Origin of the sequence: Ensifer sp. 1H6 (genome assembly GCF_001976035.1) — a bacterium.
Classification (GTDB): Bacteria; Pseudomonadota; Alphaproteobacteria; order Rhizobiales; family Rhizobiaceae; genus Ensifer; species Ensifer canadensis.
This window is the reverse complement of the sequence record NZ_MOAI01000044.1, coordinates 1-43,242: the sequence shown is the minus strand read 5'-3', so window position 1 is coordinate 43,242 and position 43,242 is coordinate 1. Positions and strand designations below refer to the sequence as shown.

At 61.0% G+C, this 43,242-nt stretch carries 37 protein-coding genes, 1 tRNA gene and 2 pseudogenes; 20 read left to right on the top strand and 20 right to left on the bottom strand.

The annotated features are described in order from the left end of the window. Positions 1–43 precede the first annotated feature (43 nt). Positions 44–120: transfer RNA gene (locus tag BKP54_RS31815), tRNA-Met, on the top strand. 276 nt (positions 121–396) lie between these two features. Here BKP54_RS31815 and BKP54_RS31810 read toward each other — a convergent pair. From BKP54_RS31810 to lysA, 9 genes and pseudogenes are all read right to left on the bottom strand, one after another. Next, complete coding sequence (locus BKP54_RS31810; RefSeq protein ID WP_245317973.1) at positions 397–873, bottom strand: hypothetical protein; 477 nt, start codon at positions 871–873, stop codon at positions 397–399. Positions 874–1,013: 140 nt separating this feature from the next. Beyond that, complete coding sequence (locus tag BKP54_RS31805) at positions 1,014–1,427, bottom strand: hypothetical protein (protein ID WP_084815478.1); 414 nt, start codon at positions 1,425–1,427, stop codon at positions 1,014–1,016. After that, complete coding sequence (locus tag BKP54_RS31800) at positions 1,381–1,896, bottom strand: L,D-transpeptidase family protein (protein ID WP_084815477.1); 516 nt, start codon at positions 1,894–1,896, stop codon at positions 1,381–1,383. Before BKP54_RS31800 ends, BKP54_RS31805 begins: the two co-directional genes overlap by 47 nt. Before the next feature lie 24 nt (positions 1,897–1,920). Further along, positions 1,921–2,802, bottom strand: coding sequence for an ABC transporter ATP-binding protein (locus tag BKP54_RS31795; protein ID WP_280951695.1), 882 nt, complete (start codon positions 2,800–2,802; stop codon positions 1,921–1,923). Between the two features lie 89 nt (positions 2,803–2,891). Beyond that, positions 2,892–3,890, bottom strand: coding sequence for an ABC transporter ATP-binding protein (locus BKP54_RS31790; RefSeq protein ID WP_084815475.1), 999 nt, complete (start codon positions 3,888–3,890; stop codon positions 2,892–2,894). 10 nt (positions 3,891–3,900) lie between these two features. After that, positions 3,901–4,725: pseudogene (locus BKP54_RS31785) on the bottom strand (ABC transporter permease); the annotation flags it as partial. A gap of 62 nt (positions 4,726–4,787) precedes the next feature. Next, positions 4,788–5,724: pseudogene (locus BKP54_RS31780) on the bottom strand (ABC transporter permease). Positions 5,725–5,858: 134 nt separating this feature from the next. Continuing rightward, positions 5,859–7,445 carry an ABC transporter substrate-binding protein gene (locus tag BKP54_RS31775; RefSeq protein WP_057217336.1) on the bottom strand — a complete coding sequence of 529 codons (1,587 nt, stop codon included), beginning with the start codon at positions 7,443–7,445 and terminating at the stop codon, positions 5,859–5,861. Between the two features lie 106 nt (positions 7,446–7,551). Next, positions 7,552–8,943 (bottom strand): diaminopimelate decarboxylase, encoded by a 1,392-nt coding sequence (gene lysA / locus BKP54_RS31770; RefSeq protein ID WP_084815474.1) that lies wholly within the window; start codon positions 8,941–8,943, stop codon positions 7,552–7,554. A gap of 184 nt (positions 8,944–9,127) precedes the next feature. Between lysA and BKP54_RS31765 the strand changes: the two genes are divergently transcribed. Beyond that, positions 9,128–10,051, top strand: coding sequence for a LysR family transcriptional regulator (locus tag BKP54_RS31765; protein ID WP_084815473.1), 924 nt, complete (start codon positions 9,128–9,130; stop codon positions 10,049–10,051). 422 nt (positions 10,052–10,473) lie between these two features. Here the strand turns inward: BKP54_RS31765 and BKP54_RS31760 are convergent, their stop codons facing one another. Continuing rightward, a complete protein-coding gene (locus BKP54_RS31760; protein ID WP_084815472.1) occupies positions 10,474–12,153 on the bottom strand; it encodes a GMC oxidoreductase in 1,680 nt (559 codons plus the stop codon). Positions 12,154–12,394: 241 nt separating this feature from the next. Here BKP54_RS31760 and BKP54_RS37415 point away from each other — a divergent pair, with 241 nt between their 5' ends. After that, positions 12,395–12,616, top strand: coding sequence for a LysR family transcriptional regulator (locus tag BKP54_RS37415; RefSeq protein ID WP_084815471.1), 222 nt, complete (start codon positions 12,395–12,397; stop codon positions 12,614–12,616). 541 nt (positions 12,617–13,157) lie between these two features. Here BKP54_RS37415 and BKP54_RS31750 read toward each other — a convergent pair. From BKP54_RS31750 to BKP54_RS31740, 3 genes are all read right to left on the bottom strand, one after another. Then, positions 13,158–14,078 carry a carbonic anhydrase gene (locus BKP54_RS31750; RefSeq protein ID WP_084815470.1) on the bottom strand — a complete coding sequence of 307 codons (921 nt, stop codon included), beginning with the start codon at positions 14,076–14,078 and terminating at the stop codon, positions 13,158–13,160. A 261-nt stretch (positions 14,079–14,339) separates the two neighbouring features. Beyond that, entirely contained in the window at positions 14,340–15,392 is a 1,053-nt protein-coding gene (locus BKP54_RS31745; RefSeq protein ID WP_198956897.1) for a D-alanyl-D-alanine carboxypeptidase family protein, read from the bottom strand. 165 nt (positions 15,393–15,557) lie between these two features. Then, positions 15,558–16,427: a LysR substrate-binding domain-containing protein gene (locus BKP54_RS31740; RefSeq protein WP_084815468.1), complete on the bottom strand. Its 870-nt coding sequence runs from the start codon at positions 16,425–16,427 to the stop codon at positions 15,558–15,560. Positions 16,428–16,558: 131 nt separating this feature from the next. On the opposite strand from BKP54_RS31740, the gene BKP54_RS31735 reads away from it, so the two are divergent. Next, entirely contained in the window at positions 16,559–17,920 is a 1,362-nt protein-coding gene (locus tag BKP54_RS31735; RefSeq protein WP_084815467.1) for an aspartate aminotransferase family protein, read from the top strand. Positions 17,921–18,116: 196 nt separating this feature from the next. On the opposite strand, the gene BKP54_RS31730 is transcribed toward BKP54_RS31735, so the two are convergent. After that, positions 18,117–19,121 carry a LysR family transcriptional regulator gene (locus BKP54_RS31730; protein ID WP_245317972.1) on the bottom strand — a complete coding sequence of 335 codons (1,005 nt, stop codon included), beginning with the start codon at positions 19,119–19,121 and terminating at the stop codon, positions 18,117–18,119. A gap of 20 nt (positions 19,122–19,141) precedes the next feature. Between BKP54_RS31730 and BKP54_RS31725 the strand changes: the two genes are divergently transcribed. The 16 genes from BKP54_RS31725 (at position 19,142) to nuoG (ending at position 35,550) form a co-directional block, all read left to right on the top strand. Beyond that, positions 19,142–20,494 (top strand): MFS transporter, encoded by a 1,353-nt coding sequence (locus BKP54_RS31725; RefSeq protein WP_084815465.1) that lies wholly within the window; start codon positions 19,142–19,144, stop codon positions 20,492–20,494. Between the two features lie 44 nt (positions 20,495–20,538). Then, complete coding sequence (locus BKP54_RS31720; protein ID WP_084815464.1) at positions 20,539–20,937, top strand: nuclear transport factor 2 family protein; 399 nt, start codon at positions 20,539–20,541, stop codon at positions 20,935–20,937. A 181-nt stretch (positions 20,938–21,118) separates the two neighbouring features. Then, complete coding sequence (locus BKP54_RS31715; protein WP_084815463.1) at positions 21,119–21,619, top strand: NADH-quinone oxidoreductase subunit J; 501 nt, start codon at positions 21,119–21,121, stop codon at positions 21,617–21,619. Next, the gene (nuoK, locus tag BKP54_RS31710; protein ID WP_025431455.1) at positions 21,619–21,921 is read left to right on the top strand and encodes an NADH-quinone oxidoreductase subunit NuoK; all 303 of its coding nucleotides are present in this window, start codon (positions 21,619–21,621) and stop codon (positions 21,919–21,921) included. Before BKP54_RS31715 ends, nuoK begins: the two co-directional genes overlap by 1 nt. A 4-nt stretch (positions 21,922–21,925) precedes the next feature. After that, on the top strand, positions 21,926–23,389 hold the full coding sequence (locus BKP54_RS31705; protein ID WP_084815462.1) for a monovalent cation/H+ antiporter subunit D family protein: 1,464 nt from the start codon (positions 21,926–21,928) through the stop codon (positions 23,387–23,389). Then, positions 23,386–23,640 carry a hypothetical protein gene (locus BKP54_RS31700; RefSeq protein ID WP_025431453.1) on the top strand — a complete coding sequence of 85 codons (255 nt, stop codon included), beginning with the start codon at positions 23,386–23,388 and terminating at the stop codon, positions 23,638–23,640. The genes BKP54_RS31705 and BKP54_RS31700 overlap by 4 nt, the downstream gene beginning before the upstream one ends. Further along, positions 23,633–25,393, top strand: a complete 1,761-nt coding sequence (locus tag BKP54_RS31695) for a Na(+)/H(+) antiporter subunit D (RefSeq protein WP_084815461.1) — start codon at positions 23,633–23,635, stop codon at positions 25,391–25,393. The genes BKP54_RS31700 and BKP54_RS31695 overlap by 8 nt, the downstream gene beginning before the upstream one ends. An 8-nt stretch (positions 25,394–25,401) precedes the next feature. Beyond that, positions 25,402–26,877, top strand: a complete 1,476-nt coding sequence (locus BKP54_RS31690; protein ID WP_084815460.1) for an NADH-quinone oxidoreductase subunit M — start codon at positions 25,402–25,404, stop codon at positions 26,875–26,877. Continuing rightward, positions 26,874–28,313, top strand: coding sequence for an NADH-quinone oxidoreductase subunit N (locus tag BKP54_RS31685; RefSeq protein WP_084815459.1), 1,440 nt, complete (start codon positions 26,874–26,876; stop codon positions 28,311–28,313). Before BKP54_RS31690 ends, BKP54_RS31685 begins: the two co-directional genes overlap by 4 nt. Before the next feature lie 154 nt (positions 28,314–28,467). Then, a complete protein-coding gene (locus BKP54_RS31680; protein ID WP_084815458.1) occupies positions 28,468–28,833 on the top strand; it encodes an NADH-quinone oxidoreductase subunit A in 366 nt (121 codons plus the stop codon). Further along, positions 28,821–29,324 (top strand): NADH-quinone oxidoreductase subunit B, encoded by a 504-nt coding sequence (locus BKP54_RS31675; RefSeq protein WP_025431448.1) that lies wholly within the window; start codon positions 28,821–28,823, stop codon positions 29,322–29,324. The genes BKP54_RS31680 and BKP54_RS31675 overlap by 13 nt, the downstream gene beginning before the upstream one ends. Continuing rightward, positions 29,321–29,857, top strand: coding sequence for an NADH-quinone oxidoreductase subunit C (locus BKP54_RS31670; RefSeq protein WP_084815457.1), 537 nt, complete (start codon positions 29,321–29,323; stop codon positions 29,855–29,857). The genes BKP54_RS31675 and BKP54_RS31670 overlap by 4 nt, the downstream gene beginning before the upstream one ends. A gap of 29 nt (positions 29,858–29,886) precedes the next feature. Further along, positions 29,887–31,101, top strand: coding sequence for an NADH dehydrogenase (quinone) subunit D (gene nuoD / locus BKP54_RS31665; RefSeq protein ID WP_057208367.1), 1,215 nt, complete (start codon positions 29,887–29,889; stop codon positions 31,099–31,101). 17 nt (positions 31,102–31,118) lie between these two features. Continuing rightward, positions 31,119–31,631: an NADH-quinone oxidoreductase subunit NuoE gene (gene nuoE / locus BKP54_RS31660; RefSeq protein WP_057208365.1), complete on the top strand. Its 513-nt coding sequence runs from the start codon at positions 31,119–31,121 to the stop codon at positions 31,629–31,631. Positions 31,632–31,635: 4 nt separating this feature from the next. Next, positions 31,636–32,901, top strand: a complete 1,266-nt coding sequence (nuoF, locus tag BKP54_RS31655; protein ID WP_084815456.1) for an NADH-quinone oxidoreductase subunit NuoF — start codon at positions 31,636–31,638, stop codon at positions 32,899–32,901. 30 nt (positions 32,902–32,931) lie between these two features. Continuing rightward, a complete protein-coding gene (gene nuoG / locus BKP54_RS31650) occupies positions 32,932–35,550 on the top strand; it encodes an NADH-quinone oxidoreductase subunit NuoG (RefSeq protein ID WP_084815455.1) in 2,619 nt (872 codons plus the stop codon). Between the two features lie 22 nt (positions 35,551–35,572). On the opposite strand, the gene BKP54_RS31645 is transcribed toward nuoG, so the two are convergent. The 6 genes from BKP54_RS31645 to BKP54_RS31615 all read right to left on the bottom strand — a co-directional run bounded on the left by BKP54_RS31645 (position 35,573) and on the right by BKP54_RS31615 (position 43,228). After that, positions 35,573–36,013, bottom strand: a complete 441-nt coding sequence (locus tag BKP54_RS31645; RefSeq protein WP_057217299.1) for a CBS domain-containing protein — start codon at positions 36,011–36,013, stop codon at positions 35,573–35,575. Between the two features lie 45 nt (positions 36,014–36,058). Next, the gene (locus BKP54_RS31640; RefSeq protein WP_057217297.1) at positions 36,059–36,625 is read right to left on the bottom strand and encodes an NADH-quinone oxidoreductase subunit I; all 567 of its coding nucleotides are present in this window, start codon (positions 36,623–36,625) and stop codon (positions 36,059–36,061) included. A gap of 10 nt (positions 36,626–36,635) precedes the next feature. Next, positions 36,636–37,637: an NADH-quinone oxidoreductase subunit NuoH gene (nuoH, locus tag BKP54_RS31635; RefSeq protein ID WP_084815454.1), complete on the bottom strand. Its 1,002-nt coding sequence runs from the start codon at positions 37,635–37,637 to the stop codon at positions 36,636–36,638. Between the two features lie 333 nt (positions 37,638–37,970). Continuing rightward, on the bottom strand, positions 37,971–39,113 hold the full coding sequence (locus BKP54_RS31625; RefSeq protein ID WP_158071740.1) for an ABC transporter substrate-binding protein: 1,143 nt from the start codon (positions 39,111–39,113) through the stop codon (positions 37,971–37,973). Positions 39,114–39,199: 86 nt separating this feature from the next. Then, positions 39,200–39,565 (bottom strand): hypothetical protein, encoded by a 366-nt coding sequence (locus tag BKP54_RS31620; RefSeq protein ID WP_057217293.1) that lies wholly within the window; start codon positions 39,563–39,565, stop codon positions 39,200–39,202. A gap of 78 nt (positions 39,566–39,643) precedes the next feature. Beyond that, on the bottom strand, positions 39,644–43,228 hold the full coding sequence (locus BKP54_RS31615) for a VCBS domain-containing protein (protein ID WP_210190578.1): 3,585 nt from the start codon (positions 43,226–43,228) through the stop codon (positions 39,644–39,646). Between the last annotated feature and the right edge of the window lie 14 nt (positions 43,229–43,242).

Here is a 43,242-nt window from a genome sequence, read left to right as displayed (position 1 = left end):
GGTTTACGCACCGGATAAACCGCATAGCGGTTTACCGAGATGGCGCGGGGTGGAGCAGCCCGGTAGCTCGTCAGGCTCATAACCTGAAGGCCGCAGGTTCAAATCCTGCCCCCGCAACCAAATCAAACAAAAGCCCGCGAGACCGAAAGGTTCGCGGGCTTTTTGTTTGTCTCGTAACGGCGCTTCGAGTTGAGCGCCTCGAAAGCGACGCGCAACCAGGCGTGAGCCGACGAAACGGCACAGAAATGACAAATCCAGAACGCGAAACCAACTCTGTGTTTCGGCCGTCGGGAGTGAAAGTGCCGGTCATTCTGCCATCAGGCCCGAACCGCACGGCGACACCAAGAAATTGATCGACGATATCATCAAGGCCCTGCACGCGGCAGGCTTGTGCGATCACCGAACGCGTTGGTAGCTGATCTTTCGTGGGAGCCAGCAGCCGACGGTCAGGTCGGTCACGATACCGCCTGCGTCCCGATGGGCCTGAACCGACCAATCGCCAGGCGGGGCAGCGTCCATCAAGCGCCTTGTCGTTATGATCCAGATTTCGTCGGAGAGCGGATATATCGACTCCATCGGACCAGTGCCCAACATGCCTTCGAAGACCGCGTAGGTGGCGCAGTCGCGGGTCTCGATCCCGAGATAGGCTTCCAGCTCTTCCGACCAATAGCGTCCAGCAATCCCGCCTCCGTCGGCCCATTTGACAGGGGGAAGGAGGCGGGCGACCACGTCTAGGTTTTCGCTCTCGCGGCGCATGACCTTCCTTTTGAAGCGTGAGCCCTGGTCATGGGCGACACCGTCTGCGGTGACCATAACTCCTGCCGCCGACGGCGCATAATGGAGCTTGACGCCGGGCGGATCCTGAACGGTTATGACAACCAGCCCTTGTTCGTCATTCAGTCAAAGTCCGTCCCAATCTTCGGCGTGGACAGGCTGGGGACTGGTAACGCGGCCGGTAGCCGCGTCCAGAAGGGCTGTGGCGGCCGAGAGTGTGCTGGTGTCATGGTTGAACATCAACACCACCGAAAGCCGCTCCGCCGCCGCGTGCAGCCACTGAAGCCGCGCAGACCGCTGCCAAGATCGGTCACCTTGATGCCGCCGACGTCATCCCGGCGCAGGCCATACCCGTAGCTGGCGGGAGATCCGTCGCGAAAAGTCACCGGGGCCGACAAGCGGTTGTAGCGGCAGCTCGGGTCGTCGATATGGGTTTCCCAGGTCTGCATGTCGTCGAGCGAGGCCGCAATACCGGCATCGCCGAACCCGTGGACGCCGTTCTCAGCCGACAGGAAACCGTCGTCGTTGCCCTCCGTGAGAGTAGGCAGCCCATGCGCGCGCGGGATGGGAACAGGTGCGGGTGTCTGAGATGGCTGCTGACCGAGATCATGCGGATCGACGGTGAAAGCACAGATGCGAGGTAGGTTCGGCAATTGCCAGAAAGGCGAGCAGATCCTCTTTCGAGAGCGCGGCGCAACCCGCAGTCGGCGAATAGGTCGGTCGGGCGACATGCAGAAAGATCGCGCTGCCCGCGCCGGCGACCGGCGGGTCGTCATTGTGTCCCAATACGACAACAACGTCATAGAGATCGTCCTGTCGCCAAAGCTCTTCATGGCTCGCGGCGAAGGGTAGCTTCACCTGGCGATTGTAGTCTGGGTGCGAGGGGGCGTCGCACCAGCCGTCCAACCTGTCGATCTCATGGCAGGGGAACCGCGTTGTCGGCTTGGCCATCCGGTCTGCCCGGTAGAAAATCTGGCGGATCGGCCAACGGCCCACGGGGCTGACGCCATCGCCCTCGACCTTGTCTGTATGCAAGCCGCCGCGGCCAACGGCGCAGCGCCAGCGTTTGTCTCCAAATGTGGCCTGCCAGCCGTCCCCGTCTTGCGAAACGATCAGATCCACGCTCAGCTCCTTCCTTCTTGAAATTCACAGACCCAGGGGAAAATGACACGCGACTGGCCGGCCGCCCTGATCGGACAGGGCCGGTTCCTCCGTCCTGCAGATCGCCTGAGCGTAAGGACAGCGCGTCTGAAATCGACATCCGGTCGGCAAGTTCATCGGGCTCGGAATGTCGCCGACCAGCAACGGCTTTTCGCGGTTCCGCTGATGTGGATCGGCGCGCGGAACCGCCGAAATTAGAAACATCGTGTAGGGGTGACGCGGATTGGAAAATATCTCCTCCGTCGTGCCGACCTCCACCATCCGCCCCAGGAACATCACGCCGACGCGGTCAGCGAACTGGCGAACCACGCTCAAATCGTGCGTGATGAACAGATAGGTCAGCTTCAGCTGTTCCTGAAGATCGCGGAGCAGGTTCAGCACCTGCGCCTGAATCGAGACGTCCAGCGCCGAAACGGCCTCGTCGCAGACCACGAATTCAGGGCTGTTGGCGAGAGCGCGGGCGATGCCGATGCGCTGCCGTTGCCCGCCGCTGAACTGATGCGGGTAACGGCGCAACAAGGTTCGCCGCAGCCCGACCATGTCGAGCAGTTCGCCGCAGCGTTCCTCGATCTGGGCCTCTGTTCCGAAGCGGTGCGTGCGCAGCGGTTCGGCCAGAATGTCCTTGATCCGCATCCGGGGATTGAGCGAGGCAAACGGGTCCTGAAAGACGATCTGGAGCTTCTTGCGCATCGCCCGCATCGCTGCATCGTTCAGCGCGTGAAGGTCCTGGCCGCGATACCGCACGGTGCCTGCGGTCCGGTCGAGGAGCCGCAGCATGACACGGCCAAGCGTGGTCTTGCCGCAGCCCGACTCGCCCACCAGCGCGAATGTCTCTCTCTCGTAGATATCCAAACTGACGCCGTCCACGGCACGGATCACCTGATCCCGTCGGCCGAAGAAACTTGTACCGATAGGATAGTGCTTGCTAAGCTCGTCGGTTGAGATGAGGACTTCGCTCACAGCTTTCCTCCCTGTTTGTCGTGAAGCCAACAGCGGGCCTTGTGACCATTGCCGAGATCCGTCAGTTCGGGTTGGTGCACCCGACAGATGGGCATCGCGTCCCCGCATCGGGGATTGAAACGACAGCCCGTGGGAAGTTTGGCGAGGTTGGGCACCACACCCGGAATGCTGTTCATGCGTTCCGCCGAGCGCTTTTCCGTCGCCTTCGGGATCGATGCGAGAAGTCCGCGCGTATAGGGATGCGATGGCCGGTCGAAGAGGTCGAAGACGTTGGCTTGCTCGACGATTTGGCCCGCATACATCACGTTCACCTCGTCGCACATCTCTGCGATGATACCGAGATCATGGGTGATCATGACGATCGCGGTGCCGACCCTGTCGCGTAGCGCCATCATCAGCCGCAGGATTTGCGCCTGTGTCGTCACATCCAGCGCGGTCGTCGGCTCGTCCGCGATGAGAAGCTTCGGTTCGCAAATTAGTCCCATGGCGATCATCGCCCGTTGCCTGAGACCGCCCGACAGCTGGTGCGGATAGACGTCGAGACGCGCCGCAGGTTCCGGTATGCCCACCGTTTCGAACATGTGCAGAACCTTGTCGCGGATAGCACGCCGACAGAGATCCGTGTGAATCGAAAGAGGCTCTCCGACCTGCTGGACCATGGTTCTCACCGGGTTCAGGGATGTCATAGGCTCCTGGAACACCATCGATAGTTGACGGCCGCGGTTGCGCCGCAGTTCTTCGGCGTTCAGCCGTGTCAGGTCGGTGCCGTTCAGCATAATGCTGTCGGCGCTTACCTTTCCCTGGGGGGATGCCACCAGCCCCATCAGCGACAGCGCCGTCACGCTCTTGCCGGAGCCGGATTCTCCCACCAGACCCACAATTTTGCCACGGCCGACGTCGAACGACACGCCGTCGACAACCTTGACGGAGCCGCGCTGGGTCTGGAATTCCGTGCGCAGGTTGCGCACGCTTAACAATATGCTCTGATCTGTCATCGCAGCGCCGCTAGTCTTTCATGTAGGGATCGAGCGCGTCGCGCAGCCCGTCACCGACAAAATTGAACGCCAGCACCGCGACCAGGATTGCCACCCCCGGAATGATCGCGACCAGCGGTGCCGAGAAGAGGTATTCCTTGCCCTTTGCCACTAGCAACCCCCAGCTCGCTTCGGGTGGCTGGACGCCCACACCGAGGAAGCTGAGGCTCGATTCCCACATGATCGCCTCGGGAATGCTGAGCGAAAACAGGACGATCAGCGTCGGGATGACATTGGGGAAGAGGTGGCGAACCATGATCGTCACTTTGCTCGTGCCGTTCGCGCGCGCCGCCTCGATGTATTCCTTCTCCTTGAGGGCGAGCGTTTGGGAGCGCACGACCATCGCCACACCTGCCCAGCCGACGAGGCTCAACGCGATGAAGATGTTGAAGAGGTTTGCGCCCAGCGTGTACATCACGACCATCGCCAAGAGCAGCGACGGGAAAGCGAGCATGGTATCGGCTAGGCGCATGATGAGGACATCGGTCTTGCCTCCGAAATATCCGCTGATGATGCCCATTACGGCCCCGATCACCAGAGAGATGAAGCTCGGCACGATGCCGACGACCAACGAGATCCGAGCGCCATAGAGAATCCGTGTCAGAAGATCCCGGCCAAAATTGTCTGTCCCGAGCCAATAGGTGGTGGACGGCGGCAAGAACTGTTCGTCCAGCGCGACGCGGTAGGGATCGTGGGGGCTGATAAGCGGAATAAAAATCGCAACGAAGACCAGAGCGCCGACCAGGATCAGCCCGATCACCGCCATGCGGTTTCTGCAAAAGACCCTGACCGTCTCACGAAAGAAGCTGTCGCTCTCGCTCGTATCGGCAAAGTCTTCCGTTGTTTCGGAAAATTGCGTCACTTCGATCCTCCCTTCATTTGGTATCGAATGCGGGGGTCGAGAACGGAGTAGAGAATATCGGCAATCAGATTCCCCATAATGACAAGGGTAGTCGCAAAGAGGACCGACCCTTGTAGAAGCGGCATATCGCGTGCCTGAATGGCGTTGACGGAGATGCGGCCGACGCCGGGAATGCCGAAGATCGCTTCGGTGATGACCGCGCCGGACAGAAGGGTGGCAACCTGGATCGCCATGATAGCCACCACGGGAATGAGCGCGTTCTTGAGTGCATGCCGCTGAATTACCAGGATCTCGCGAAGGCCTTGCCCGGGCCGTTCGGATATAGTCAAGGCGCATCACTTCCAAGAGGCTGGATCGAGTCAAACGGGCGATCACGCCTGCGGAGCTCCACCCCAGAACCATGGCGGGCATGATCACATATTCGAAGCCGTAGAACCCCGACACCGGCAGCCATTTCAGTTTCAAGGCGAAGATGTACTGCATCAGCAGGGCGGACCAGAAGATCGGCATCGACACGCCCAGAAGCGAGAAGCCCATGAAGAAATGGTCGAGCTTGGAGCCCCGCCGAACCGCCGACAGAATCCCCACGGGGATGCCGATGACCCAGGAAACGATCGCCGCGCTGGCCGCGAGGAGAAGCGTATTCGGGAAGGCGTGGAGTATGAGTGTCGTCACGTCCCGGTTGAGCTTGATCGACACGCCGAGATCGCCCTGCAGCGCGGCGAAAAGGAACCTGAAATACCGCGTGAGCAGCGGATCATCGAGGTGCATCTGGGCACGTACGCGGTCGATCACGTCGGCGCTCGCATGTTCCTTCATCATCAGCGCAATGGGATCGCCGGGGATCACATTGAGCATGATGAAAAGCAACGCCGTGATGGCGATCAGAACGGGGATCGAAATCGCGATGCGCTTTATCACGAAGATAAGCATCGAAAGAAATCTTTCATTGGGTCTCACTGAGGCGAGAGCTGCAAGGAGATACCTGCCAGAGAAGGCGCACTGGCGACAAGCGCGCACTCAGATGGGGCGGGCACCGATGAACAACGCCCGCCACCTCGAATGCCTTATTCGACTTCCATCTTATAGTAGCTCATGTCGCTCCAGCCGTTCCACGGCACCACGAAGTTCTTCACCCGCGGCTGGACGACGTAGGCGTGATCGAGGCTGAACATCGGCACCCAGGCCGCGTCTTCCTGCACGATCCGATCGGTCATCTTCTGATAGAGTGCGCAGCGTTCCTCGGGATTGGTCATCGACCGTGCCTTGTCGAGAGCCGCGAAGACTTCAGTATCGTTGTTGTTGTAACCACGAACCGCTGTCCCGCTCTTGCTGAAGAACGTGTAGAAGAAGTTATCCGGATCGTTGAAGTCAGCGGACCAGTTTTGCGTGTAGTTGTCGACCGTCCCGGCCTTGCGGCTCGCAAGATAGGCCGACTCGTCCATCGTGTTGATCTGGACGTTGAAGCCGGCTTCCTTAATCTGGGCCTGAATGATCTGGTTCATGTCAGACCATTTCGAAGACCAGCTGCTGACCTGCGCAAGCTTGATGTCCACGCCGTTGGGATAACCCGCTTCGGCCAGAAGTTGCTTGGCCTTGCCCGGATTGTATTCGATCGGCGTGGCGGCGGCGTAGCAGGTAAGGCCACGCGGCATCACGCCGTTTTCAACCATGCCCTTGCCGTAGAAATTCTTCTGGAGAATTTCCTCGCGGTTGATGGCCATCTGGAATGCCTTGCGGACGCGCACGTCGTCAAAGGGCTTCAGCGCCTGGTTGATGTGATAGTAGTACATGCCGACGCGCGGACCCGCCCGGACCTGGCCCTTCCACTGATCGCTGCTGGTGAAATAAGGCAACTGCGTCGGAGCGTAGTCAACGTCGAAGACGTCCAGTTCGTCAGATTCAAAGAGAAGCCGCAAGGTTTCCGAATCTGCGACAACGCGGATGATGATCTGGTCGAGCTTGGGACGACCACGGTAGTACTGGTCGTTGGCTTCGAGAACCTGATTGTCGTTCAGATTGTATTCCGTCAACTTGAACGGACCAGTGCCGTTGGTCGTTTCAGGCGTGAGACCGTACTGGTCGCCCAACGGTTCGGTGAACTTCCGATTGTAGATCGAGGCGGCCGGGGCGGCCATAAGGGCGGTGAAGGCCGCGTAGGGGTCGCGCAGAACGATCTTGACAGTGTATTTGTCTACCGCCTGCAATCCACGGACGGTGGTGGCCGTTCCGTCCAGACGCTCCCTGGCGCCATCGACGAAGTCGAGAATATCGGTGCTGAGGGCCTTGGTCTTGGGGTCGAGCATCCGGTCGAAGGTGTAGACGACGTCATCGGCCGTCAGTTCCTCGCCATTGTGGAAAAGGACTCCCTTGCGCAGATGGAACGTATAGGTCTTGCCATCCTCCGAAACTTCCCAGCTCTCGGCGAGGCCGGGCACCAGCTTCGATTGGCCGGGGCCGCTCGTTTCCGCTTCGATAAGCCGGTCGTAAACATTCAGCGGCAGGGTGTAGAAATCCTGCGTCATCTGCACGTCGACGGTCTTCGGATCCTCTTGGTAGGCGATCCGCAATACGTGATCTGCCGCCAGTGTCGGCGAGGCCAGGGCAAGCGTGACCAGCCCCGTCGCCATTAGAAATTTGACCTTATTAAGCATTTGTCCGTCCTTCTTCCTTTTTCTTGGTTCCCCGTCCGGGTCGACGTGCACGACGAATGTCGCCGCGTGCCTCCCCGACTGTTCCGTTTCCGGATCAGTTTTCAGTTCAGTTCGTGCCGATTGTCACCGGCGTCCTGAGCGCCCCGTCCGAGACCGGTTGAGCTGACCTGGTCGCTTCCTGCCCTTCCGGAACGGGAAGCTGCCACCTTCCCGCTTGCTCGAGCCTCAGCATCTCGCTGATATTTTGCCTACGCCGTATCGTCCGGAACCGGCTGCCCTCCACGAGTACCTCGGCCACGAGATCACGGGAGTTGTAGGTCGAGGCCATCGACGCGCCATAGGCGCCGGCGCAATCGAACGCCAGCAGATCGCCCGCGCGCATCTCGCCAAGCCTATTATACGTCCCGAATTTGTCGGAGCTTTCGCAGATCGGACCCACGAGGCTGTAGCGAGGGGCGGCCCGATCCGTGCGCGGCTCGTGAAGAGTTAAAACGGGATGCTGCGCGTCGTAAAGCGCCGGACGCATCAGGTCGTTCATCCCGACGTCCAGGATGGCCATGGCCCCGCTTTGCATTTCCTTGAGGTAAAGAACCTCCGTCACCAGTAATCCCGCCCGTCCGACCAGCCATCGACCGGGCTCCACAGTCAGTTGGCAGCCAAGGTGGCCGACTGTCTCGGCGATGATTGCAGCATATTCTGCGATGTCGGGACCCGGAGTGTCGTCCGAGGCGATGCCTATCCCGCCGCCAAGATCCAGACGCGGCACAACCAGTCCTCTCCCGCGCATGAACATTACCAGCTCGGCCATTGCCGCAAAGGCACGTCGGAACGGCGACATGTCGTGAATTTGCGATCCGATGTGAACGGCGACGCCCAACACCTCGAGTTCCGGCATCGCCGCTGCCTCGGCATAGAGGTCGGCTACATCGCCGATCGGGATTCCGAACTTGCTGTCCTTGGTTGCCGTCGTGATCTTTGCGTGTGTCTTTGCATCGACGTCGGGATTCACGCGAAGCGTGATCGGCGCGCGCTGGCCAAGTCCTCGAGCAACCTCGGCCACTGCGGTGATTTCAGCTGCCGACTCGACGTTGATCTGGTGGATGCCGACCTCAACTGCGCGGGCAATCTCGGCGCGCGTCTTTCCAACCCCGGAGAAGATGATCTTCGATGCCGGCACTCCCGCGGCGAGGGCGCGCTCAAGCTCTCCGCCGGAAACGATGTCCATGCCGCAACCAAGTTCCGCCAGCAAGCCAAGCACGGCGATGTTGCTGTTGGCCTTGACCGCGAAACAGATCGAAACGCCGATCGGGTTAACGGCAGACGCGAGATACTTGTACGCCGATCGGATGGCATCTGCGGAATAGCAGTAGAAAGGGGTCGGCACGGCCCTTGCCACGGCGCTTAGACATACATCCTCGATATGCAGGCCGCCAGCCTGATAGACGAGCCACTCCCGGTCTTTTCCCAGGCGATTCGGCGATTCCGTATGGTTTGTCATCAGCCCATCACGAATAATTGCATCAGCGGTTCCTAATGAGCGGATGATTCCAGACCTCGCGATGCTTGGGAAATAATTGCTAAGGCCGTCTTATTCAGATTTGATATGCAAATTGCTGGAACCTCGACCGGTCAACGACGGGAATGGTGGTATCTCAGAGGCGGGAAAGAGAAAGAACGGAACGATGCGGCTCAATCAGCGTCAGATGGAGATTTTTAACGCCATCATGATCAACAAGAGCATGACCGCGGCTGCGGCGGCCTTGGGGACATCGCAACCAACGATAAGCCGCGAGTTGCGGGATATGGAACAGCGGATCGGATTCGAGCTGTTCTTGCGCTTCGGCAAGCGCCTGACACCGACGAACCAGGCGCTGCTGCTGCATGAAGTCGTGCGCCGCGCCTTCGTCGGCATGGAAGAAATTAGTCGGGCCGCGTCCGCGATCCGAACGCACAATGCCGCGAACTGCCGGGTCGCGACCATCCCCGCCTATGCTGAGGCGATCCTGCCCCGTGTGGCGCAACGGCTCCTGAAGCATCGCCCCGCGGTTCATTTGTCCCTTCATTCCCTCGAGGAATTGGCTCTGCAGCATGAGATGACCACGACCGTGTTTGACCTGGGGGTAACTGAAGGCCGGTTCGAACATCAGGGAGTTATCTCGCAGCGCATCGAAGTTGGCGACCTGGTCTGCGTCTTGCCGATTGGTCATCCGCTTTCGTCCAAACCGGTTCTCGAGCCTGCCGATTTCGATAGTGTCCCGTTCGTCTATTTTTCGCAGGATGACCCGTATAGACGGAAACTGGACGACATCTTCTTTGCAGCGGGCATCTCGCGTAGCTACGCGGTTGAAACGACGACTGCGGCAAGCGTCTGTTCAATGGTTTCAGCCGGAGTGGGCGTATCAATCATCAATCCGCTGACCGCCGCGAACTATTTGGGCAAGGGCGTGGTCCTGCGAAGGTTCAGCGTCGGCGTCCCCTACGCGCTCGCCGTCTGGCGTCCGGCCCGAAAAACGGGTTCGGCAGTCGCGGAAAAATTCACAGCAATCCTAAAAGACGTTGCCAACGAGATGCGAGCAACCTTGCAGTCTGCGATGGACAAGGGCTAGGCAACCGCGTTCTCATCGAAACGATCTGACCCGCACGCGACAGCGCCGGAAGAGCCGCACCGATAGGGTGACGAAGCGAATGACCGCTGGACCGTATAACAGAATGGTTGCGTAAAGCTCAGGCAAGGCGCTGGGATTGCAAGTCTCGGTGCGATCAGGCCCCCGCAACCAAATCAAAAAAAAGCCCGCAAGACAGTAATGTCCGCGGGCTTTTTGGCGTTCTAAGGCAGAACAAAGCAACGGTCGGTGTCAATTAGGAGTCAAGAGGGTGTTGATTAGTAAGATTAGTATTGTAAGGGGTGGCGGTTAGTGTCCTGTCTGGGGGCGCCAAGTTGAGCCTATGTGCGGACAGCTTCCCCCTGACCGGCGCCAGGGTCGCCGGCCTTCGAGTGGGGAGCTTCCCACGCAACGCCCCCCGAGAGTCAGAGTGAGGACAGGATTTCCGTGACGGGTTGAGGGCCGGGAGAGAGGCTTCCGCGGCTGCTCGTCGACAAACTCGCCGCCGTGCTTTGATGGCGGGCCTCGCTGGCGAGATGTTCGGCGAGTCTGATGGCCAAGGCGACGGCGGGAAGCGTGGGGTTCGCTTGTCCGGACGTAGCGAAAACGGAGCTACCGGCGATATGGAGGTTAGCGATGTCGATGACGCGACAGTTGTGGTTGACGATGGCATGGTTGCGGTCCACGCCCATCCTGGTCAACCCGATCTGATGGTAGCCGTCTTTGGCTTGCGCGGCGATATGCTCTTCGAGGTTTTCGGGGGCTGCGTCGAATATCAGCTTGCCTATCTTGCGCTCCTTGAGCCAGCGATCCAAGGCGACATGTGCTTGGAGCGTCCCGCGAAAATCCTGAGGCAGATATCGGAATGAGACGTCGAGCTTGAACTGGCCGTCCGCATCTTGCTCTGGCTTGAGGAAGACGCGGCTTGAACTGCTTGGAATTTGCTCCCCATGGTAGCGAAGACCGTATTTCATGTCTGGCCTGCGCAGCAGAACATATGGTTCGGCCAAGCTGAATTTTTGGCGAAGCAGCCCCAGCGCCGAAGAGGTCGCGCTAAGGGGATTGCGCAGTACATTATGCAGCGCATTATAGTAACGGAATCGGTCGGCTTCGCCCCATGTGGCCTTGTGGACGAAGGACTTCCGACTGTTCCAGAGATATAGCAGCGAGAGCGCCGCGTCGGCCTCGCCGAAAGCGGCCCTCCGGTTCGTCGGCCAAAAAGCGATGTTCGGCAGCTCGAGTGCCCGTTGCAATTGGGGGGCGGGTTGAAACCGGTTACACACGAAGGTTCCGGTGGATGTGCGCTTAAAAAGATACCGTTCGGCATGCTCTTTGGTGGCGAATTCGATCTGCGCGATCTGTCCAGCGAGATGTCCCATGTAGAAGCGCCCGAGCGGCCCATCGCTTCCGCCGAACAATTGCGGAAACGCCAGCTGGAGGTTCAGCAGGAGCCGGGTATTACCTCTGCCGCCACAGGCCAGCACATATTGGTCGGCGCACACCTTGTACGAACCACCGCGGCAGGCAATCGACATGGAATGTACTCGCGCCTCAACCGGATCGAACGCCAGAGCTTTGATCCTCGCGTCCAGGGCGACGAAGAGGTTCTTCGACGAAGCGAGCTCGGCGCTGTTGGCCTTCGCTGTGTTGCGTATTCGTGTCCAGCTTTCCCGCGATGATGGGAAATCAGTCTCCGGTTCCGGCTCCGATCGCTCGCCGGCGACATTGCTGCTCAAAAGAGCCCGCGCCCGCTGATAAAAAGGCGAAATCTTTTCGTGAGCAATAGGCCAACCGGAGTGTGCGACATAATCTCTTGCTTCGAAGTCTATATCATCCAGCTCAACGCATTGCCCACCCCATCGTTCGGACGTGCCGCCAAGTCCGGTGGCCGAAGTATGTCGGTCCGAAGCGTGATAGATATCGTCTTCTATGTCGAAGCCTGTTTCGTTTCGTTGGGGTCGTTTCGATCGTTTCGGCCCGGCTTCGATAAGCAGCGTTCGCATGCCGCGCCTGCTCAATTCCAGCGCAGCGGCAATACCGACCGGGCCAGCGCCCGCGACGCACACGTCGAACGCCTGCTGAAAGACCTCGAAATCCGCAAACATCTGTCCCCCCACTTTCGAGCAGCGCCCTTTTGGCCGCCGCCGCAATCACCCTTCGGTCCCCTTGTGGCACTGCGGATCAGTCTTGGCGCGATCGCCAGCGGATTGAAGACGGAGGCGCCAACCTGATGCAGCACGCTAGAGTTTCACTATCCGCAGAACAATTTCGCCTAAAGTAGGATGATTTTGCTCGTCACCTCGATCAAAAGGATTAGTGGCACTTCGCTGAAAAACTAAGGGTGTCATGGTTTCCGCTCACCTGCCGCTGAAGTGGCTTCGGGCCTTTGAAGCCGCCGCGCGGCTCGGCAGTTTCGCCGGAGCCGGGGCCGAACTGAATGTCAGCCGTCCGCCGTCTCGCAGCACATCCGGGCTTGAGGCTGGCTCGGCAGGCGCTGACGATCGTCGAGCAATCTTTCGTCGCGGGTTGACGCGCCGTGCATCGGATGAAGAAGGAGGAATGCCATGAAAGCCGTTCAGACGGATCAGGAAATCAAATGCCCGGAAATCGATGCCGGGCTTCGGGCGCGCGGCGTTGAGGCTGATGCGCGAAGTGGCTGACGCCGACCTCCTGCTCTTGTGCTACACGCCGATCACCGCCCGCGTCATCGCTGCGGCTAGGCGCCTCAAGGTGCGGCGACGACGTCGATATATGAGCGAAGTTCATACGGCGTCCCGAAATTACAAGTCTCTGCATGATCAGGCCCCCGCAACCAGACACACAAAAGCCCGCGAGACCGAAAGGTCCGCGGGCTTTTTGTTTACCCCGTAACCGGTGGAGGGCTCATCGCCGCGAAGGCGACCCGCAAGCAGGCGTAAGCCGACGAAACGGGACAGAAATCAGAAGAAAGTCTGGCAAGCTCATCCAAAGACGAATGCTGGCAGCGATCAACGGCAAAACCGAACTATTCCTGACCCATGCGCCGACGTGATATCGAATCCCTCAATCCATTGTTCAGATTGAGAGCTGCAGATCAACACGCCAGCCCAGGCACCCGCGCACAGGTCTCCTAGTGCGGCACGGCCTTTGGAGTGGTATCGAGCAAGTCTATTACCCGAGGGCACGACACCAGGAGGTCACACAATATGACGAAGTCATCCGGGTCCCTTGGTGCGACGGACAAATGAAACCAGTCAGGGTTCTCTCCCCTTGGTGACCACACAAGCCGCTCCTCCAGAAGATAGACGCCGTAGACGACTTCAATTTCGCCGCGGGCCGCCAAGTTCAGGCGCGAACGAATGCCATACCCGGTCAGCGCCGCGTTTAGCGCTATCGCCACCTCAATCAGTGTGGTCCGATATCCCGGCCGACGTACGACCTCGGTCCCATACACCCGCTCCAGCCAGGTCGCGCCAAGTTGGATCACAATCAATATGCTGTCCAGGATTTGACGCAGATCCTTCTGCGTCATGATTTGCATATATTTTGCTGGCTTCAGATAGACGTCGACGGCCGCCGAAACGGCCCCGCACCCGCTGTGGCCGAGGATGACTATCGTGCGCAGGCTATCCTTGAGATGATCAACCGCATAGCTCAGACTGGCCGTGACGTCGTCGCCCATGCCATTGCCGGCCACCCTGACGACAAACAGGTCGTTCGGGCCTTCGGAAAAGATCAGCTCCACCGGAACACGCGCATCGGCACAACCGACAATTGCCGCAAACGGTTGCTGTTTGGGTGCCGCGCTGCGCCCGGGAAGAAGGCCGACATCATGCGGGTCGACAGCGATGTTCAGCTTTGCGGGTGGTGATGAGGTGATCCGGTCAAGGAGTTCGGCGAAGGCCCGGTTTCCAGCCTCGAGTCTCGACCGGGCAGCGTTCGCATCCGGTGGTAGGGGCCTATACACAGCATCGAACGCGAACCGGTATGTCACTTCGGCCAACCAGGTCTGATCCTCCTTCGAGGCGCCTTCGAGCAGCTTCTTTGCCATCTTGCAGTCTCCCTCGACAGTGATCGAAACAGGGGCGGCAATGCAAATCCGTGACTTTCCACATTAACACTTTCACGCGCGGGCGCACCTCTAAACCAAACTGCGCGTGTCATACGGCTAAGGCCGTGCATCCAGACGGGAGCCGGAGGGGGTATCTGCGTGCCGCCGGCGACCCATGAACCGCAGGCCGCGGCTCTGGGCAGATCGCTGGGGACCCGGGCCGAAGGTGTATGGCACCATACAGCCGGCTCGTTGTTGTGATTATGATGGGCGTGGTGCGGGTGTTGGTACATCCGTGACGTTATCGTTGGCCCATGTCGTGATCGCGTGGACCTGCCCGGGGATATGATCCCGCAAGTAGGTTTCCTGACCTGCCAGGCCCATTGGATAAAGCTTATTTCGGCTGGCCTCGTAGTCAGCACTCTGGTCGGTACAGAGGCGAAGGCGCATATCCTGCGGCGCGACACCGGTCCGGTTCGGCAGATGATCCACAAGCACTGCATCGGAGGACAGCGTTCCATCGAAGGCTTGCGTCAGATATTGCGCGGATCTTTCGTTGCGTTCCCGTTCTGTCGTTGCGCCCAAGATGACCACCATCACGCGCCTTCCATTTCGAGTTGCGAGCCCGACGATATTTCGTCCGGATGCACATAGGAAACCAGTCTTCATCCCGATGGTGCCGCTGAAACGCGTCAACAACAGATTGTTGGACTTGATCTCCTTACCGTCGATCGTGACTGCCGAAGCCAGGAAGAAGCGGCGATATTCAGGAAACATCCGGTCCACTTCCAACCCAAGTATCGCAAGATCGCGGGCAGTCGTGTAATTCTCTCGGTCAAATAGACCGTTTGGATTGGTAAAATGCGTGCCCGTAAGCCCGATGCGGGCCGCCGCTTCATTCATTCGCCGAACGAAAGACGTTTCGCCGGAAGCGACTACTTCTGCCAAGGCTACAGCGACGTCATTTGCTGAAGCCGTAATCGTGGCAAAGAGCGCGTCTTCGAGGGTCATTGTCCGGCCGAAGGTCAGGCCGGATTCGAGAAACGCCTGTTTCGTTGCGTTGCGGGTCATGGTGACCGGTGTCGTCAGTGTCACCTCGCCAGACCGAAGGGCTTCAAACACGACGAACGCGGTCATGAGCTTGGTTGTCGAGGCCGGATACCAGGGTACGCCGGCATCTTCCTGATAGAGAACTTGATGGCTGTCGGCATCCACGACGAGTGCCGGCGTTGCATTCGCCGGTGTCCACAAAAAAAGGGACGCCATAAACACCAATCTTTTCAAAGGTTTTCCGGCGATTATGTTTTTCGTCATGTGCCAGTCTCCGGGGAAGGCGTCCTAATGACATGATGTGCCGCGGGGCACAAGCGTTCGCTGCGGCGCGTCGGAGGCGCGTTGCTTCGCTAGGTAACGCGACGCTGCCGAAGGCGAGGGATCTTCGCGATTGGCTATCGATGGTCATGCGGGGTGGGGAACGCACTAGCCTTGCGACAGTGCGCGCGCAGTCGCGAAGAAGGCCTGTATTGACTTGCTGCTACGGCGATCCTTCAGGCAGATCAGCTTTTCATGCATCGAAAGCGGCTGGTGTTCGAGCGCGATTTTCACCAGCCTCGGATCGTTGTCGAACTCCGCTTCGGACACAACCCCGAGACCCATGCCTGCGGCAACGATCCGCCGGACGGCTTCGCGTCCTTCGGCCTCGATTGCGTAGCGGAGGGTCACCCCTTGCGCCGCCGCGAGCTTCTCCAGCATCTGCCTGGTGCGTGAACCCTGCTCCCTCATGATCAGGGGCCATGCGCTCAACGCCTCAAGCGGAATGCTCGTCCGCGTCGCCAGGGGATGCGATTTCGCGGCGAAGAGCACGACAGGGGAGACATTGAGCGAAAAGACTTCGAACGGGCGCTCATCGGCCAATTCGCCAAGGACGCCGACGTCCACGTCGTAGGCAAGCAAATCCTCCACGATGCTGTTGGAATTGCCGCCGACGATCTTGATCTGAATGCCGGGAAACCGCGCCTGGAAGACGGTGAGCACGTCCAGGACGTGATCCACCGAATCGGCTGCGATCCTGAGCATGCCTGCCCGCAGCGATCGCTCCTCCTGCAGGACCTCGAGGGCTTCGCCTTCGGCATCGAACAGGCGGTGGGTCGCCGCCAGGAGCCGGGAACCTGCCGGTGTCAGCTCGATCTGACGGCGCTTTCGAACGAATAGGGCGACGTCGTATTCCTCCTCCAGCCAGCGCACCTGGTCGGAAATGGCAGGCTGCGTGAGGTGCAATGCTCGGGCAGCTTGCGAAAAACTGCCGGCAAGAGCCACGTGATGGAAAGCCCGAAGCTGGACATAGCGCATGACAGGCGGAAGCCCCCTAGGTGATGCATCGGCATCGAAGAATTCTTAATTTGTCTCATTAATATCGATTTTGTTCACTCTCCGATAGATGCGATAGCTTGCACGCAGCTGCACGATGATCGGAGAAAGCGATGAAAGCCACAGCATCCGCCCTGGTTCACACGGAGGGCGAAGCCAACACATCGGCAGCGCGCGGGGCCTGGAACGCCCGGATGGGCGACGAACGGACGAACTCCCTTGTGGCGCGCGACGCCGCCGCCTTCCTGCACCAGAGCCTGTCAAGCCCCTGCCTGACCGCCATCGCCAAGGCGGAGGGCATCTGGATCGAGGACACCTCTGGCCGGCGCTACATGGACTTCCATGGAAACAGCGTTCACCACATCGGCTATGGCCATCCCCGGCTGAAACAGGCAATCAAGGCCCAGATCGATGATTTGTGTTTTGCACCGCGTCGTTTCACCTGCGAACCTGCCGTCGAGCTTGCCGAGATGCTCGGCCGTCTTGCGCCCGGCGATCTCGGCAAGGTCTTGTTCACCACGGGTGGATCCGATGCGATCGAAGTCGCGCTGAAGCTGGCGCGCGCCGCGACCGGCCGGTTCAAGACGCTTTCCTTCTGGGATGCCTTCCACGGCGCCGGCTTCGGCGCGTCGAGCGTCGGCGGCGAGGCGACCTTCCGCTCGGGCATAGCCGGCCCGCTCCTGCCGGGCGCCGAACACGTCGCGCCCTGGGCAAACCATGGCTGCGCCTATGGTCAGGACAATCTCGAAAGTTCCGCGCGCGCCTGCGCCAACATGATCTCCTACGTCCTTGCCCGCGAGGGCGATTTTGCAGCGCTGGTCGCCGAACCGATGCGGGCGACGCCCAATCCACCGGCGCCGGGCTTCTGGAAACAGGTGCGTGAGGCCTGTGACCGGCACGGAACCTTGCTGATCTTCGACGAAATTCCGACCGGCCTAGGCAAGACCGGCCGCTTCTTTGCCTGCGAGCACGACGACGTCGTTCCCGACATCCTCGTGCTTGGAAAATCGCTCGGTGGCGGCATTTTGCCGATCGCGGGCGTGGTCGCCAGGCGCGATCTCGACGTGGCGGGCGACTATGCCATCGGCCACTACACGCACGAAAAGAACCCGGTGACGACGCGCGCGGCTCTGACCACCATTTCCATCATCATCGAGGAGGGGCTTGCGGAGCGCGCCGCCGAACTCGGCGGCTATGCGATGGAGCGGCTCAGCACTTTCGCCGAACGCTGCGCGGCGGTCGGGGATGTGCGCGGCCGCGGCCTGCTTTTCGGCGTCGAGATCGTATCCGACCGGACGGATTTCACGCCGGACAATGCGCTGGCGGAGCGGGCCTATTATCGCTGCATGGAAGCGGGGCTGAGCCTGAAGATCAGTCAGGGCAACGTCATGACGCTTTCGCCGCCCATGGTGGTCTCTCGCCAGGAACTCGACCGGGCGCTGACGATCGTCGAACAATCGATCCTCGCGGGTTGAAGCGCCGGACATCGGATAAAGCAGGAGGAATTGCTACGACCCACATGTCGACGCATCGGCGATGACCGGACACGGTATCGAGAAGGTCGATGATCTTCACGAGGTGGTAGTTTGAATCTGTCACGCTCCGCCATGTAGGAATGTAGGGTTTGGTCGAGAACTTCCGAGCAGAAGTCCGGCGTACCGTGCCAGGAAATCAACGACGGACATGATCCTTGAGGAAAAGGAGCCAGGCCCGGATTTTCTGCGGGACCATCTGCATGGGCAGGTGCATCGCGTAAATCTGGTGATCGGGGAAGCGATAGGACGGCAGGGCGTCGGCCAACGTGCCCTTGGCAAGTTCTGGCGCGACGAACCAGTCAGGCAGAAGCGCAACGCCTGCGCCGGCAACCGCCAGCGCCTTCACAACCGATGCGTTGTTGGCAAGTAGCCGGGACGGACGAGGCACCTCGAACGCGCATTCGCACCCGTCTTCGTCGAACATTGTCCAGCTTTTCACATGGTCGACGGTGGCATTGCTGATGTGCGGCAGCGCGCTCAGCATCTTGGGTGCACCAACGACAGTTCGATCAACGCGGGCGAGGACGTCCGGCGACGCGACTGGCCTGAGTTGATACGTCCCCAGGTGCACACCAGCATATGGCGACGTCTGGAATTGCTCGTTGCGCCCCAGCCGGATTGCGACGTCAAAGCGGTCGCGCAGGAGGTCGACATTCGTCGGATAGGCTTCGAACTGGACGTCGAGGTCTGGATGCAGCGCAGTGAATTTCTGAAGCGCCGGAGCGATCACCGCGACGCCATATTCAACCGTCGATGTCAGGCGCAAGCTGCCGCTCAGCACCGTTTGCTCCGTGCGCGCTTCGGCAATCGCCTCATCGGCTTCCGTGAGAATGCGAAGGCAGCGCGCATAGAACCGTTCTCCGGCATCGGTCAGAGCAAGGCTGCGCGTGGTGCGATGAAGGAGCGTGACGCCCAATTCCCTTTCGAGCTGCTTGATGTTGAAACTGACGGCGGCCCTGGCCTGATTGAGTTGCTTGGCGGCCGCAGTGAACGATCCTGCTTCCACGACGGCTCGCAAAGCAGTCAGGCGATCAAGACTCACCGCCATAACGCACTCCAATTGGTAAATAGAGTCGACAAGTGTTGTCGAATTGTATCGCCTTATTCGACGATATGAAAGGGAATACCCTGCGGGCGTCATTCCTATCAAAGGTTTTCCCGGTGTCCGCCCGCTCCCGAATTGCCACCCTCTATCTTCTCGGCTTCGCCGTCGATCTCGCGAATATGTTCATCTTCAATGCCGCCCTGCCGGCGTTGCAGCGGGAGCTGAGCGCATCCGTCGTGCATCTCGCCTGGGTCGGCACGATCTACATGCTCGGCCTGACTGTCGCCATTCCGCTGGGGAGCTGGCTTGCGCGCCGGATCGGCGAACGCCGCGTGTTCATTGCCTCTCTGCTCATTGTGGCGGTGGGAAGCTTCGGCGGGGGTATGGCCACTGGGATTGCGACGCTTCTCGCCTGGCGGCTCGTTCAGGGTCTCGGCGGAGGACTGCTCGTGCCGGTCGGCCAGAGCATGGCCTATCGCGCCTATCCGCCGGAAGACCGCGCCCATCTGACGGCCGTGGTCATGACGGTTGCGCTGCTGGTGCCGGCACTTTCACCCGCCATCGGCGGGATCGCTGCCGATCATGTGTCCTGGCGCTGGGTGTTTATCGGTGTTGCGCCACTGGCAGCGGCGATAGCAGCATTGGCCCTTGCCTGGGCGCCGGTCGATCGGTTGGCGGAAGCGAAGCCGGCGCTCGACATTGCCGGCTTCCTGCTGAGCGCCATCACCCTGTTTTGCCTTCCCCTTGGCCTGACGCTCACTAGTCAGGCGGGACGCGGCGTTCATGCCGCGATTGTCCTTGCCTTGGCGATTGTCGCGGGCGCCGCCTATTTCCGCCATGCGCTGCGTTCGCGCGAACCGCTGCTTGATCTGCGTCTGCTCTCCGATCCGATGCTCAGGACTGGCAGCATCATCTACCTGTGTGTGCCGGGCGTTTTCACGGGCGTAAACCTGATCGCCTCCCTGTACTTGCAGGACCGCCTTGGTCTGACGGCCACACAAACGGGAATGCTTATGCTCCCATGGGCAGCCGCATCCTGCGTCGCCATCATGTCCACGCGGCGGATGTTTGCGTCCCGAGGCCCGCGCTCGCTCTTTCTCGTCGGCATGACCGTCACCAGCGCCGGCGTGCTGCTGTTGGCCACACCATTCGCCGGAATGTTCACCGTCAGGATCGCGTCCTTTGTTCTGATGGGTTTCGGAGCGAGCCTTTGCACGAGCACGGCCCAGACGGCAGCCTTTACGTCGGTTCGAACGGAACGGATGGCAGAGGCAAGCGCGCTGTGGAACATCAACCGTCAGCTCAGTTTCTCGCTCGGTGCGAGTGTGCTGGGAGGCTTGCTGGGGCTCTTCCTCGCGACCAGCGGCGGTGCGGCCGATGCCCTGGCTTACCGCTACTGTTTTGTGATCGCTGCCGTTCTGATCGTGTTTCCGCTGCCCTTCGTTCTGCGCCTGCGGCGAGCCGATTAGCGCGCGTAGCCCATTCTTTCACACTGTCCGACAAGGAGCCGAACGTGACCGATACTGAAAGATTCTTCCGTGAGATTGTCGATGTCCACGTCGCGATCGAACGCTGGTTCATCGGGGCGGCTCGGCCTGCCGATCTGGTGCAACTGCTCGAACGCTTCTCGCCTGAGTTTCGCATGATCTCCATGCAAGGGACCGCGCTTGGCAAAGAGGGCGTGGGCGAATTGTTCGGACGTCTGCACGGGAAACGCCCGGAGCTGCGGATCACGGTCGACGAGATGCAGATCTGTCATGAATGGTCGGGCGGAGCCTGCGTCACCTATCGCGAGACGCACGCGGATGCGGGCGGGGTTCAAACCGCAAGACGCTCGACCGTCGTTTTGGAAGCTTCAGCGGATGGCTCGCTCCGATGGCGGCATCTGCATGAAACGTCGGTTGCGGCTTAGGCACGTCTACGATGCCCCTTGTCAAGTTTCCCTCCGAAGGTCGCCCCTCTAGCCGACCGCCGACAATAATCTTGTGAAAAATCCGATACTAGGGCACAATTTGTGAACGCATCTGAAGTGCGGCGCTACTCCAATCCGGCCGTCTCGCCGAGTGACAGTTCGCGCCCGAGGGGCGGCGTCGATGGATCAGGGGTTCTTTCTTCTGTTCGCTACGGTGGCCGTGGTCGCGGCCCTGATGGTCGTCGTGGCGCGGAATCCGGTTCACAGCGCATTGGCGTTGATGGCGTGTTTTCTGCAGATCTCCGCAATCTTCATCATGCTGGAGGCGCCGTTGCTCGCCGTCATCCAGATTTTCGTCTATGTCGGCGCGATCATGGTGCTGTTCCTATTCGTGATCATGATGATCGACGTGCGCGAAGCCGTCTTGCAGCGGTTCTTGCCGGGCGGCAGCCTTCCGACTCTCGTGCTGCTCGTCCTGCTTGGCATCGAGATGCTCGTTCTGGTGCTCCGGAGCGACCGCTTTTCCGTCGTCGAACCGGTCGCGACGCGCGACGGTGACGCGATCAGGCAGCTCAGCACGACGCTTTTCTCCGACTATCTCCTGCCGTTTGAAGCCGCCTCCGTGATCCTGCTGGCGGCCCTGGTGGGCGCCATCGTGCTGGCGCGGAAGGAGCCAGGGTGATGGTTCCGCTCTGGTGGTATATTTTGCTCGGAGTGGCGCTGTTCGTGATTGGAGCGGCGGGCGTCTTGCTCAGACGCAATATTCTGGTTGTGCTGATGTCGCTGGAGCTGCTGCTCAACTCGGTCAACATCAACTTCATCGCTTTCGGCCGTCAGTACGGCGATTTCCGCGGGCAGATCTTCGCGATCTTCGTCATCGCAATCACTGCGGCGGAGGTTGCCGTCGCCCTCGGCATCTTGGTCGCCCTTGTGAGGAACAAATCCACCCTCAAGGTCGACGATGTGACCATGATGAAAGGATAGCGGCTTGGACCCGGAGACAACGATCCGGCCGCTGCTTGCCGTCGCCGTCCCGGCTCTGGCGGCCCTGGCCGTTGTCCTTCTCAACAACCGCGAGAAACTCCGCGACGTCGTCTCGCCGTTGGCCGCGATCGCCCTGTTCGCGATTGTCGCATCGATGGCGCCCACAGTACTGGCGGGCGGGACCGTCGATTTGCGCCTTTTCGAGATACTACCGGGGATCGACTTCGCTTTCCGCGTCGATGCGCTCGGCATGGTCTTTGCCACAGTATCGTCACTTCTATGGATCGTGGCCGCGATCTATTCCATCGGCTACATGCGGCACCTGAAAGAGCATGCGCAGACCCGCTTCTTCGCCTGTTTCGCCACCAGCCTGGCAGCGGCCGTTGGGGGCGCCTTCGCCGCCAATCTGTTTACGCTGGTGATCTTCTACGAGGTACTCAGCCTGGTTACCTATCCGCTCGTCTACCACCACGAGGACGAAGAGGGATGGAAGGGCAGCCGCAAGTACCTCGTCTATCTGATGGGTGCGTCAAAAAGCGTGCTGCTTGCCGCGCTGGCGCTGACCTATCACATTGCGGGGTCGCTGGACTTTGTGGCGGGGGGACTGCTGGCGGGGGCCGATGCATCGGCGGCGCTGCTGACGGTCGTCTATTTCTGCTATCTTTTCGGCTTTGCCAAGGCCGCCGTGATGCCGGTGCACGCATGGCTGCCTGCCGCGATGGTGGCGCCGACACCAGTCAGCGCGCTCTTGCATGCGGTGGCGGTGGTCAAGATGGGCGTATTCTGCGTGCTGCGCGTGGTGTTCCACGTCTTTGGCGTCGGACTGGTCGGCGAACTGGGCCTCGGCACAGCCACGGCCTATCTGGTCTCGTTCACCATCCTGATGGCGTCGGTCTACGCCCTGACCCGGGACGATCTGAAGGCGAGGCTCGCCTATTCGACGGTGAGCCAACTGTCCTATATCGTGCTGGGCGTGGTTCTGTTGTCGCCGGTCGCAATGGTCGGCGGGATTATCCACATTGCCGCGCATGCCTTCTCGAAAATCACACTCTTTTTCTGCGCCGGGTCGATCTACTGCGCGTCTGGCAAACGGAACATCAGCGATATGGCCGGTATCGGCCGTAGGCTGCCCTGGACGATGGGGGCATTCTTTGTCGGCTCACTCAGCATGATCGGGGTGCCACCGACCGCGGGCTTCGTCAGTAAGTGGTATCTGGCGCTGGGCTCTGTGGAGGCGGGGGAGATTGCGTTCCTGATCGTGCTCTTAGTGAGTTCGGTCCTGAACGCCGCCTACTTCCTGCCGGTCAGTTATGTCGCCTTTTTCGGGACGGAGGTGCAGGAGAGCCCGGCGACGGTTCGTGAAATTCCGATGATGACGATCCCGCTGGTCGCAACCGCCATCCTTTCGGTGCTGATGGGCATCTTTCCCGGCTATTTTCTCGCCCTGGCGGACGGAGTGGTCAAATGATCAAACGCGTCGTCAACTTCTTTGGTGACGAAGAATATGCCAGGCAGCGCCGCCGATTGTTCTATCTGGTGCTCGTCCTGATCGTCGTCGCCGACTTTCTGGTTTCTCGCGAACACGCCGAATACCTGTGGGACCGCCTGCCTGGCTGGTCTGCCGTTTACGGCTTCGGCTCCTGCATGGTTTTGATTTTCGTTTCCAAGTTCCTCGGCCACCAGTGTGGGCTCATGCGGCGCGAGGATTACTATGATTGATTTTATCCATCCGAGCCTGATCTTCATTCTCGGCGCGCTGCCGATCCCGTTGCTCAATGGGTCGATCCGCAAGGCCTATCTGCTGCTGGTTCCGGCGCTGGCGATCCTCGCCGTGCTTGCAATGCAGCCGGGCAGCTATGGCGAGATGCAATTCATCGGGCAGGAAGTCCTGATCGCGAAGGTCGACAAGCTGAGCATCGTCTTCGCCACCGTTTTCACCATCATGGCGCTGATCGGAACCGTCTACGCGCTGCACCTGCCTCACGCCGGCCAGCATGTCGCAGCGTTCGTCTACGTCGGCAGCGCGCTCGGAGTGGTGTTCGCCGGCGACTACCTGACCCTGTACCTGTTCTGGGAGGCCATGGCATTTGCCTCTGCCTATCTGGTCTTCGCCCAGGGCAGCCGGCAGGCGATCGCCGCCGGTTTTCGCTATCTGATGGTCCACATCACCGGCGGGGTTGCCCTGCTCGGCGGCATCATTCTCCACGGGCTGGCCACCGGCTCGCTGCTTTTCGGTCCGATCGAGGGTGGGATGGGCGTCGGCGCCTACCTGATACTTGCCGGGTTCCTGCTCAACGCGGCGGTACCGCCGCTCAACGCCTGGCTGACCGACGCCTATCCGGAGGCGACCGTCACCGGGGCGGTGTTCATGAGCGCTTTCACCACCAAGACCGCCGTCTACGTACTGGCGCGGGCGTTTCCGGGCACCGAGCTTCTGGTCTGGCTCGGCACCGCGATGGCGCTCTACGGCGTCATCTACGCAGTGCTGGAGAACGACTGCCGGCGACTGTTGGCCTATCACATCGTCAGTCAGGTGGGCTACATGGTGGCGGGCATCGGCATCGGGACCGAGATGGCCGTGAACGGGGCAACCGGCCATGCCTTCGCGCATATCCTCTACAAGGCGCTTTTGTTCATGGGGGCGGGGGCGGTCATCTACGTCACCGGCCGTCGCAAGCTCACCGAGCTTGGTGGGCTCTACAAAACCATGCCGATGACCGTGGCGCTCTATATGGTCGGTGCCTTGGCGATTTCGGCATTTCCATTCTTCTCCGGCTTCGTCACCAAGTCGATGGTGGTGGCCGCCGCCGGGCAGGACCATCGGGCGCTGGTGGTGCTGGCGCTGACGATGGCGTCGTCAGGGACGTTCCTGCACACCGGACTGAAACTCCCGTACTATATGTTCTTCGGCACGGATCAGAAGCTGGAGGCGCGCGAACCGCCGGGCAACATGCTGGTCGCGATGGGCATGGCGGCGGTGCTGTGCATCGCGATCGGGGTGTTCCCCCAGGTGCTGTATGCGCTGCTGCCCTATCCGGTCGACTTCGAACCCTACACCGGCGTCCATGTCACCGAGAGCCTCGGCGTGCTGATGTTTACAGCGTTGGGGTTCGTGTTGTTCCTCAAGGCGCTCGATCCCGAGAATACGATCAGCCTCGACACTGACTGGTTCTACCGCAAGGGCGCGCGGGTCTTCATGTGGATCGCTGAGAAACCGCTGGCGCGCTACGAGAAGGCGGTGAGCGACGTGTCCGAGACCGCGGCGCTGCCCTTCCTGCATGGGGCGGCACGGGCGGGATTGCGGATCGATCGCACCGGCGTGGACGCCATCGTGAACGGCGTTGCCCGCTCGATCCTGCGCGGCGGCGCGGCGCTGCGTCGGCTCCAGACCGGCGTCGTGACCCACTACGTGCTGGCGATGATTGTCGGTGTGATCGCAGCCGTTGCCGTCTTCGCCGTGGCGTGGCGGTAGGAGGCGCGATGGGATTCCCGCTACTCAGTCTCATCGTATTCACGCCCGTCGCCGGTGCAGCGGTTCTGATGTTTCTGCGCCGTGACGATGCGGTGCGGTGGACAGCACTCGGTGTCACCATCCTCGACCTCGCTCTCTGCTTGGCCATGTTGGCCAGCTTTGACACCACTACCCATGAGATGCAGTTCATCGAGAGGCACCCTTGGGTGCCCGCGCTTGGGATCACATATGCGCTCGGCATCGACGGAATAAGTGCGCTCTTCGTGTTCCTGACTGCGCTGTTGGGCTGGATCTGCGTGCTTGCCTCCTGGGCCGCGATCGACCGCAAGGTGAAGGAGTTCATGGTCAGCCTGCTGGTCATGCAGGCGTTGATGCTGGGCGTGTTCTGCGCGCTCGACCTGTTCTTGTTCTACGTCTTCTGGGAGGCGATGCTGATCCCGATGTACCTGATCATCGGCGTCTGGGGGGGCGAAGGCCGGGTCTATGCAGCGTTCAAGTTCTTCCTCTACACGCTGGCGGGAAGCCTCCTATTCCTGATCGGTGTCATCGTGCTCTATTTCCACGGCGGCAAGACCTTCGACATCCTCGCCCTGACAGCGCAGGATTTGCCGTTCCAGGTCCAGTCCTGGCTGTTTTTCGCCTTCCTGATCGCCTTCGCGGTCAAGGTCCCCATGGTTCCGGTCCATACCTGGCTGCCGGATGCCCATGTGCAGGCGCCGACGGCGGGCAGCATCATCCTGGCGGGCGTGCTCCTGAAAATGGGTGCGTACGGATTCCTGCGGTTCTCGCTGCCGATGCTGCCTGAAGCGTCAGTGCACTATTCGACGCTGATGATGGCACTTTCGGCGCTTGCGATCGTCTATGGCGGGTTGCTTGCGCTGGCGCAGGACGACCTGAAGAAGCTGGTGGCCTATTCGAGCATCAGCCACATGGGCTTCGTGACGTTAGGGATTTTTGCGCTGAACCTGCGCGGGCTTGAGGGCGGCATCCTGCAAATGTTCAATCATGGCGTAACGACGGGAGCGTTGTTCCTGTTCGTCGGCCTGATCTACGAGCGGACACACACGCGCAGCATGGCGGAGTATGGCGGGTTGATGAAGGCGGCGCCGGTCTATACCGCGTTTCTTGCGTTGTTCGTCCTGTCGGCGATGGCGCTGCCGGGAACGAATTCGTTCGTGGGGGAGTTGCTCGTGCTGTCCGGCGGGTTTGCGGCCGACTTGGCCGTCGGCGCGACCGCTGTTTTGGGCGCATTGCTGGGCGCGGCCTATCTGCTTGGCATGTACAGGAAAGTCGCGCTTGGCCCGGCCAGCGTCGGCGCCCGGTTCAGCATACGCGATGTGAATGCCCGCGAGATGGTCGCAATCCTGCCCTTGGCCGCCTTCGTGCTTTGGGTCGGGCTCTATCCGAAACCCTTTCTCAACATTATCGATGCCTCCGCGAAGCATCTGCTGATGCAGGTGCACGGCAAGGGGAGCGGCCAATGACCGCCGCCGCGCTCTTCCTGTCGGTGCTGGCGAGCCTGCCCGAGATCGTGGTCATCACGGGGGCCTGCATCCTGCTGATCCTGGGACAGTTTCTGCGGAAGGGGCAGGCCCCTGTCCTTGTCTGGGCTTCCGTGGCGGTCGTGCTGATTGCCGCCTCTGTAACACTCATGTTCGCCGGCGAGGCGCAGCCGGCCTATGCGGGCATGTTCATCGCTGACCGCTTCGCGGTCTTCTTCAAGTTCGTGTTTTACCTAGCCACCGTTCTGACATTTTTCCTTTCACGGCGATATGCCGAGACCGAAGGGATCGGCAGCAGCGAATACTATGTCCTGCTGCTTCTTGCGCTTTCAGGAATGATGATCATGGCCTCGGCGACCGACCTCCTGTCGGTCTATGTCGGCGTCGAACTGATGGCGATCTGCACCTATGTGCTGACTGGCTTTCTGAGACGAGAACAGCGGTCGAACGAAGCGGCGCTGAAATACGTGATTCTTGGCTCGGTCTCGACCGGGATTTTCCTGTACGGCGTTTCACTGGTCTATGGGCTCACCGGCACCACACAATTGGACGCGATGGCTGCGGCGGTGACCGGCGATCCGCTCGATCCCGGATTGCTGCTGGCTGTTGTCTTCATCGTCGCGGGGCTGGTCTTCAAGGTCGGCGCGGTGCCTTTTCACATGTGGATCCCGGACGTCTATGAAGGCGCACCGACGACGATCACGGCCTTCATGTCGGTGGGCCCCAAGGCGGCGGGGTTCGCGGTGATCCTGCGGGTGTTCCTCAATCCGCTGGTCGCGACCTCGGACGTTTGGATTATCCTCGCAGTCCTTGCTGTGGTGACGATGGCGCTCGGCAGTTTCGTGGCGCTGGTGCAGGATAATTTCAAGCGACTGCTGGCCTATTCGAGCATCGCCCATGCCGGGTTCGCCATTTTCGGTGTGGTGGCTGGCGGCGCCGACGGGGTCGCCAGCGTAATGCTCTACCTGTTGATCTACTCTTTCATGAATCTCGGCATTTTCGCCACCGTCATCATGATGCGGAACGGCGATTGCTCGGGCGAGATCATCGAAGACTACGCGGGTTTCGCCAAGTCGCGCCCCGGATTGGCGCTTCTGATGCTGCTCTATCTGTTCTCGCTGGCCGGCATTCCGCCGACGGCCGGTTTCTTCGCCAAGTTCTACGTCCTGGTCGCGCTCGTTGAGCGCGGTTTCGTCATGCTGGCGGTGATCGCAGTGCTGCTGAGCGCCGTCGCCGCCTACTTTTACATCCGCATCGTCATGGTGATCTACATGCGGGAGCCGGAACGGCCGTTCGAGCCGGCACTGACGCCCTTGGTCCGCGTCACGCTCGCCTTCACCGCCGTCGGCACCATCGGCATCGGCCTATTCCCGGCGTGGTTTCTGAGGCTTGCCCAGCATTCGGTTTTGGGGGGCTAATTGATTGGATTTGCAATGATCCGCCCGGCGGAATAAACTGGAAGTTCAAGAAAGGATAGCCCAAGTCCCTTCCCTGGGCGACGCATTACCGGTCCCGAATTGGGTCGGTCGCGGCCTGAGGAAAGCCCTCGGCGGGTGAACGGGGCAACGCGATATGACTGCGATGGAGTTCCTCCCGGTTCTTATCATGGTCGCCGGAGTTGTTCTGGTGGCGGGGGCGACGCTGTTTGTCTCTTCGCTGCTGCGTCCGTCCAATCCTTATCCCGCGAAGAACATGCCCTATGAATGCGGCATGGACCCGGCAGGCGAGGCCGCCGGAGGCCGCTTCCGGGTGCAGTTCTTTGTTCTCGCAATCCTGTTGGTCGTCTTCGATGTCGAAACGATGTTCCTCTTTCCCTGGGCCGTCGTGCTGAAAGACATCGGACTGGTCGGCTATGTCGAGATGTTCGTCTTCATAGTGCTGCTTCTTGTGGGCTTCGCCTACGCCTGGCTGAAGGGAGCGCTGGAATGGGAGGCGTAAACAATGCGATCCGCGACAGCGTGCTGTTCACCACCGCCGAGAGCGTTATCAACTGGAGCCGAAAATCGGCGCTGTGGCCCGAGACCTTCGGTATTGCCTGCTGCGCCATCGAGATGATTTCGGCGGGTTGCGCCCGCTATGATCTCGACCGGTTCGGCGTGGTGTTCCGGCCATCACCGCGCCAGTCCGACGTGATGATTATCGCCGGTACCATAACCCGGAAATTCGCGCCCGTCGTACGCCGGCTCTATGATCAGATGCCGGAACCACGCTGGGTTATCGCAATGGGCACCTGCGCAATCTCGGGCGGGGTCTACAACACATACGCCGTGGTGCAGGGAGCGGAGACCTTCGTGCCAGTGGACGTGCATGTTCCCGGCTGCCCGCCACGGCCCGAGGCGCTGATGCATGGCATCCTCCTACTTCAGGAGAAGATCAAGAAATCCCGAGCGCTGGCCGGGACGCCTCTGGACCGGATCGCGGTGCCATGAGCGTGGAGACACCCCTCGATCTCATCCTGATCAAGGAGCGCTTCGGCAACGCAATCGACGATCTTGGCTTCGCGCATGGCGTTCACGCCTTCGCCGCTCCGCCCGATATGATCGTCGAGCTTTGCCGGTTTCTGAAGGAACACCCGGCGCTGCGGTTCAATTTCCTGTCGGACATTTGCGGGGTCGATCATTACCCCGAGTTGCCGCGCTACGAGGCCGTGTACCACCTCTATTCGCTGCCGAACAAATGGCGCGTACGCATCAAATGCCGCCTCGACGATCCGCCGCGGGTCCCGTCGGTGACGGGCGTCTGGCGGACCGCCAATTGGCATGAGCGCGAAGCCTGGGACATGTACGGGATAAGGTTCGAGGGCCACCCCGACTTGCGGCGGATCTACATGTGGGAAGGGTTCGAGGGCTTCCCTCAGCGCAAGGACTTTCCGCTCCGGGGCTACAAGGACGAGCTGAACCCGTTTGGCGCCGAAGGCCCGCCGCCGACACAGCCCGACCTCGCGACCAAGGACATTCCATAAGGGAGGCCGCTCCACGTCGGGAATTTGAGATGACCGAAGTCACGGAACTGAGCAGGCCGGAAGGCGAGGCGCTCGACACCAAGGAGGTGCTCCTCAATCTCGGCCCACAACATCCCAGCACGCACGGGGTGCTGCGGCTCGTCCTTGAGCTGGACGGCGAATATGTCGCTCGCGTGGACCCGCATATCGGCTACCTCCACCGCGGCACGGAAAAACTGGCCGAGAGCTTCACCTACACCCAGATTTTTCCGCTGACCGATCGGCTCGACTATGTCTGCCCGCCGTCGAACAACCTGGCCTTCGCGCTCGCGGTGGAGAAGCTCCTGGGCATCAAAGCGCCGATCCGCGCGCAGTATATCCGCGTGCTGATGGCCGAACTGGCGCGGATCTCCGGTCATCTCCTGATCACCGGCGCACTGCCGCTGGATCTGGGGGCAATGACCGCGTTGCTCTACGCCATGCGCGAGCGCGAAATGATCATGGACCTGCTGGAGATGATCAGCGGCGCGCGGATGCATACCTCCTTCTGCCGGGTCGGCGGTGTGCGCGAGGACCTGCCCGACGGTTTTTTCCCCAAGATCAGGGAGTTCTGCGACATCTTCCCGAACCGGATTCGCGACTATGAACGGCTGATCGAGAACAACCGGGTGTTCCTGAAGCGAACGCAGGGAATCGGCGTGATCACCGCCGAAGACGGCATCGATTTGGGCCTGAGCGGCCCGAACCTGCGCGCCTCCGGCGTCGACTGGGACATCCGCCGCGACGAACCTTACGAGATCTACGACCGTCTCGACTTCAACGTTATCACCCGCGAAGAGGGCGATTGCTATGCACGCTGGCAATGCCGGGTCGAGGAAATGCGTGAGAGTATGCGCATCATCGAACAATGCCTCGAGCAGATGCCCGAGGGGCCGTTCCAGATCGACATGCCGACGGTCGCTTTCCCCGTAGACAAGGACAAGGTGCATTGCTCGATGGAGGCACTGATCCAGCACTTCGACCTTTCGGCGTATGGCTTCAAGGTGCCGAAGGGCGAGGTCTATTCGGCGATCGAGGCGCCAAAGGGTGAACTCGGGTTTTACATCATCAGCGACGGGTCGGAAAAACCGTTCCGCATGAAGGTGCGGGCACCGTCGTTCGTCAACCTCCAGGGCCTGTTCGGGACGAGCAATGCGCACTACCTGGCCGACATGATCGCCGTTCTGGGCAGCCTCGACCCGGTGATGGCCGAGGTGGACAAGTAACGGGAGATTTGGACGCGATGAACATGCGCGAAAAAATCGAAGTGGCGGCGGCGCGCTATCCGAACCAGCGCTCGGCGATCATGCCCGCGCTTCTGATCGCGCAAAAGGAGCATGGCCATCTGCCAGGCCCCGTGTTGGAAGAGGTCGCCGACATCCTCGGCGTCGAGCGGATCTGGGTCTACGAGCTGGCGACGTTCTACACGCTCTTCCGGACCGAGCCGGTGGGGATGTTCCACTTGCAACTCTGCGACAATGTCTCCTGCATGCTGCGTGGATCCGAGGATTTGCTGAGGCACCTGGAGGCGGTGCTGGGGATCAAAAAGGACGGCACGACCCTGGATGGGCTATTCACGCTCTCGACCGTCGAATGCCTCGGTGCTTGCGAGATGGCCCCGGTGATGCAGGTCGGCGACGACTATTGCGGCGGCCTCGACATTGCGCGGATCGACGCGCTGTTGGAACGGCTGCGGGCGATGGCGGGGCAGGCGATCGGCGCCGATCCCGCCACCACAGCCCCGCCGGGAGAGTAGTGTCATGATGGAACCCGTCCTTCTCAGGAATGTGGGCGTGCCGGATGGCCATCAGCTCGCGACTTACGAGGCCGGCGGTGGCTACCAAGCGCTGGCGAAGGCGCTTCGTGAGCACACGCCCGACGAGATCATCGATCTTGTCAAAGAATCCAACCTGCGCGGTCGCGGCGGGGCCGGATTCCCAACCGGAATGAAATGGAGCTTCGTGCCGAAGCGCGTCGGCAAGCCGAAATACCTGTGCTGCAACGCTGATGAGGGCGAGCCGGGCACCTTCAAGGATCGGATCATCATGGAGCGTGATCCGCACCAGTTGATCGAGGGGATGGCTATCGGCGGTTACGCGATCGGGGCTGAAACCGCCTATGTCTACATCCGCGGGGAATACGCGCTGGCGATCCGGCGGCTCGAGCAGGCGCTCGCCGAGGCGCATGCGAAGGGATATCTGGGAAAACGGATTCTCGGCTCGCATTTCAATTTCGCCGTGCATATCCATTGCGGTGCCGGTGCCTATATCTGCGGCGAGGAGACAGCGATGCTCGACTCGCTAGAAGGCAAGCGGGCGCAGCCGCGCTTGAAACCGCCGTTTCCGGCGGTCGAAGGCCTCTACGCCAGCCCGACCGTCATCAACAACGTCGAAACATTGGCCTGCGTTCCGCATATCGTGGCGCGAGGGCCGAACTGGTTCCGCAGCATCGGCCCGGACAAAAGTCCCGGCCCGAAGCTCTACTGCCTCAGCGGCCAGGTTCGGAAACCGGGCCTTTACGAGCTGCCGATGGGCATACCACTGCGCGAACTGGTCGAGGACCGCGCCGGCGGGCCGCTGCCTGGACGCAAAATCAAGGCGGTGATCCCAGGCGGCGTCTCGGCGCCAGTGATCCCGGAGCATGGGCTCGACGTTGGGATGGATTTCGACTCGCTGGCGGCTGCCGGCTCAATGCTCGGTTCGGCCGGGGTCATCGTAATCGACGACTCGACCTGCATGGTCAAGGTCGCCACCCGCATCATCGAATTCTTCCACCATGAGTCCTGTGGCAAGTGCACCCCGTGCCGCGAAGGGCTCAACTGGGTTGTGAAAGTGCTGCGCCGGGTCGAGGCGGGGCAGGGGGCGCCGGGCGATCTCGAACAACTGCAGGCACTCTGCAAGGGCATTTTCGGCAACACGTTCTGTGCTCTGGGCGATGGTGCGGCCATGGGGCTGCGGGCGGCGCTGACGCATTTCGAGCATGAATTCGTCGCCCATATCGAAGCGGGCAGGTGCCCGTTTCACTGAGGAGCGCAAATAGAAGGCCGCAGGAAGGCAATGGTTAGTATCACGATAGACGAACAAACGCTGGAAGTGGAGGCAGGCTCGACCGTGCTGCAGGCCGCCGAGCGTTTGGGGATCGACATCCCGACCTTCTGCTACCTGAAGCGGCTGCCGGCGCTGGCCTCCTGCCGCATGTGCCTGGTGGAGATCGAAGGGCAGCGGCGGCTGCAACCCGCATGCGCGACCGCGGTCACAGACGGCATGGTGGTGCGGGCAAACACGCCGCTGATCGAGGAAACACGCTCTTCGATGCTCGACATGCTGCTGGCCAACCATCCCCTCGATTGCCCGATCTGCGACAAGGGCGGCGAGTGCGAGCTTCAGGACCTGGTGATGGCGTACGGGCCCCGCGAAAGCCGGTTCCGCGATGCCAAACGTGTGTTTCACTCCAAGGACATCCGCCTCAGTCCGGTCATCATCATGAACGTCAACCGCTGCATTCAGTGCCAGCGTTGCGTCCGGATGTGCGAGGAAGTGGTCGGCGCCGTCGCCTTGGGCACGATCGAAAAAGGCATGGATACCGCCGTGACCGGCTTCGAAGGCAGCCTCGCGAGTTGCGATCAATGCGGCAATTGCGTCGAGGTCTGTCCGGTCGGCGCGCTGATGAGCTTTCCCTATCGCTACAAGGCGCGGCCCTGGGATCTGGCGGAGACCGACACGATCTGCCCGCATTGCGGCACTGGCTGCCAGCTGACCGTCGGCACGCGCAAGGGCGAGTTCATGCGGGTCCGCTCGAAGCAGGAATATGGGGTCAACCGCGAGACCCTTTGCGTGCGGGGGCGCTTCGGCCTCGACTTCGTCGGGAGCCGGGACCGGATCAAACGGCCGATGGTCCGTCGTGATGGCGCCCTCGTCCCGGTTTCCTGGGAAGAAGCGGGGGACTATCTGCAACGGCGGTTCTCTGCCGTCGAGGGAAAGGTCGCGGGCGGCCTAGCCTCGCCGCGCCTTCCCAACGAGGTTCTTTACCAGTTCCAGAAAGTGATGCGGACGGTGTTCCGGACCAACAACATAGACTGCGGGTCGCGTTGGGCCACACCTTCCGATGCGCTTGGCCCATTGCTGGCGGGTTTCTACACACGGGCGCCATTGCAGGACGTGATCGGCAACGATTGCGTGCTGGTCGTCGGTGGCAACGTGACCGAGGAAAACCCGGTCACCGAATATCTGCTGCGGGACGGCGCGCGGCGACGGCAGACCGACTTGCTCATGCTCTCGGCGCGGCCATCCCGTCTGGACGCCGATGCCCGGGCGGTCGTTCGCGTTCCTCCTGGCGGTGAGGCGGCGGGCCTTGCCGCGGTGGTGGACGGTCTCGTTGCGGCGGCCGGTCGGGTCTTGCCGGGCGATGCTGCAGTGGATATCGGCGCGCCAGCCGGCAGGTTGGGAGCGACCGATGGTGACGGGCCGGACCGCGTCGCTGCTGCGCTGCTGGACAGCGGCAGCGTCACCGTTCTTGTCAGCGTTGACCTCCTGAGATCTCCGCGTGCGCGCGCAGCATTACAACAGATCAACAAGCTGCTGCGGCTTCTTCGTGCCCTTGGCAAGGACTTGGCGATGCAATTCCTGTTCGACCGTGCTAACCAGTTGGGCGCCTGGGACATGGGGGTTCTGCCGGCAGCGCTACCAGGACTACGTGCCGTCACCGATGTTCCTGCGCGCGCAACTCTTGAGCGGGCCTGGGGCGCCGCGATCCCGTCTGAGCCGGGCGCAGATTTTGGGACCATGCTTGAGCTCTGCGACGGCGGGCGGATGGGCGCGCTCTATATTGTTGGAAGCGACCCAGTGATGAGCTATCCGGACCGGAAACGCGTCACGCGAGCGCTTGGCGCCGCTGATCTCCTGATCGTACAGGACGCATTCCTCACCGACACGGTGGGCCTGGCCGATGTGGTGCTGCCAGCAGCGAGTTACGGCGAAGAATCCGGTACCTTCACCAGCAATGAGGGCCGGACCCAGAAAGTCTGCAAGTTCCGCGAAGCCGCCTCCGAGACGCGGGGCAATCTGGCGATCCTCGACTTCGTCGCGGCGCTTCGAAATCAGCAGTTACGGTCGTCAACGCAAGCCGAAATCTTCGACGAGATGACCCAACTGGTACCGGCCTATCAGGGGCTGACGCTGAACGGGCTTGGCATTGACGGAGCATTTACCCGATCGGTGCCGACACCGCCGGCTGATGAGTTCCTCGCGGCGCCGCCTACCATTCCGATTGCCGGCGACCGGCTCATGCTGATTACCGGCAACTGCCTGTTCCACAACGGATATCTTTCTGAACGCTCCGCGATCCTGAATACGGTTGCTGCCGACCCATATGTCGAGATGAGCGAGCGCGATGCCGCTCAGCTTGGTCTTGCGGATGGCGATCACGTGGTCGTTCGATCCGCCCAGGGCGAACTGAGAGCGCAGCTCAAGATCAACAGGCACTTTCCCAGCGGGCTCGTGTTCGTGCCGGAAAACTACCGAGACCTGCGTCTCAACAGCCTGATGCGGCAGGGCGAATACCCTTGTCCGGTGGAGGTTGAAAAGGTGCGCGCCGCCTTCGATGCGGCGGCGGGAGCCGGGGCAGCAACTGAAAATCCCGGCCGAGGCATTGCCGAGCTTCCGGGCAGTCCACCCTAATTCCCGCTCCCGGTTTGCGCCCTCAGTGATAGGCGGTGCCGGCAATGTACTCGTGCATCGCCTGTTCATTGCGCAGCGCTTCTTCGAGCCGGTGCTTGACCACGTCGCCGATGCTCACCACGCCGACAGGCGCGCCGCCTTCCATGACCAACACATGGCGCGTGCGCCAATTGGTCATGATCGCCATCACAAAGGGCAGCAGATCCTCTGTCGAGCACGTCGCCACATTGCGGTTCATGATATCGGCGACACGCATCGTGGGCGCCCCGTTTCCGTATTCAGCCACTGCATTGCAACAGTCCCGTTCTGACAGCGTGCCCAGGCATTCCCCGGGCGAACGGCTGACGACCACGAAGCCGATATTGTTCGCTCGAAACAGCCGCAGGACTTCTTCCATCGTCTGATCCGGCGTAACCGAGATTAGGTTGGGAGACTTGGTTTTCAAAATTTGGCAGACATGCATCTGAGCCTCCTGTCTGCGCGCTCCGGCTTGGCGACGGACGCGCACTCACGTTTGCCGGATATTCCGCCACCAGTTGTACCCCTGCAGTTCGCTCGTCTCGACCAGAACGTCCCCGTCGGTGTTCAGGTGCGCCGCGACCACACCGCCGCCGGTCGTCGCCTTGCCCGGCTTGGCAAGCAGATCGTCACGCCCGATCACCAGGTCACGCGAGGAAAAACTCGAGAATTCGTATTGCTGGCCAAGCGCGATCGCGTCCGCTGGGCAAGCGTCCTCGCATAACCCGCAGAATAGGCATCGGGCCGTGTCGATCTCAAATTTTGCCGGCCGACGGTTGCCCTTCTCGTCTTCGTAGGGAACGACTTCGATGCAGTAGCAGGGACAGATCCGCGCGCAGAGTTCGCAGGCCACGCATTTGATCTCGCCCTGGTCGTCGCGCTTCAGGAAATGGTGCCCGCGGTAACGCGAATAAGGCAACCATTTTTCCTTGTCCGGATACTGCATGGTCACGGATTTGGAGAACATGTAGCCGAATGTCAGAGCCAAAGCTTTCGCTAGATCGGCGAAGAACACCCAACCGATCCATGTTCCAACTCTGTCTCCTGCGTGCGACATCGCCGCCCCGCTACGGAGCCCCTGCGGCTCCCAAAAGAACACCGGTTATAATTATGTTCGCCATCGACAGAGGAAGCAAGACTTTCCATCCGATGGCCATCAGCTGGTCGTAGCGATAGCGTGGGAAAGTGAAGCGGAACCATATGAATACATAGATGAAGAAGGCGACCTTGAGCACAAACCAGAGAAGCGGCGGCAAGGGTAGCAGCACGCCGTTCCAACCGCCGAAGAACAGGATCACCACCAGCACCGACACCAGCAACACAATGGCGTATTCGCTGACCATGAAGAATGCAAAGCGGATGCCGCTGTACTCCGTGTGGAACCCGGCCCCCAGATCGCCTTCCGCTTCCGCCAGGTCGAAGGGAATGCGCTGCGCTTCGGCCAGCCCGGCGACGAAGAACACGAAGAAGCCGACGGGTTGGTAGACGATGTTCCAGACATCGGCTTGCGCCCGCACGATCTCGAGCAGGCTCATGGATTGCGCCAGCATGACCACGCCGATGACCGCGAACCCCATCGGGATCTCGTAGCTGATCATCTGCGCGCAGGTCCTGAGACTGCCCAGGACAGCATATTTGCTGTTGGCGGCCCAGCCGCCGAAGATGACGCCGTAGACCTCGATCCCGATCACCGCGAAAACGAAAAGCAGCGCCACATTCATGTTGGAGACGTAGAGCGTAATTTCGGTGCCGAGGACCGAGACGGTTTCGCCGAAGGGGATCGCGACGAACACCACGAAGGGTGGGGCAAGCGCCAGGATCGGCGCCAATTTGAAGAGGAAGCGATCGGCCTCGGCCGGGATATGGTCCTCTTTGGTTAACAGCTTGATACCGTCCGCCAGCGGCTGCAGCAGCCCGTGCCAACCCACGCGCATTGGCCCCATACGCTGCTGGATGTGACCGGCGACCTTGCGCTCCACCCAGGTCAGCGGCAAGGGCAGCAGTAGCAGGATCGCAATCAGAAATGCGACCTTGAAGACGATCAGGCCAAGAGCGACGATAAGTTCCATGATCGGCGGCTACTTATTCATCGGGTTGAAACGACGCCCGGACGTTGGCTCGCGCGATAGGTTGAACACTACGCTTGCCAAGCTTTACGGTACAGCGGCGATGCATTACTTGCAAAGCGGAAATCATTTCCGCATCGCTATTGGGCGCTTAGCGCAAACGACTTCACTCAAATCTTGAATTCGGCTGGGTCGTACATGTCTCAGCGCAATCAGCTTCTGGCAGCATAGTGCCTGTCGGCGCCGGCTCCTCCAAGATCGATGCGCGAGGCCTTCTCCCGTGGGCGAACCTTTCGTTGTCGATCTCAGGGCTTGCACAGAGCTCAACCGCCCGGCTCAGAACGACCGTGGGGCCGGATCCAGAAGCTTCACGCTTCCGCCTGTAACTTGATGAATTGCGCAGGTCCGCCGCACGGTGCCGTTCTTTTCGAAGCGGAATGCCGCCGCTGCGCCGATGAAGCCGTTCGGGGAACGGATGTTCTCCTGGTTGATGGCGTCTTCGCCCTGGGTACGGACGAGACCGGCTGCAAGCGCAATGATGTCGAAGCCATAGGCCGCGTCGGGGCTGGCAGCACGCTCGTAGCGGTCGAGATAGCGCGACGTCATCCGCGAACCGTTCTCCGGACCGAAGAGACAGAGATGACTTCCGGAAAGCTCTGGGCGCTTGTATGCGGCCGCGCTCCAGCCGGAGCTTCCAACGACCATCGCGTTCGGTTTCAGATAACCGTTGGCCTTGAGTTGCGACAGCGCGCCGACGTCGGAGTCTCCAGCACCGACCAGGATCACTGCATCGACGTCCTTTAGCTTGGCCTTGGTGGCCGCGTCGGCGGAAAACGCGGTCGCGCCTGTCACAGCAACGAGGACCGGCTTGATGCCATAGCCGGCAAGCTCGCGCTCGAGCCTTTGCCGCTCGGCGGCAGAGACATCGCTCGGCAAAAGCACGACAAGCCGCTTATGGCCGGAAGCCACCGCGTATGACGCGCCCTCGACGGCGCTGTCGATGCGGTCGGATACGAAGGCGAAGGTGCCTGTCGGCCGCTCGGCGCCGTTGTCGCGTAACACCAGCAGTGGCGCGCGAGCATTGCCGAGGCCCTGGCGGAAGGTGCTGACCGGCACTTCAGCAACGGAAACGGCAACAAGCGCGACGTTCTGGCCGGCGAGCCGTTTCGCCGCGTCCTGGATCTGCTGTGGTGAGCCGTCGGTATTCTCGACCAGCAGCGAGAGCTGGCCACCGCCAACCTCATCCACGGCGAGCGACGCGCCATCCCGGATGTCACGTTCGCGCACCGTTTCTCCGGTCGGCGACATGAGGGCCGTGATGAGCGCGATCCGGGTCGCGCCGCTGCCGAAGGTTTCCTGCGGTTTCGCCGCATGTTCGGCCGCGCGCCGGGCATGCATCGCCTGCGGTGATTCCACGTCGAGCACGTCTTGAGGGGTGGGGGTGCCCTGGCAGCCGGCAAGCACGCCGAGCGCGAACATGCAAAGGGTTAGCCATTGCCGACGAGGCGACACACACGTTGCTGATGAAATGACAGCGCGAGACATTGTCGATCAAACCGCCTGTTTCAGTTCATGAAGCGCCGCATTTTTGCGTGGAAGCAGTCGCACTTGGCGAGATAGTCCTCGTCGCGCCAATTGGCTCGAAGGTAACCGTAGGCCTTGCCACAAGCGACCTTGGTCTCGGACGCCCAAACGAAAGCGGGGCGCGTCGAGAAAATCCAGCGCGGATCATCGGCAACAGCGATCGCCTCGTCCATGCGCGACACGACCTCCTTCGTCAACGTGGCGACGTTCTCCTCGACTGTCAGCGAGGATTGGCTAAGCTCGGTGCACTGTCTGGCAACCGGTGCATAGTCGACGATGAGATCGGCCGCGAAACCTGAAAAGGGCATTAGAGCGACGATCGCGCCCGCCAGTATGCTTCTGATCATGAAAAAGATTCCCCCCTGGAATATGCGGTTCCCGGATGATTGCCGAGAACCGCGGAGCTGTCGAGATCGACTTTGCGTTTAAGGAACGTCTTGTGTCTTCGGCGCACCGTTTTCGTTGAACAGGACCTTCACCACCTCGGTCGACACCTGGAAATCTTCCAGTACGGCGACCGTGTGCCAACCCGAAGCATTGCCGGCACTGCCGTCCGTGTCGACCTGCAGGTTGGCATTCTGGCCATCCTGCACGACCTGGACAAAATTGCCGTCGAGGTTCGTTCCCGATGGTAGGTTGCCCAGAAGGTCGGACAGGTCGACGGTGTCGCCCTCGCCGTAGTTGTAGTCGGTTATGACGTCGTCGATGCTAAGCTGCACGGAGTCGGAGCCAATCACGAAGGTATCGCCGCCCGCGCCGCCAGTCATGGTGTCTGAACCCGTGCCACCGTAGAGCGTGTCGTTGCCGCCGCCGCCGTAGAGAGCATCCGCACCACCCTCTCCATAGAGTGAGTCATTTCCGGTACCGCCTGCAAGATAGTTGGCTGCCGAGTTGCCGTGTAGAAAGTCGTTGTCGGAGCCGCCGATCAAGCCCTCGATGCTCGTCAGCGTATCACCCGCCGCGTCACCACCACCAATCGACCCCTCCGGACGGTTGCCGGCGGTCGCAACCGACGAGGCATTACCGCTCTCGTCAAGATTGACGAACACTGCTCCGGTGCTGTCGGTATAGTCGGCGATGTCCTTACCGCCCGCGCCGTTGATGGTGTCCAGCTTCGTGCTGCCGGCAATGGTGTCGTTGCCAGCCCCGCCTGTCAGCGACGGGAAGTTACCGGCTCCATTCGACGCCTCGACATCGATGGAGAGCGGGCTTGATGATGTTACATCACCATCGCCATCCACTGCGGAAATCGTGAAATCAAGGTGCTGGTCCTGCGGCAAGACGTTCTTGGTGAAGGTCGCGGCCGAGAACTGTGCTCCTTGTCCGCCCACACTGCCTCCGGTGACCTGCAGCGTATTGAAGCTGATCACTGGGTCGATGAGGAAGCTGCCAGTGGACGTGATCGATATCGAGCCACTGGCGGTTTGACCTGTCGAGGTGTTGGTGGCAACCCAATTATACGTTCCACCGCTTCCATTCACCGAGTTCACGGTCAGCGTCACCGCATCCACGAAGTTCGCGTTTGTGCTTGGCGCATCATTGAAGTTCGGCACCCCCCCAACGTTGTGGAATTCCATGGTGAACGCTTCGCCCGCGCCGACGAATGTATTGCTGACGCCAAAACCGTTCTGATTGGAGTTGATACCGTCGGGGCTCGAGAATTCAATTTGCCCGTCGGACGTTTCACGCCAGTTCGGGCCGCCGGACGGCAAGCTTTGCGTTGAATAAGTCGTGCTGGTGCCCGCATTGGGACTAACAAGGTTGAAAGCATATGTTCCATCGCTGCGCACATCCAGCGTGAAGACAGTTGGGGCCTGCTGAGGACCCGCTCCGTCCGGATCGGCTGCGGTTGCCGTCAATCTGGTTGTCGTGACACCATTGACGGTCGTTGTCGAAAGCGGTTGATAGGTCAGGCCCGGGACCGCCGTTAGGCCGGCAATATTGAAGTTCGCGATGCCATCAGCTCCCGGCTGCAGGGCAAATGTCCCCGTCACCGAGCCTACCTGATTGGGGATGATCGCCGACATGAACTGGCCCAGTACAGACGCGTCGTCGACAATCGAGATCACCAAATTGCCCGCCGGCGCAGCGTCGCCGTCAGCATCGGTCACCACGACCGCAAAGTTCGCGGATGTGTTATTGCCCGACGTGTTGTCCAGCAGCGTGTAGCTGTAGACTACCGACCCGGCCCCGGTGACCGTATTGTAGGTGTAATGTGCGGTCAGCGCGCCCGTCGCATCGACGAAAGTCTGCGGCGACGTCGTCAGTGCATGGCCGCCCAGCGTGATCGTCGAGACGCCATCCTTCGACGCGAAGCTGATCGTACCGCCCGTTGTCTCCGACGTGTCGGAATTGTTGCCGGCATTGCCGTCCGCTGCCTCGCCTGTTCCGGCCGATTCGAGCCCGCGCGTTGGCAGGCCCTTCTCATAGACGACGGTGCCTGCGGAGCCCGCACCTGGGATCGACACCGTCGGCGTCCCATCGCCAATGCTGACCGTCAGCGTCGTGTACGACAGGTCGCCATCGCTGTCTTTCACCGTATAGGTGAACACGTCATCTACGCCGCCGGCCGAGCCTAGATTGCGTACATAGGTGTAACCGCCATTCGCACCTAGGGTCAGCTTGCCGTAAAGGCCATCGATCTGAGTGTTGAGCGTCAGAGGGCTATCCAAATACGCACCGCTGTTGCCGGCGGCGACGCCAACCACAGCGGCTCCATCCGCACCAAGCGCATCCGCCCCAGCATTCGTTGTGCCGGCTCCGGTGATCACATTGCCCGTGGCGGGTGTGAAATCACTGGCTGCCACACTATCCAGATCCGCAACTGCCGTCGCAACGTCGTCGATGATCTCGACATTGAGCACGGCGCTGTTGGTCGAGCCGTCCTCGTCCGTCACCGCCACGGTGAAGTTGTCGAACACGCCGCCATCGGGACCGGCCGAAGTGTGCCCCGTGCTGTTGTCCTGCAGCAGATAGCTGTAGGTGAAGGTCGCACCGGTCACCACGCCGTTGACCGTGGTCGGTGTGTAGCCGGTGATCGTCAGCAGCCCGAGCGCCGTGTCCACCGTCTGGTTGGCTGTGAACACGCCAGCCGTCACCACCGCAGTGCCGTTCACTGTCAGCCCGGCAAGCCCGTCCGGCGTCGTCACCGAGAAGCTGCCGGTCTGCGTCAGTGCCGCGGCATCCGGCGACGAACCGTCCGGGAGATTTTTCTCGTACATCGTCACTTCGGTGCTCGACGACAGCCCATTCACGCTGACACCGTCGTTGGTGCCGGTGATCGTGATGGTAACCGTCTGCGTCGCCGTGCCGCCATGGCCGTCATCGACGGTCACGTCGTACTTCTGCGTCAGCGTCTCGCCTGCATTCAGCGAGTCCAGCACGCTGTCTGCAACCTGGAAGGTCCAGCCGACCGAGTCGCTCGCCTGGTTCAGCGCGCCGAGTGAGAAGGAGCCCAGATAGCCGCCGCCCTGTGCGGTGAAGGAAGCGCTATGGGTGTCGAGCGTGTCGACGTCGGCAAAGGTCACCGCGCCGTTCTGTGCATGCGTTGTCGCATTCTCGCCCGCTGCATTGTCGGCGATCTCCGTCACCGCACCGCTCTGCACCGCAGAGGTGATTACCGGAACGTCGTTCGTGCCGGTGATCACGATCGTCACCGTCTGCACTGCCGTGCCGCCATGGCCGTCATCGACGGTCACGTCGTACTTCTGCGTCAGCGTCTGGCCGGCCTGCAGCGAGTCCAGCACGCCGTCGGCGACCTGGAAGTTCCAGCCGACCGAGTCGCCCGCCTGGTTCAGCGCGCCGAGCGCGAAAGTGCCGAGGTAGCTGCCGCCTTGCGCTACGAAGCCGGCGCTGTGCGTGTCGAGCGTATCGACGTCGGCGAAGGTCACCGCGCCGTTCTGTGCATGCGTTGTCGCATTCTCGCCCGCAGCACCGTCGGCGATCTCCGTCACCGAACCGCTCTGCACAGCAGAGGTGATCACCGGTGCGTCATTCGTGCCGGTGATCACGATCGTCACTGTTT

Coding starts and splice junctions, on each gene's coding strand:
- BKP54_RS31680 (WP_084815458.1), top strand. CDS start 28,468: ATGACTGCGATGGAGTTCCTCCCGGTTCTTATCATGGTCGCCGGAGTT.
- BKP54_RS31625 (WP_158071740.1), bottom strand. CDS start 39,113: ATGTTCGCGCTCGGCGTGCTTGCCGGCTGCCAGGGCACCCCCACCCCT.
- BKP54_RS31670 (WP_084815457.1), top strand. CDS start 29,321: ATGAGCGTGGAGACACCCCTCGATCTCATCCTGATCAAGGAGCGCTTC.
- BKP54_RS31620 (WP_057217293.1), bottom strand. CDS start 39,565: ATGATCAGAAGCATACTGGCGGGCGCGATCGTCGCTCTAATGCCCTTT.
- BKP54_RS31775 (WP_057217336.1), bottom strand. CDS start 7,445: ATGCTTAATAAGGTCAAATTTCTAATGGCGACGGGGCTGGTCACGCTT.
- BKP54_RS31760 (WP_084815472.1), bottom strand. CDS start 12,153: ATGTTTGCGGATTTCGAGGTCTTTCAGCAGGCGTTCGACGTGTGCGTC.
- nuoH (WP_084815454.1), bottom strand. CDS start 37,637: ATGGAACTTATCGTCGCTCTTGGCCTGATCGTCTTCAAGGTCGCATTT.
- BKP54_RS31735 (WP_084815467.1), top strand. CDS start 16,559: ATGAAAGCCACAGCATCCGCCCTGGTTCACACGGAGGGCGAAGCCAAC.
- BKP54_RS31730 (WP_245317972.1), bottom strand. CDS start 19,121: ATGACGCCCGCAGGGTATTCCCTTTCATATCGTCGAATAAGGCGATAC.
- BKP54_RS31685 (WP_084815459.1), top strand. CDS start 26,874: ATGACCGCCGCCGCGCTCTTCCTGTCGGTGCTGGCGAGCCTGCCCGAG.
- BKP54_RS37415 (WP_084815471.1), top strand. CDS start 12,395: ATGGTTTCCGCTCACCTGCCGCTGAAGTGGCTTCGGGCCTTTGAAGCC.
- BKP54_RS31715 (WP_084815463.1), top strand. CDS start 21,119: ATGGATCAGGGGTTCTTTCTTCTGTTCGCTACGGTGGCCGTGGTCGCG.
- BKP54_RS31640 (WP_057217297.1), bottom strand. CDS start 36,625: ATGTCGCACGCAGGAGACAGAGTTGGAACATGGATCGGTTGGGTGTTC.
- nuoG (WP_084815455.1), top strand. CDS start 32,932: ATGGTTAGTATCACGATAGACGAACAAACGCTGGAAGTGGAGGCAGGC.
- BKP54_RS31690 (WP_084815460.1), top strand. CDS start 25,402: ATGGGATTCCCGCTACTCAGTCTCATCGTATTCACGCCCGTCGCCGGT.
- BKP54_RS31695 (WP_084815461.1), top strand. CDS start 23,633: ATGATTGATTTTATCCATCCGAGCCTGATCTTCATTCTCGGCGCGCTG.
- BKP54_RS31645 (WP_057217299.1), bottom strand. CDS start 36,013: ATGCATGTCTGCCAAATTTTGAAAACCAAGTCTCCCAACCTAATCTCG.
- BKP54_RS31790 (WP_084815475.1), bottom strand. CDS start 3,890: ATGACAGATCAGAGCATATTGTTAAGCGTGCGCAACCTGCGCACGGAA.
- BKP54_RS31750 (WP_084815470.1), bottom strand. CDS start 14,078: ATGGCAAAGAAGCTGCTCGAAGGCGCCTCGAAGGAGGATCAGACCTGG.
- BKP54_RS31700 (WP_025431453.1), top strand. CDS start 23,386: ATGATCAAACGCGTCGTCAACTTCTTTGGTGACGAAGAATATGCCAGG.
- BKP54_RS31675 (WP_025431448.1), top strand. CDS start 28,821: ATGGGAGGCGTAAACAATGCGATCCGCGACAGCGTGCTGTTCACCACC.
- nuoD (WP_057208367.1), top strand. CDS start 29,887: ATGACCGAAGTCACGGAACTGAGCAGGCCGGAAGGCGAGGCGCTCGAC.
- BKP54_RS31740 (WP_084815468.1), bottom strand. CDS start 16,427: ATGCGCTATGTCCAGCTTCGGGCTTTCCATCACGTGGCTCTTGCCGGC.
- BKP54_RS31765 (WP_084815473.1), top strand. CDS start 9,128: ATGCGGCTCAATCAGCGTCAGATGGAGATTTTTAACGCCATCATGATC.
- nuoF (WP_084815456.1), top strand. CDS start 31,636: ATGATGGAACCCGTCCTTCTCAGGAATGTGGGCGTGCCGGATGGCCAT.
- BKP54_RS31745 (WP_198956897.1), bottom strand. CDS start 15,392: ATGACGAAAAACATAATCGCCGGAAAACCTTTGAAAAGATTGGTGTTT.
- lysA (WP_084815474.1), bottom strand. CDS start 8,943: ATGACAAACCATACGGAATCGCCGAATCGCCTGGGAAAAGACCGGGAG.
- nuoE (WP_057208365.1), top strand. CDS start 31,119: ATGAACATGCGCGAAAAAATCGAAGTGGCGGCGGCGCGCTATCCGAAC.
- nuoK (WP_025431455.1), top strand. CDS start 21,619: ATGGTTCCGCTCTGGTGGTATATTTTGCTCGGAGTGGCGCTGTTCGTG.